At 54.2% G+C, this 56055-nt stretch carries 60 protein-coding genes, 1 other RNA gene, 1 riboswitch and 1 other annotated feature (2 of these 63 only partly in view); of the genes, 46 read left to right on the top strand and 15 right to left on the bottom strand.

Annotated features, from left to right (window positions below; genetic code table 11):
* Together EKM90_RS03990 and EKM90_RS03985 are read right to left on the bottom strand one after the other, a co-directional pair.
* Window positions 1-246, bottom strand: the start of a protein-coding gene (locus tag EKM90_RS03990) for an ABC transporter ATP-binding protein (RefSeq protein WP_125579909.1). The gene continues 471 nt to the left of window position 1, outside the view; 246 of the gene's 717 nt are visible here — the first part of the coding sequence; its start codon is at window positions 244-246; its stop codon lies off the left edge, out of view.
* Window positions 239-1060 carry an ABC transporter permease subunit gene (locus tag EKM90_RS03985; RefSeq protein ID WP_164507846.1) on the bottom strand — a complete coding sequence of 274 codons (822 nt, stop codon included), beginning with the start codon at window positions 1058-1060 and terminating at the stop codon, window positions 239-241. The genes EKM90_RS03990 and EKM90_RS03985 overlap by 8 nt, the downstream gene beginning before the upstream one ends.
* Window positions 1061-1284: 224 nt before the next feature.
* Between EKM90_RS03985 and EKM90_RS03980 the strand changes: the two genes are divergently transcribed.
* Entirely contained in the window at window positions 1285-1818 is a 534-nt protein-coding gene (locus EKM90_RS03980) for a sigma-70 family RNA polymerase sigma factor (protein ID WP_125579905.1), read from the top strand.
* A 300-nt stretch (window positions 1819-2118) separates the two neighbouring features.
* On the opposite strand, the gene EKM90_RS03975 is transcribed toward EKM90_RS03980, so the two are convergent.
* The 4 genes from EKM90_RS03975 to EKM90_RS03960 form a co-directional block, all read right to left on the bottom strand.
* Entirely contained in the window at window positions 2119-3096 is a 978-nt protein-coding gene (locus EKM90_RS03975) for a polyprenyl synthetase family protein (RefSeq protein ID WP_125579903.1), read from the bottom strand.
* The gene (locus tag EKM90_RS03970) at window positions 3093-3665 is read right to left on the bottom strand and encodes a Gx transporter family protein (RefSeq protein WP_125579901.1); all 573 of its coding nucleotides are present in this window, start codon (window positions 3663-3665) and stop codon (window positions 3093-3095) included. The genes EKM90_RS03975 and EKM90_RS03970 overlap by 4 nt, the downstream gene beginning before the upstream one ends.
* Window positions 3662-4090 carry a NusG domain II-containing protein gene (locus EKM90_RS03965; RefSeq protein WP_125579899.1) on the bottom strand — a complete coding sequence of 143 codons (429 nt, stop codon included), beginning with the start codon at window positions 4088-4090 and terminating at the stop codon, window positions 3662-3664. Before EKM90_RS03965 ends, EKM90_RS03970 begins: the two co-directional genes overlap by 4 nt.
* Window positions 4091-4179: 89 nt before the next feature.
* Window positions 4180-6090 carry an NAD(P)/FAD-dependent oxidoreductase gene (locus tag EKM90_RS03960; protein WP_125579897.1) on the bottom strand — a complete coding sequence of 637 codons (1911 nt, stop codon included), beginning with the start codon at window positions 6088-6090 and terminating at the stop codon, window positions 4180-4182.
* 295 nt (window positions 6091-6385) lie between these two features.
* On the opposite strand from EKM90_RS03960, the gene pplA reads away from it, so the two are divergent.
* The 10 genes from pplA to rplA all read left to right on the top strand — a co-directional run bounded on the left by pplA (window position 6386) and on the right by rplA (window position 13862).
* Window positions 6386-7309 (top strand): extracellular electron transfer flavoprotein PplA, encoded by a 924-nt coding sequence (gene pplA, locus EKM90_RS03955; protein WP_125579895.1) that lies wholly within the window; start codon window positions 6386-6388, stop codon window positions 7307-7309.
* A 95-nt stretch (window positions 7310-7404) separates the two neighbouring features.
* The gene (locus EKM90_RS03950) at window positions 7405-8472 is read left to right on the top strand and encodes an FAD:protein FMN transferase (RefSeq protein ID WP_125579893.1); all 1068 of its coding nucleotides are present in this window, start codon (window positions 7405-7407) and stop codon (window positions 8470-8472) included.
* A gap of 26 nt (window positions 8473-8498) precedes the next feature.
* Complete coding sequence (locus tag EKM90_RS03945; RefSeq protein ID WP_125579891.1) at window positions 8499-9443, top strand: 1,4-dihydroxy-2-naphthoate polyprenyltransferase; 945 nt, start codon at window positions 8499-8501, stop codon at window positions 9441-9443.
* Window positions 9440-10423, top strand: coding sequence for a UbiA family prenyltransferase (locus tag EKM90_RS03940; RefSeq protein WP_125579889.1), 984 nt, complete (start codon window positions 9440-9442; stop codon window positions 10421-10423). The genes EKM90_RS03945 and EKM90_RS03940 overlap by 4 nt, the downstream gene beginning before the upstream one ends.
* 30 nt (window positions 10424-10453) lie before the next feature.
* Window positions 10454-10603 (top strand): 50S ribosomal protein L33, encoded by a 150-nt coding sequence (rpmG, locus tag EKM90_RS03935; RefSeq protein WP_125579887.1) that lies wholly within the window; start codon window positions 10454-10456, stop codon window positions 10601-10603.
* A gap of 12 nt (window positions 10604-10615) precedes the next feature.
* Window positions 10616-10786 carry a preprotein translocase subunit SecE gene (gene secE, locus EKM90_RS03930; protein ID WP_125579885.1) on the top strand — a complete coding sequence of 57 codons (171 nt, stop codon included), beginning with the start codon at window positions 10616-10618 and terminating at the stop codon, window positions 10784-10786.
* A gap of 115 nt (window positions 10787-10901) precedes the next feature.
* Entirely contained in the window at window positions 10902-11447 is a 546-nt protein-coding gene (gene nusG, locus EKM90_RS03925; protein ID WP_125579883.1) for a transcription termination/antitermination protein NusG, read from the top strand.
* 13 nt (window positions 11448-11460) lie between these two features.
* Window positions 11461-12258, top strand: a complete 798-nt coding sequence (locus tag EKM90_RS03920) for an alpha/beta fold hydrolase (RefSeq protein ID WP_225422706.1) — start codon at window positions 11461-11463, stop codon at window positions 12256-12258.
* 399 nt (window positions 12259-12657) lie between these two features.
* A complete protein-coding gene (gene rplK / locus EKM90_RS03915; protein WP_125579879.1) occupies window positions 12658-13083 on the top strand; it encodes a 50S ribosomal protein L11 in 426 nt (141 codons plus the stop codon).
* A gap of 89 nt (window positions 13084-13172) precedes the next feature.
* The gene (gene rplA, locus EKM90_RS03910; RefSeq protein ID WP_125579877.1) at window positions 13173-13862 is read left to right on the top strand and encodes a 50S ribosomal protein L1; all 690 of its coding nucleotides are present in this window, start codon (window positions 13173-13175) and stop codon (window positions 13860-13862) included.
* 55 nt (window positions 13863-13917) lie between these two features.
* On the opposite strand, the gene EKM90_RS03905 is transcribed toward rplA, so the two are convergent.
* Window positions 13918-14763 (bottom strand): MurR/RpiR family transcriptional regulator, encoded by an 846-nt coding sequence (locus EKM90_RS03905; RefSeq protein WP_164507840.1) that lies wholly within the window; start codon window positions 14761-14763, stop codon window positions 13918-13920.
* 140 nt (window positions 14764-14903) lie between these two features.
* Here EKM90_RS03905 and EKM90_RS03900 point away from each other — a divergent pair, with 140 nt between their 5' ends.
* The gene (locus EKM90_RS03900) at window positions 14904-16211 is read left to right on the top strand and encodes a PTS sugar transporter subunit IIC (protein WP_125579873.1); all 1308 of its coding nucleotides are present in this window, start codon (window positions 14904-14906) and stop codon (window positions 16209-16211) included.
* 19 nt (window positions 16212-16230) lie between these two features.
* The gene (locus tag EKM90_RS03895; RefSeq protein ID WP_125579871.1) at window positions 16231-17676 is read left to right on the top strand and encodes a 6-phospho-beta-glucosidase; all 1446 of its coding nucleotides are present in this window, start codon (window positions 16231-16233) and stop codon (window positions 17674-17676) included.
* A gap of 73 nt (window positions 17677-17749) precedes the next feature.
* Here the strand turns inward: EKM90_RS03895 and EKM90_RS03890 are convergent, their stop codons facing one another.
* On the bottom strand, window positions 17750-18319 hold the full coding sequence (locus tag EKM90_RS03890; RefSeq protein ID WP_125579869.1) for a hypothetical protein: 570 nt from the start codon (window positions 18317-18319) through the stop codon (window positions 17750-17752).
* A 171-nt stretch (window positions 18320-18490) separates the two neighbouring features.
* Here EKM90_RS03890 and EKM90_RS03885 point away from each other — a divergent pair, with 171 nt between their 5' ends.
* The 6 genes from EKM90_RS03885 to rplL all read left to right on the top strand — a co-directional run bounded on the left by EKM90_RS03885 (window position 18491) and on the right by rplL (window position 23776).
* Entirely contained in the window at window positions 18491-19702 is a 1212-nt protein-coding gene (locus EKM90_RS03885) for a betaine/proline/choline family ABC transporter ATP-binding protein (protein ID WP_125579867.1), read from the top strand.
* Window positions 19695-20336: an ABC transporter permease gene (locus EKM90_RS03880; protein ID WP_125579865.1), complete on the top strand. Its 642-nt coding sequence runs from the start codon at window positions 19695-19697 to the stop codon at window positions 20334-20336. Before EKM90_RS03885 ends, EKM90_RS03880 begins: the two co-directional genes overlap by 8 nt.
* The gene (locus tag EKM90_RS03875; RefSeq protein WP_125579863.1) at window positions 20333-21256 is read left to right on the top strand and encodes an osmoprotectant ABC transporter substrate-binding protein; all 924 of its coding nucleotides are present in this window, start codon (window positions 20333-20335) and stop codon (window positions 21254-21256) included. The genes EKM90_RS03880 and EKM90_RS03875 overlap by 4 nt, the downstream gene beginning before the upstream one ends.
* The gene (locus tag EKM90_RS03870) at window positions 21256-21915 is read left to right on the top strand and encodes an ABC transporter permease (protein ID WP_125579861.1); all 660 of its coding nucleotides are present in this window, start codon (window positions 21256-21258) and stop codon (window positions 21913-21915) included. The genes EKM90_RS03875 and EKM90_RS03870 overlap by 1 nt, the downstream gene beginning before the upstream one ends.
* A gap of 774 nt (window positions 21916-22689) precedes the next feature.
* Window positions 22690-22808, top strand: a sequence feature (ribosomal protein L10 leader region).
* Between the two features lie 32 nt (window positions 22809-22840).
* A complete protein-coding gene (gene rplJ / locus EKM90_RS03865) occupies window positions 22841-23347 on the top strand; it encodes a 50S ribosomal protein L10 (protein ID WP_125579859.1) in 507 nt (168 codons plus the stop codon).
* Between the two features lie 60 nt (window positions 23348-23407).
* Window positions 23408-23776, top strand: a complete 369-nt coding sequence (gene rplL / locus EKM90_RS03860) for a 50S ribosomal protein L7/L12 (RefSeq protein ID WP_125579857.1) — start codon at window positions 23408-23410, stop codon at window positions 23774-23776.
* A gap of 105 nt (window positions 23777-23881) precedes the next feature.
* Here rplL and EKM90_RS03855 read toward each other — a convergent pair whose 3' ends face one another.
* On the bottom strand, window positions 23882-24667 hold the full coding sequence (locus EKM90_RS03855) for a hypothetical protein (RefSeq protein ID WP_125579855.1): 786 nt from the start codon (window positions 24665-24667) through the stop codon (window positions 23882-23884).
* 131 nt (window positions 24668-24798) lie between these two features.
* On the opposite strand from EKM90_RS03855, the gene mprF reads away from it, so the two are divergent.
* From mprF to EKM90_RS03785, 15 genes are all read left to right on the top strand, one after another.
* Window positions 24799-27420 (top strand): bifunctional lysylphosphatidylglycerol flippase/synthetase MprF, encoded by a 2622-nt coding sequence (gene mprF, locus EKM90_RS03850; RefSeq protein WP_125579853.1) that lies wholly within the window; start codon window positions 24799-24801, stop codon window positions 27418-27420.
* A 3-nt stretch (window positions 27421-27423) separates the two neighbouring features.
* Window positions 27424-28029, top strand: a complete 606-nt coding sequence (locus EKM90_RS03845) for a class I SAM-dependent methyltransferase (protein WP_125579851.1) — start codon at window positions 27424-27426, stop codon at window positions 28027-28029.
* Between the two features lie 24 nt (window positions 28030-28053).
* Window positions 28054-28554, top strand: a complete 501-nt coding sequence (gene tadA / locus EKM90_RS03840; protein ID WP_125579849.1) for a tRNA adenosine(34) deaminase TadA — start codon at window positions 28054-28056, stop codon at window positions 28552-28554.
* Complete coding sequence (locus tag EKM90_RS13115) at window positions 28551-28673, top strand: response regulator (protein ID WP_263852865.1); 123 nt, start codon at window positions 28551-28553, stop codon at window positions 28671-28673. The genes tadA and EKM90_RS13115 overlap by 4 nt, the downstream gene beginning before the upstream one ends.
* A gap of 101 nt (window positions 28674-28774) precedes the next feature.
* Window positions 28775-28861: signal recognition particle sRNA small type (ffs, locus tag EKM90_RS03835), an RNA gene on the top strand.
* A gap of 342 nt (window positions 28862-29203) precedes the next feature.
* On the top strand, window positions 29204-30886 hold the full coding sequence (gene dnaX, locus EKM90_RS03830; RefSeq protein ID WP_125579847.1) for a DNA polymerase III subunit gamma/tau: 1683 nt from the start codon (window positions 29204-29206) through the stop codon (window positions 30884-30886).
* 18 nt (window positions 30887-30904) lie between these two features.
* Entirely contained in the window at window positions 30905-31210 is a 306-nt protein-coding gene (locus EKM90_RS03825) for a YbaB/EbfC family nucleoid-associated protein (protein ID WP_125579957.1), read from the top strand.
* 8 nt (window positions 31211-31218) lie between these two features.
* Complete coding sequence (recR, locus tag EKM90_RS03820; RefSeq protein ID WP_125579845.1) at window positions 31219-31818, top strand: recombination mediator RecR; 600 nt, start codon at window positions 31219-31221, stop codon at window positions 31816-31818.
* 271 nt (window positions 31819-32089) lie between these two features.
* The gene (locus EKM90_RS03815; RefSeq protein ID WP_125579843.1) at window positions 32090-32350 is read left to right on the top strand and encodes a DUF2508 family protein; all 261 of its coding nucleotides are present in this window, start codon (window positions 32090-32092) and stop codon (window positions 32348-32350) included.
* Window positions 32351-32457: 107 nt separating this feature from the next.
* The gene (tmk, locus tag EKM90_RS03810) at window positions 32458-33123 is read left to right on the top strand and encodes a dTMP kinase (protein ID WP_125579841.1); all 666 of its coding nucleotides are present in this window, start codon (window positions 32458-32460) and stop codon (window positions 33121-33123) included.
* Window positions 33120-33449 carry a cyclic-di-AMP receptor gene (locus EKM90_RS03805; RefSeq protein ID WP_125579839.1) on the top strand — a complete coding sequence of 110 codons (330 nt, stop codon included), beginning with the start codon at window positions 33120-33122 and terminating at the stop codon, window positions 33447-33449. The genes tmk and EKM90_RS03805 overlap by 4 nt, the downstream gene beginning before the upstream one ends.
* Window positions 33449-34423: a DNA polymerase III subunit delta' gene (gene holB / locus EKM90_RS03800; protein WP_125579837.1), complete on the top strand. Its 975-nt coding sequence runs from the start codon at window positions 33449-33451 to the stop codon at window positions 34421-34423. The genes EKM90_RS03805 and holB overlap by 1 nt, the downstream gene beginning before the upstream one ends.
* A 4-nt stretch (window positions 34424-34427) precedes the next feature.
* Complete coding sequence (locus tag EKM90_RS03795) at window positions 34428-34766, top strand: DNA replication initiation control protein YabA (protein ID WP_125579835.1); 339 nt, start codon at window positions 34428-34430, stop codon at window positions 34764-34766.
* Window positions 34766-35623 carry a 16S rRNA (cytidine(1402)-2'-O)-methyltransferase gene (gene rsmI / locus EKM90_RS03790; protein WP_125579834.1) on the top strand — a complete coding sequence of 286 codons (858 nt, stop codon included), beginning with the start codon at window positions 34766-34768 and terminating at the stop codon, window positions 35621-35623. The genes EKM90_RS03795 and rsmI overlap by 1 nt, the downstream gene beginning before the upstream one ends.
* A 15-nt stretch (window positions 35624-35638) precedes the next feature.
* Window positions 35639-36361, top strand: a complete 723-nt coding sequence (locus EKM90_RS03785) for an acyl-[acyl-carrier-protein] thioesterase (protein WP_125579832.1) — start codon at window positions 35639-35641, stop codon at window positions 36359-36361.
* A gap of 13 nt (window positions 36362-36374) precedes the next feature.
* On the opposite strand, the gene EKM90_RS03780 is transcribed toward EKM90_RS03785, so the two are convergent.
* Both EKM90_RS03780 and EKM90_RS03775 read right to left on the bottom strand, forming a co-directional pair.
* Window positions 36375-37043 carry an endonuclease III domain-containing protein gene (locus tag EKM90_RS03780; protein WP_125579830.1) on the bottom strand — a complete coding sequence of 223 codons (669 nt, stop codon included), beginning with the start codon at window positions 37041-37043 and terminating at the stop codon, window positions 36375-36377.
* Window positions 37030-38001, bottom strand: coding sequence for an asparaginase (locus EKM90_RS03775; RefSeq protein ID WP_164507845.1), 972 nt, complete (start codon window positions 37999-38001; stop codon window positions 37030-37032). The genes EKM90_RS03780 and EKM90_RS03775 overlap by 14 nt, the downstream gene beginning before the upstream one ends.
* Before the next feature lie 297 nt (window positions 38002-38298).
* Window positions 38299-38396, top strand: a riboswitch (THF riboswitch).
* Window positions 38397-38430: 34 nt separating this feature from the next.
* Between EKM90_RS03775 and EKM90_RS03770 the strand changes: the two genes are divergently transcribed.
* From EKM90_RS03770 to tsaD, 4 genes are all read left to right on the top strand, one after another.
* Window positions 38431-38955, top strand: a complete 525-nt coding sequence (locus EKM90_RS03770) for a folate family ECF transporter S component (RefSeq protein WP_125579826.1) — start codon at window positions 38431-38433, stop codon at window positions 38953-38955.
* 379 nt (window positions 38956-39334) lie between these two features.
* Window positions 39335-40057 (top strand): tRNA (adenosine(37)-N6)-threonylcarbamoyltransferase complex dimerization subunit type 1 TsaB, encoded by a 723-nt coding sequence (tsaB, locus tag EKM90_RS03765; RefSeq protein ID WP_125579824.1) that lies wholly within the window; start codon window positions 39335-39337, stop codon window positions 40055-40057.
* On the top strand, window positions 40041-40574 hold the full coding sequence (gene rimI, locus EKM90_RS03760) for a ribosomal protein S18-alanine N-acetyltransferase (protein WP_125579822.1): 534 nt from the start codon (window positions 40041-40043) through the stop codon (window positions 40572-40574). Before tsaB ends, rimI begins: the two co-directional genes overlap by 17 nt.
* A 12-nt stretch (window positions 40575-40586) precedes the next feature.
* The gene (gene tsaD / locus EKM90_RS03755; protein WP_125579820.1) at window positions 40587-41609 is read left to right on the top strand and encodes a tRNA (adenosine(37)-N6)-threonylcarbamoyltransferase complex transferase subunit TsaD; all 1023 of its coding nucleotides are present in this window, start codon (window positions 40587-40589) and stop codon (window positions 41607-41609) included.
* A gap of 55 nt (window positions 41610-41664) precedes the next feature.
* Here the strand turns inward: tsaD and EKM90_RS03750 are convergent, their stop codons facing one another.
* Window positions 41665-43605 carry an ABC-F family ATP-binding cassette domain-containing protein gene (locus EKM90_RS03750; RefSeq protein ID WP_125579818.1) on the bottom strand — a complete coding sequence of 647 codons (1941 nt, stop codon included), beginning with the start codon at window positions 43603-43605 and terminating at the stop codon, window positions 41665-41667.
* A 214-nt stretch (window positions 43606-43819) separates the two neighbouring features.
* Here EKM90_RS03750 and EKM90_RS03745 point away from each other — a divergent pair, with 214 nt between their 5' ends.
* Window positions 43820-44485 (top strand): redox-sensing transcriptional repressor Rex, encoded by a 666-nt coding sequence (locus tag EKM90_RS03745; RefSeq protein ID WP_125579816.1) that lies wholly within the window; start codon window positions 43820-43822, stop codon window positions 44483-44485.
* A gap of 107 nt (window positions 44486-44592) precedes the next feature.
* Here EKM90_RS03745 and EKM90_RS03740 read toward each other — a convergent pair whose 3' ends face one another.
* The 3 genes from EKM90_RS03740 to EKM90_RS03730 all read right to left on the bottom strand — a co-directional run bounded on the left by EKM90_RS03740 (window position 44593) and on the right by EKM90_RS03730 (window position 46996).
* Complete coding sequence (locus EKM90_RS03740) at window positions 44593-45123, bottom strand: hypothetical protein (protein WP_125579814.1); 531 nt, start codon at window positions 45121-45123, stop codon at window positions 44593-44595.
* Between the two features lie 69 nt (window positions 45124-45192).
* Window positions 45193-46269, bottom strand: coding sequence for an LCP family protein (locus tag EKM90_RS03735; protein WP_125579812.1), 1077 nt, complete (start codon window positions 46267-46269; stop codon window positions 45193-45195).
* Window positions 46270-46366: 97 nt separating this feature from the next.
* Complete coding sequence (locus EKM90_RS03730; protein WP_164507839.1) at window positions 46367-46996, bottom strand: CPBP family intramembrane glutamic endopeptidase; 630 nt, start codon at window positions 46994-46996, stop codon at window positions 46367-46369.
* A 170-nt stretch (window positions 46997-47166) separates the two neighbouring features.
* On the opposite strand from EKM90_RS03730, the gene groES reads away from it, so the two are divergent.
* The 7 genes from groES to EKM90_RS03695 form a co-directional block, all read left to right on the top strand.
* Window positions 47167-47451, top strand: a complete 285-nt coding sequence (gene groES, locus EKM90_RS03725; protein ID WP_125579808.1) for a co-chaperone GroES — start codon at window positions 47167-47169, stop codon at window positions 47449-47451.
* A gap of 59 nt (window positions 47452-47510) precedes the next feature.
* Window positions 47511-49136, top strand: a complete 1626-nt coding sequence (gene groL, locus EKM90_RS03720) for a chaperonin GroEL (RefSeq protein WP_125579806.1) — start codon at window positions 47511-47513, stop codon at window positions 49134-49136.
* A gap of 163 nt (window positions 49137-49299) precedes the next feature.
* Window positions 49300-49665 (top strand): DUF1827 family protein, encoded by a 366-nt coding sequence (locus tag EKM90_RS03715; protein ID WP_125579804.1) that lies wholly within the window; start codon window positions 49300-49302, stop codon window positions 49663-49665.
* 309 nt (window positions 49666-49974) lie between these two features.
* On the top strand, window positions 49975-52542 hold the full coding sequence (gene mutS / locus EKM90_RS03710; RefSeq protein ID WP_125579802.1) for a DNA mismatch repair protein MutS: 2568 nt from the start codon (window positions 49975-49977) through the stop codon (window positions 52540-52542).
* Window positions 52543-52546: 4 nt separating this feature from the next.
* Entirely contained in the window at window positions 52547-54466 is a 1920-nt protein-coding gene (gene mutL, locus EKM90_RS03705) for a DNA mismatch repair endonuclease MutL (RefSeq protein WP_125579800.1), read from the top strand.
* Entirely contained in the window at window positions 54463-55017 is a 555-nt protein-coding gene (locus EKM90_RS03700) for a Maf family protein (RefSeq protein ID WP_125579798.1), read from the top strand. The genes mutL and EKM90_RS03700 overlap by 4 nt, the downstream gene beginning before the upstream one ends.
* Before the next feature lie 411 nt (window positions 55018-55428).
* A protein-coding gene (locus tag EKM90_RS03695; protein WP_125579796.1) for a WxL domain-containing protein crosses the window boundary here: on the top strand, window positions 55429-56055 show its 5' portion. It continues 51 nt past the right edge of the window; 627 of the gene's 678 nt are visible here — the first part of the coding sequence; it begins with the start codon at window positions 55429-55431; its stop codon lies beyond the right edge, outside the window.

Below are 56055 nucleotides of genomic sequence, written 5' to 3'. Positions count from 1 at the left end.
TGGCAGCAGCCGGCCGTCCTGAAACATCACCCGGGTCACCAAGTTAGGCTGACTGTAAGTGATGGTCCCAGCACTAGGCTGTTCCAGTTGGGCAATCAGGCGCAGCAGCGTGCTTTTGCCGCCACCACTCATGCCGACTAACGCCACGAATTCCCCTTGCTGAATGTCGAAACTGACATCCTTCAGCGCGTGGTTGTCGCCATATTGCTTATCAATGTGGTTGAGCGTCACCAGAGCATTACTCACGGCTTGCACCTCCTTGGTTTTGCCAGCTGAGGCAGAGACTTTCTAGCGCTTTAGCAATCAGGTCGGACAACTTCCCCAGTAAGGCGTAAATCACGATACATAGTAGCACCGTGGCCATGTCCATGAATTCCTGCGCGTTGGTGGCCATGTAGCCAATCCCGGAATTCGACGAAATCGTTTCGGCCACAATCAAGGTCGTCCACATCACGCCTAGGGCATAGCGCACCCCGACCAAAATTGTCGGCAGCGCCCCAGGAAAAATGATTTTGGTGAACTGTTCCCATTTGGATAAGCCATAAGCGTGGCCCATTTCCATCAAATTCGGATCCACACTGGTGATGCCGTGGAAGGTATTGATATAGATGGGGAACATGACGCCGATGGTGACCAGTGAGATTTTGGCGGTTTCGCCAATCCCCAGCAGAATAATAACCAGTGGAATCAAGGATAAATGGGGGATGTTTCGCAGCATTTGAATTGAAGAATCGAGCAGCCGCCGACTAAACATGGATAAGCCATTGGCTAGCCCTAAGATAAAGCCGATGCTCCCACCAAGCACAAAGCCAGTGGTAGCGCGGTAAAGGGAAATGCTGATATTCTTCGGCAGTTCTCCGGTTTGCCACAGCGCAATTCCGTCTTGAATGACGGCAAGCGGCGAGGGTAACAGTTGACTGTCCACCCAACCTGCCGACACCGACACCTGCCAAATCACGATCAATAAAATTGGTAATAGGAAGGGCAAGAGCCCTGCCCAGCTAAAACTGAAAGACCGAGCTTTGTGCGTCGTTTGCGGCGAGGTCGTCGTTTGGTCCATCATGGTCATCTCCGTTTCTGAAATTTAAGACTATCAACATTCTAAGAGACAAATTTGATGAAAATGTGAATATGCTAAGAAAAACACGGAATTGTGCGATTTGTCTAGTTTTCCGCTCGATGTGTACGACGCCACAAGCCTTTGCCAACACCTGTTCGCTAGGCAGAAAAATGGTTTCCTGCTACACTACCGCCATAGACTTAGCCCACCGTAAAGGAGGGTCAATGACTGATGAAGAACTGAGCTTGATCCAGCGGGCACGCACTGATTCACAAGCGTTTGCGACCTTATTCAATCAATATCTGCCGCTGGTACTGAAAACTGTCAAAGCCTATTACATTCGCGATTTCACCTATGATGACTGGTTGCAAGAAGCCCGGATTGCGATGCTGAATGCGGTGCGCCGGTATGACGGTAGCAGCGGCTCGCGCTTTGGCTCGTTTTACCGCATGGTGCTGGTGTCACACATCAATTCCTTGCTTCGGAATCGGCTGGCGCAAAAGCGTATGGCCGATGCCACCGCTATTATTATTCCCGACCCTATTCCTACGACCTTTGGTGAAGGCACGGTCAGTTATCGCATCGAGGAAAATCTCTTCATCCGCGCCGAACTCGCCCATTTCATCGCCAGCCTCTCCGACCTTGAACGTGCCGGCCTTATCGCCCAATTCGATCAAGTCACCCCCAAACCCGACCGCCGCGCCGTCGAACGCAGCAGAGTCAAGTTTGGCAACTATTTGAAAGAACAATTGTATTAAGGAAAGGCTGTGGAGGTAAGCCGCTCTTAGCCGGATGATTAGCCTAGCCAGATGGGTTGCCACCGATTTTTGGTGGCGGGCCAGCTGGCGTAGCTAATCACTCCGGCGTTGGCTTACCGCAGCGCAACTAAGAAAGGCTGTGGAGCATGGCCGCCTTTAGCCGGATGATTAGCCTAGCCAGATGGGTTGCCACCGATTTTTGGCGGCGAGGCCTGAAGCGTCATTCCAGTTTTAGCCAAAGCAAATAGCCCACCCTTGACTGTGACGTCAAAGGTGGGCTATTTCAGTATGGTGTTCATTTTACTGTTTCCGGGTCAGCAGCGACGCAGTGAGCTGAATCAGCAAGGCGCGCGCCGGCAGATCCGGTAAGGTCGCTAGTTGCGCCTGCGCTTTCGCGGTGTAATCTGCTGCTAAAGCCCGCGCTTGGCCGACGCCGTCGTATTGCTGCATCAAGGCCAGCACAGCGGCGACGTCATCATTGCTCATGGCATCGCGCTTGGCCAAAAGTGGGGCAAACGCTTGGCGATTTTGGCTCATGGCGAGCACCAGCGGCGCGGAGTAGACACCTTGGCGTATGTCTTCGTGCACGGGCTTGCCCATGGCCGATGCGGTAGCGGTGTAGTCGAGAATATCGTCTAACAGCTGAAAGGCGATGCCGATGTTCAGGCCAATCGCCTCGGTCTTCTTGGCGAACCGCAGCGACTGCCCGCTTTCATAGGCACCAATGAAGGCCGCCAAAGCGAACAGCTGACCAGTTTTGCCAGTGACCTGGTGCAGGTAGTCGTCAATGGTCATCTCAACATTGTAGCGGCGGGCCATCTGGGCCATTTCGCCGTTCAAAATCCGTTCCATGCTGAGCGAATCCTGCTGCACAGAGCGAAGGTCGCTGGCGTAATGGGCAATCAGCTTAAAGCAGACCACAAACAGATAGTCGCCGGCGTAAACTGCCACATCATTGCCGAATTGGGCGGCAATGGTGGGCTCATTGCGCCGCGTGGCCGCCTTGTCCACAATGTCGTCATGCACCAAGGTGGCGGTATGCAGCGTTTCAATTGCAGCCGCTAGCGCAATCATTTTCTGGCGATCAACGGTTTTGAACTGGGAAAAAAGCAGGCAGTAGGCTGGCCGCAGCAGCTTGCCGCCGCTGTTGATCATGCGCACCAAGGCATCGGCCACCGGCTTATTGTCGGGATGCACTTCGTCTTCAATCAGCTGCAAAGTCGCGCTCAATTCCGGTGCTAGCGTGGGGTAAGCCGCCCACATTGGGTGTATCTTCATGATTTTGATAACTCCTTCTTCGGGCGTTTCTGATGATCAAAGCGCAAGCGCTTGAGGGTATCGATGTGTTCGAATAGAAAATTGGCCGCCACGCCAACCGCAATTCCTGACAAAATCCCCATGAACGCCAGCACCGGCAAGTACAACATCACGGTCCAGCTTTGTGCAATCAGGCTGGCCACCAGCAGCTGCCCGACGTTATGCAAAATCCCGCCGGCCGCAGAGAGCCCAATCATGCTGATGCGTTTTTCACCGAGCTGTTTGAGTAGCAACATGCCGCACCAACTCAGCAAGGCGCCTGCGCCGCTGTACATGAAGGTAGACAAGGTGCCGCCAAGCAGGGTGGTAAGCAGAAGCCGTAGCAACATCAATAGGAAACTGTCAGACACGGACATCGTGTACAGCGACACAATCGTAATCAGGTTGGCCAAGCCGAGCTTGGCGCCAGGGGCAAACGCGAAAGGAAAGGGAATCATCCGCTCCAGCAAGCCGATGATCACCCCTTGGGCACAAAGCAGGGCAATGTAAATCACCTGCCGCGTTCGCTCTGGGCGATAAGCGCGCCTCATTCAGTCACCATCCCGCCGGCGCCGGTGTTAGCCGCCTTGCTGGATTTAATTTCGACCAGGAGCTTATGGGGCAAGCAGACAATGGTTTGGCCGGCCCGCTCAATCTTGCCTTTTTTGACGCAAAGCTGATCAGGGCAGTCGGCATCGCTGATTTCAATTTGCTCATTGGTGGCAACGACTTCATTGTACTCATTGCCATTTTTGAAGCGAAACTTGCTGACGCCATGATGGCCGGTGAGTTGGATATGATAAACCTCTTTGCCATCATGGGTAACGACTGCAGTCAGAACTTGGTCAGCCGCTTGCGCCTTCGCCTGCTGGCGGGCAAAGACCACGTAAGGGATGAAGGAAGCCAGCATGAGCGCTAGAACGATGATGACGTCCCAGGGCCGGATCATTTTTAAATACTTCTTTGATTTTGCCATGCTGTGCCTCCTTTCCGACTTGAGGGCTTGGCATAAAAAAGAGTTCCGGGGTCAAGTCTACCCCAGAACCCCTTAAGCAAGCAATGTTGCTATTTGGCTACATCACTGCCATATAACGCTTTTGGTTTTCCGTACCACCACTTGCCGAAGGTCTTTTGCAGGTAAGGGACAACCCACTTATCAAGCCCAAAGGCCCGGCCGGAACCATTCATCACGGCAATGGCCATTGGGATCATCCAGATGTTGACCCAGTAGAACATGCCAGACAGGCAGAAGATGGCGGTGAACATCACCGAAGTCGCACCGCTGAGCCAGGTGAAGAGCCCGGCGACCAGCGCCAAGCCAATCAGAATTTCAATGACGGTCATGGTCTTTTGCATGAAGAAGGCCACGTCTTGGTTCGGGATCATGGCTTTGGTGATGCTGTACATCCAGTTCGGCATCTTTTCAAACACCATCATCGGTTCCTTGCCGTATTGATAGGAAAGGGAGAAGACGGACTTCACAGCTTTAGCCGTGGTGGCAACGGCATCAGCGCCGGCGCCAGAAGCAGCGCTGGTCGCATCAGCCCCAGCAGCAGAAGCACCACTGGTCGTGGCTGGCTGCAACCAGTCAAATGGCAGGCGCAGCTTGTCGATGAACCAGGATTCCTTCCCGGAAATCTTGCCGGCACAGTCCACCAACCACATCAGACCTAAGAAAATCCGCGCTGGCACGGCCCACAGGACATTGCCTTGGCGAGAAATGTGACCGCGCATCAGGTTGCGGTCGTCATGGGTGCGGAAGAACTCGTGCATCAAGTACTGGAAGAAGTAATAGCCAGAGTAGGTCTGCAAGAAGTAAAGCATGTTGACTAGGTGCTTCATCAACATCGCGAAGAAGCCGGACAGATGCAGCCAGCCCATGATGTTTGCAACGCCGTAGCGGGAGCCCAACGAAACCATGAAGCCAGAATAGGATGCTTTGTAGTCAACATCTGCTGCTTTGCCAGCAACTTGGTTTTCGATGTTGAGCAGGGCGGTTTTGGCACTGGCTTCAGCGCCTTGAACGATTTGTGGTTCGCCGCGATCGGAGTTACCAGCGAAGAAGGACACGTCCCCAACGACATAAATCGCAGGGTCGTCTTGCGACTGCATGTGGCTGTTGACCACGATGCGGCCAGCGCGCGCTTGGGTCAAACCGAAGTTCGCTGCTTGGTCCGTGGCCTTAACGCCGGCGGTCCAGATTAAGGTGGCGGTTGGATAGGTGCTACCATCTTTCAGGTCCACATGGTCTTCGTGAACGCCGACAACGCCGGTGTTCTTCATGACCCTGATGCCACGCTTGAGCATGTAACGCTCCGCCTTATCAGCATCGGAGCGATCCAACATGTTCATGATGGTTGGTGCCATTTCCATCAAAGCAAACGTAATCTCTTCAGGATCCAGCTTGTATTCCTTGGCCAAGCTATCACGCCAGTCGCGCAATTCACCGATGGTTTCGGTCCCGGTAAAGCCAGAACCCACCACCACGATGGACAGCAGCGCCTTGCGCTTAGCTGGGTCGTGTTCTTCAGCGCCGCGGCGCACCACGTCCTCAACATGCTTCTTCAGGGCAATGGCATGTTCCCATGAGCCCAAGGTGAAGCCGTGTTCTTTGACGCCAGGGGTGCCAAAATCATTCGGTTCAGAACCAATGCCGAGCATCACGTAATCGTAAGGATACGCGCCATGCTTGGTTTTGACTTCTTTCTTCTCGCGGTCAATCGTGGTGACCGTGTCAGTGACCAGCTTCACGTTCTTGCGCCGGCAGAACAGCCGCTGCAAGTCGTATTGAATCGCATCTTGAGGGACGCGATTCGCCGCCACTTCATGTAACTCTGTCATATAGGTAAAGTAGGAATGACGGTCAATCAAGGTGATCGTCACGTCTTTATCGTGTTTAAAATGTTTGGCTAGCCGCTTGGTGGCGTAGACCCCCGCAAAGCCGGCGCCAACAATAACGATATTCTTCTGCGCCATGGTAACACTCCTTAATTTTGAATAATGCCAAAAGCTTGTTCAATGCAACACCAATTATACCTTTTTAGTACAGTAATTGTCCACGATTTCACGAACCCCAAAAATGTGTTCCCCACAGTTTGCCGGAAAAGGAACAAATTCCCTTTTTGTAGCAATGAAAGCGGCATCAATAAAATGAGAAAGCGCTCAGAATTGTTCGGTTTTAGTTGCAATTTTCCGATTGGCTGTTTAGACTTAGTTTGTGTGAAATGTAACACAAAGTTCGCCAATATGAGGTAAAAAGGGGTAATTCGATATGAAGTTAACCAAAACACTAACCAGCGTGTCCATCATTGCATTGTCCGCCTTGACCCTTGCTGCTTGTGGCAGCAACAGCTCAGACAAGGACAGCTCTAGCAGCAAGACCAAGAGTTCCAAGGTGGCTAAGAAGTCATCCAGCAGCGCTAAGGAACAAAAGCAAACTGCTGGTGCCGCCCTTCAAGACGGCGACTACAGCTTGGAAGAAGCTGACTACTCACATGGTTACAAAGTGGAAATGAGCATGACCGTTGCCGGGGGCAAGATCACCAAGACCACTTATGACTATGTCGACAAAGACGGCAAGTCCAAGACCCAAGACGCCGACTACGAAAAGACCATGAAGAAGCAAAGCGGCGTTGGCCCTAAGGAATACATTCCAGAACTGAACAAGTCCTTCACCAAGAATGGCTCCAACGTTGGCGCCATTGACGTTGTTTCTGGTGCGACTGATTCTAGTTTGAGCTTCAAGAACTATGCAGCACAACTGGTTCAAGCAGCGCAGGCTGGCAAGACCGATAAGATCACCATCCAAAACGGCCAGAAGATGAAAGACGGCACCTACACCCTGGAAGAAGAAAACTACTCCCACGGCTACCGCACTGTCTTCTCCATCACCGTTGCCGGTGGCAAGATCACCGAAAGCAAGTATGACAACGTGGACAAGAACGGCAAGTCCAAGAGCGACGATGCTGAATACGAAAAGAGCATGAAGAAGGTCAACGGCGTGGGTCCTAAGGAATACACCGAAAAGCTGAACGCTTCTTTGGTTAAGAACCAAGAACCTGCCAAGGTTGACGTTGTGTCCGGTGCGACGCACAGTTCCGACTCTTTCATCCTGTATGCTGAACAGCTGATCAACGCTGCTCAGGCTGGCAACACCACACCAATCAAGGTGTCCAACATCGTTTACGCTGAATAATTTCGGCGCGATGCCTGAAAGCAGTATCCCTGCGGATGCTGCTTTTTTTATTGGCGCCAGTCAGTATAATAAGAAGCGAAAGCGAGTTGAAGAAGATGAAGAAATGGCTGATCGCGCTCACGGCGCTGATCGCACTGGCGCTCCCACTGGCGGCCTGCAAGCAGCAGGCAAAACCGCAAGCGGCGCCGGTGATCCAGACCCCGTACAAAGATACGCAGTTTTTGATGGGGACTGTGGTCAATTTGAGTGTGTATAACAAGGGTAAGGAAAGCGCCTTGGATGATGGGTTTGCCCGCATCAAGCAGCTGGCAAAAGAAATCACCGTCAACCAGAAAGGCTCGGAAGTGGATGCGGTCAACAAGCAGGCAGGCATCAAGCCGGTGAAAGTGACCAAATCCGTGTATGCTTTGATCAAGTACGCCAAGGCCTACAGTGAACGGTCGAATGGCAGCTTTGACCTCGCCATCGGACCGGTCACGCAGTTGTGGCACATTGGCTTCTCTGATGCCCGCAAACCGGCGCAAAGCGAAATCGATGCCGTGCTGCCGCTGGTGCATTACCAAGATGTCGTTTTGAATGACAAGCAGCAAACCGTTTACCTGAAGAAAAAAGGCATGCAGCTGGACCTCGGCGGCATCGCCAAGGGTTTCATCGCCGATGAAGTGGTGAAAGTCTTCAAAAAAGACGGCGTCAACACGGCCATTATCGACCTGGGCGGGAACATCTTCGTGATGGGTCACAGTCCGAAAGCCAAGAACCGGCCGTGGACCGTGGGTATTCAAGATCCCAAGGCGAGCCGCGGCACGTCCATCGGCACCGTGCCGGCTTCGAACATCACTGTCGTCACCAGTGGCATTTACGAGCGGCATTTGGTGGTTGATGGCCACAACTACTCGCATTTGATGAATCCTAAAACTGGCTATCCGTTTGAAAACAACTTGGCTGGGGTTTCCATCATCACCAAGAAGTCTGTCGACGGGGATGCGCTGTCCACGGCTACCTTTGATAAAGGACTCAAGGCCGGCATGGCCTTCATTGAAAAGCAAAAAGATGCCGAAGCGATTTTCATCACCAAAGATAAGAAGGTTTATGTTTCCAGCGGTTTGAAGAAGACCTTCGAGCTCATTCCTGATACTGGGTACAAACTGGCCACGTTGAAGTAATCACCAAAAGGGGGAGTCCGGGACCAATGTCATTGGCCGTTTTCTTGGATTTAGTTGAAGCACGCACCAAACTTGCTAGCATTTTGCCGTTTGCGATCGGCATCGCGTTCACCCTGGCCTACTTTCACCAGTTGAATGGGCTGAACACGGTGCTGTTTTTCGTGGCCATGTTGCTGTTTGACATGATGACCACTGCGCTGAATAACCTGATGGATTACCAAAAAGCCAAGGACCAGCACTACAAGGCGACGGTCAATATCATTGGCACCGCCAAGCTCAAGGTACCAACCGTGCAGGCGCTGATTATCACCTTGCTGGCGGTTGCCACTGGGCTAGGCCTAGTGCTGGCCTGGCGCACCGGCTGGCTCCTGCTCGTGATTGGGGCGGCGTGCTTTGTGATTGGCATTTTCTACACCTTCGGCCCGCTACCCCTGTCGCGCCTGCCGCTAGGGGAAGTGTTCTCTGGCGTCACGATGGGCCTTGGCATTCCTTTGATTGCGGTGTATGTGAATGTGGACGCGGCAAAATTGTTGGACCTGCAGTTGGCGTGGCCCCAGCTGGCGTTGACCGGCGACTGGCGGGCGCTCGTGGCGCTGGGCTTGGTGTGTGTGGCACCCATGGGCACGATTGCCAATATCATGTTGGCCAACAACCTGTCAGATTATGACCAAGATGTCGCTAATCACCGGCTAACGTTGCCGATGTATCTGAGCCGGGCCGCCAGCGGCCGCCTGTATTGGAGCTTGGCGCTGGTGGGGTTTGCCGCGGAAGTGCTGCTGGTCGCGTTTGGACTGTTGCCTTGGCCGGTGTTGATCGGTCTGTTGGCGCTACCGTTAGTGTGGCGCCAAAGCGCGCAGTTCGTCGCCAAGCCCGATAAACGGCTGACTTTCCCCAATGCGATTAAGACGCTGGTCGCGGAAAATGGGGCCCTGATCGTGGGCCTGTTGGTGAGCTGGGGGGTGAGCCGATGACGGACGCACCTTATCCCAAGTTAACCTGGCCGCTGTTCATTGAACTCATTCGGCTGCCAGCCAAACTCGGCAGTTTTTTGCCGTTTGCGTTTGGGGTGGCGTATGCCTGGTATGGCTTCCATCAGTTCAACTGGCTCAATACCTTGATCTATTTCATTGGGCAAATGAGCATTGCCTTGTTTGTGACCGGCTTTAACAACGTGCAAGACTTTTATAAAGCCAAAGATGAGCACTATCGCCAGACCCAAAACATTCTCGGCCGTGAGCACCTGGCGCCGCACCGCATTTTGGCGCTGATGCGGGTCTTCTTGGCCGTTGCGGTTGGCGCCGGCCTAATCTTGGTATGGCGCACGAATTTGAGTCTGCTACTGATCGGTGGGGCGGCGATTTTCGTGGCGATTTTCTACACCTATGGACCGGTGCCGCTGTCCCGCATTCCTTCCGGCGAAGTGCTGGCAGGGATGGTGGAAGGGTTTGGCACGGTGTTCATCGCCGTGTTCGTCAATATCGTGCCGCAGCCCATCATGCTCGGCTTCACGGGCAATCACTTTAGCCTTAGTGGCAACCTGCCCGTCATCCTCACGGTGCTTTTGGTGGCGCTGCCGATTGTGATTTTGGATGGCACGTTAATGTTTGCGGATAATATCTGTGACCTTGCCCAGGATCAGCGCAATCAGCGCTACACCTTGCCTTATTACCTGGGTAAAAAGCGGGCGCTGCGCATTTACCCCTGGCTACCGGCCAGTGCGTATATGCTGATTGTACTGGCAGTGGGCCTGCGGTTTTTACCGTGGCTGGTGCTGCTGGTGCTGCTGATGTGGCCGCGGGTGCGCAAAAATATTCAACGCTTTGAAGCCGTGCAGGACAAAGAAAAAACCTTCAACACCGCAGTGGCGAATATGCTACTGACATCAGGCACCGAGACCATTTTGCTCATCGTGGCCATTGGGCTAAACCTTGCATGGCCCGGGGTTTTCTGATAAGCTGTTGAGAGCGAATGGAGGGCGAACATGTCAGTTAAAAAAGTTGCGCTGGCGTGCAGCGTGTGTGGCCGCCGGAATTATTTTGTGCCGGAGAACCCACGCCGCACTGAACGCCTAACATTAAACAAGTATTGTAAATACTGCGGGCGCGTTACTGAGCACCGCGAAACTAAGTAGGAGGCGAGCTAGATGAAGTTTATCAAGAGTGTTATTCATGAAATGACCTTAGTGACATGGCCGACCGCCAAGGAAACCCGGCGCGACACCACGACGGTTATCATCACTTCCTTGATCTTCGCCGCGTATTTTGCGCTGGCCGATTGGGTCATCCTGCTGTTGCTCAAAGCATTTGTGTTCTAAAGTTGAAATTCACCGCTGGCATGGCGTATACTGATGTCAGCGAAAAAACCGCAGCCCTCGGGCAACGGTTTTTTATTTGCGCTTTAGCCAAGACATTCATTAAAGGAGAACAAACATGGTTGAATCAGCTGAAAAGCTTTGGTACGTGCTGCACACCTATTCTGGTTACGAAAACAAGGTCAAGACGAACCTCGAATCTCGAGTTTCTTCAATGAACATGGACGATTACATTTTCCGTGTCATCGTGCCTGAAGAAGAGGAACACGACGTTAAAGATGGCAAAGATAAGGTCAAAATGGAAAAGACCTTCCCTGGCTACGTCTTGGTCGAAATGGTCATGACAGACGAATCTTGGTTCGTGGTTCGGAACACGCCAGGCGTCACCGGTTTCGTGGGCTCGCATGGGGCCGGCTCCAAGCCAAGCCCGCTGATGCCAGATGAAGTGGCCACGATTTTGCACTCCTTAGGGATGTCCACCACGCATGCGAACTTGTCCTTTGAAGTGGGCGAAACCATCACCATCATCGCCGGCGCCTTTGCTGGCATGAAAGGCAAGATTACCGCTAATGATCCGGACAAGATGAAGCTGAAGGCCACCATCAACATGTTCGAACGTGAAGTGTCTGCCGACCTTGATTACGATCAGGTCGACAAGTTGTAAGATGCTGGCGCTGATGTTAATCGGTTGCGGTGCCATATTGGCGGCCGCAGCCGATTTTTATTATCTAGGTCACCCGCAAAAACACCGGCAAGTGGCGGTTGGGGATGAGGTGCCGACGGTGTTTTTGCCTGGCTATTGGGGCAGCCGCTTTTCCTTCGGTCACATGTTGCGCCGTCTAGTGATGGACAAACAAGTCGTCGCCATCGTCAAACCCAGCGGCCGAGTGCAATTACGGGGCCACTTGCAACTCGGCCCGCATGTGGCGGTGCAGGTGCTGTTTACGCAAAAACGCCTGCGCCCAGATCGCCAGCTGGCTGGCCTACAAGCGGTGGTTGTGGCCCTGCAAAAGCAGGCAGACTTCGCCGCCATCAACCTAGTCGCGCACTCCATGGGCGGTATCACCGCGCTGATGTACGTCATCAGCCAACCGCCGGTGCCGGTGCGCGCCTTGGTGTCCATCGCGGCCCCGTACAACGACTTAGAAGTCGCCAAAAATGATGCCATTCGCAACTGGCCACTACTGCCCAGCGGTCCCAGCCAAACCGCGCCGGTTTACGACTTCTTTCAAGCGCACCGCCAGGCCTTGCCGGCAAACCTGCGCTGGCTCAACATTGCCGGCGACCTCTTCACCGGCGCTGCCCATGACGGCGTCGTCGGCGTAAATTCCAGCTTTGCCATTCGTTACCTCGCCCAAGACCACGTCGCCGACTACCATGAAGTCCTCATCCGCGGCCCGCGCGCTGCCCACAGTCTGCTTCATGAGAACCGCTTGGTCGATCATGACATCGAGCAATTTATCTGGGGCAAGTGATGTAGATTTTGGTATCCACATTCCCGCATCAGTGGTTCAGAGGACGGTAGGGCGATTGCAGCTTGAGGGATAGTCAACCTGACAGTGAACGCAGTACTTTAGGGCCGGACAACCGGAGCGGGGAAGGGCTCAGTGGTGAAATTGTTCTTAGCCAACTTGTTGGCTTAGAACAAGCCGCGACTTTGAGACTCGTACTTTGAGGCTCAAAGCGCTGGCCACCACGTTCCAGCCCTTCTCCGTGGAGGTTGTCCGGCCCGGCCAGTTCAAATCCCGTGTGAGAACTATTGCGTTTTGCGCCGAATCATGATAGCCTATTCAGGTATGTTTTGAGCATACGCGTGGGAGGCCAAATCGACTGGCCATCATCACCACATCACGGACTTAAGGAGGTTATGTTTCGTGGCTAAAAAAGTAGCAAACATCGTTAAACTCCAGATTCCTGGCGGGAAGGCAACTCCAGCTCCCCCTGTTGGCCCTGCACTGGGCCAAGCTGGGATCAACATCATGGGCTTCACCAAGGATTTCAACGCTCGGACCGCAGACCAAAATGGCATGCTGATCCCTGTTGTCATCACCGTGTATGAAGATCGTTCATTCGACTTCATCACCAAGACCCCACCAGCTGCTGTTCTTCTGAAGAAGGCAGCCGGCGTGGAACACGGCTCCGGCGAACCTAACACCAAAAAGGTGGCTAAGGTAACCAAGGACCAAGTGAAGCAGATTGCTGAAACAAAGATGCAAGACCTTAACGCCGCAGACGTAGAAGCTGCGATGCGCATGGTTGAAGGGACAGCACGTTCCATGGGCTTCGAAGTCGAAGGCTAATGCATGTCCGGATCGTCAGCGAAAGCTGAATGAATCAAGTGGAAGGGCAAGTGCCCGCTGACCACATTTGCAAGGAGGAAAATTCCAGAATGGCTAAGAAAGCAAAGAAGTACCAAGACGCTGCCAAGCAGGTTGAAGCTGGCAAAGCTTACACCCCAGATGACGCAGTGGCATTGGTCAAAAAAATCGATTTTGCCAAGTTCGACGCAACCGTTGAAGTTGCTTACAACCTGAACATCGACGTTAAGCAAGCAGACCAGCAGATCCGTGGCGCCATTGTGCTGCCAAACGGGACTGGTAAGACCCAGCGTGTGATTGTCTTCGCTGAAGGCGAACAGGCTAAGGCCGCTGAAGAAGCTGGCGCTGACTTGGTTGGCTCCGACGACTTGGTCCAAAAGGTTCAAGACGGCTGGCTCGACTTTGACGTTGCCGTGGCTACCCCACCAATGATGGCTAAGGTTGGTCGTTTGGGCCGGGTCCTCGGGCCTAAGGGCTTGATGCCTAACCCAAAGACCGGCACCGTGACGATGGACACCGCTAAGGCGGTTAACGACGTCAAGGCCGGCCAAGTGGCTTACCGCGCTGACAAAGCTGGGATCGTTCACGCCCCAATCGGCAAGGTTTCCTTTGATGATGCTAAGCTCGTTGAGAACTTCAAAGCCCTCAACGACACCATCCTCAAGGCTCGCCCTGCGTCTGCTAAAGGGACTTACATCCAAAGCTTGACCGTTACTTCCACCTTTGGCCCTGGGGTCAAGGTTGACGTTAACGCCTTCTAAGGATCATTTGCAAACGGCCTTTCCTCTTCGCTGAGGGAAGGCCGTTTTTGCGTGCTTAGAAATGGGCGATGGGGGTGCTGGTGCGCTCGTGGTAGTTGCGCTCGAAGTGGCGGTTATACAAGCAGGCGTAAAGCGTATTGAGCACATAGCTGATGGCGATTTGGGAGGAGAAATCCGACACTTTCATTTTGGCGGTTTCGCTCATCGGCACAGTAAGTACCACCTGCGCGTACAGCGCCAGTGGGCTTTCTGGGTCGGCGGTGATGGCAATGATGGGGGTGTGATTTTGGCGGAAGAGTTTGGCATCGTTGACCACCTCGGCAGTGCGGCCGCTGTAGGAAATGATCAGGGCAACGTCTTTCTCATCGGCATGGTAGGCCAGATAATATTGCTCAGCCTGCAGGTCGAGCAGATTGACCGTGTAATTGATTTTCAGCAGCTTGAGCTGAAAATCGCGCAGGCGAATGTAGTTGCCGCTTACCGCAATGCCGAAAATCGTGCGCGCCGTCAGTAACAAATTCACCGCCTGTTTCAGCTGTGCCGGCATGACCGCTTGAGCAGTTTCCTCAATGGTTTCGGTGGATAGCTTGGCGATTTTCCGGGCCACTTCAGCGTCGCTGTCCGTCGGCAAAAACGGCACGTTGGCATTGACGTGCGGGCCGGCACTGGCAAGCTGCGAGCAGCACTGCGCCAATTCAATTTTGAAATCCCGGAAATTGCTGGTGGCGCACTTCTTACATAAGCGGGTAATGGTGGCCGGCGATGTATGGCACTGAGTCGCCAGGTCATAGATTGAGGCGTCCAGCACCGCCGCTGGGTCTTTTAAGATGCAAGCGGCGACGACCTGTTCACTCTGGGTGAGTTGGGATTGATTTTTAAGCATGGTGATTAAGTTGGTCATAGGGGCCTCCGTGAAAGAAAGTATCGTTAAAAACGTTATTTTGAGCATTTCCTTTGTGAGTTTGTAACAAAGCCAGCGTTATCGTTTACATCGGCAACTGCACCTTGGTAGCCTGAAGAGGAAGAAAGGGGAGAATTAGCATGGATAAAATTACCACTTGGGTTGAGCACAGCGTGGTGCCCACCGTGTCCAAGGTCACTGATAAACGATACTTCCAAGCCCTGCGAGCCGGCTTCTTTGCCATTATGCCATTAACGATTATTGGCTCGATCTTTATGCTGATTACTGATTTTCCAATTGCCGGGTACGCCGATTTCATGGCGGGCATCTTTGGAAAAAACTGGGCAAACTACATTTCACCCGCCTATCGCGCAACGTTTAACATGATGGGGATGATGTTCGCCGGCACCATGTCGTACAAGCTGGCTGAGCAATATGACCTCGACAAATTGACGGCGATGGTGCTGGGACTGGTGTCCTATGTCATTGTCATTCCTAAGACCGTCATTGGCCCGAAAGGCGAAGTCGTCGAAAAGGTCATGTCTTTCGACTGGACCGGGACGCAAGGCGTCATCACGGCGATTTTTACTTCCATCATCACCGTTGAAGTGATTCGCTTCTGTGTGAATCACAATATCACGATCAAGATGCCAGATAGTGTGCCAGAAATGGTCAGCAAAGCCTTTAGCGCCTTAATTCCCGGCTTTTTCATCGCTGTGATTCTGCTGGTGCTTAACGGCATCGGCACCGTGATTTCTGGCTCCTTCCCGCAAATGATTTATTCCGCTTTGCAAGTGCCGATTCAAGGGATTATCGGCACACCGATCGCGATTATCATTGTGTCCGGGTTAAACGGGCTACTCTGGTGGTTCGGGATCCATCCGACGGTCATCAACTCCATGATTTACCCGATTTTGTATGCCAATGCCGACAAGAACCAAGCCTTGTTTGAGGCCGGCAAGCTGACCGCCCACACCGGGAACTTCGGCACAGTGCAAATGCTCGATCAGTTTGCCACCATTGGCGGGGCTGGGTGCACGATTGGCCTGGCGATTGCGATGTTGATTGTGGCGCGGTCCTCGCGGATGAAGGCGATGTCTAAACTTGCCAGTGTGCCAGCCATTTTCAACATCAACGAACCGCTGATTTTCGGGCTGCCGGTGGTCTTCAATCCGCTGATGCTGATTCCAATCACCTTGGCGCCAATCGTGACGGTGCTGGTGGTGTACCTGGCCATGTCGATCGGCTTTATGCCAATGTTTCGAGGGATTCAAGCGCCATGGGCGACGCCGTTCTTCTTCTCTGGCTTTATTGTAGCCGGTTGGCAAGGCGCCGTCACGCAAACGGTTGCGGTAGCGCTATGTGTGGTCATCTATTATCCGTTCGTGAAGGCTTTGGATCACCAGTATCAGCTGGAAGAACAAGGCGACAAGAGTATCAAATTGTAAGCAAAGTGAGGTTATGTTCATGGGATTGCGGAAAGATTTTCTCTGGGGCGGCGCAGTGGCGGCCCATCAACTTGAAGGCGCCTGGCAAGCCGGCGGTAAAGGGGTGTCGATTGCCGATGTGATGACCGTGGGCGCGCATGGCGTGCCGCGGCAGATTACCGCTGGGGTCCTGCCAGGCCAGAATTACCCCAATCATACGGCGATTGATTTTTATCATCATTATCCTGAAGACGTGAAGTTGCTGGGTGAATTGGGCCTGAAATGTTTTCGCACCTCGATTGCCTGGACCCGCATCTTTCCCAATGGCGACGAAGACCAGCCGAATGAGGCCGGTTTGCAGTTTTATGATGACCTGTTTGACGCGCTGCTAGCGCAAGGCATTCAGCCGGTGATCACGCTATCGCATTTTGAAATGCCGTATCATCTGGTTGAAGCCTATGGCGGCTGGCGGTCGCGCAAGCTGATTGGGTTCTTCACCCATTTTGCCGAGGTGGTGTTTAACCGCTACCGCGACAAGGTGAAATACTGGATGACCTTCAACGAAATCAACAACCAAAATAGCCTCGATGTGTATGACCTGTGGACGAATTCCGGCATCAAGCCACAAGCGGATGAAAACGCGGAGCGCTTGCTCTACCAGGCTGGCCACTATGAACTGGTCGCCAGTTCCTTGGCCGTGCAAATCGGCCACCGCATCAATCCGGATTTTCAAATCGGCTGCATGGTCAATATGCGCCCAGTGTATCCGGCTAGCCCGGCGCCACAGGACGTGTTTAAAGCGTCCTGCATGATGCAGGCGAACTACTGGTTTGTCGATGTCCAGGTCAACGGCCGCTACCCAAACTGGCTCGAATGTTATCAAAGCAATCAAGACTTTGGGCTGGATATCACCCAGGAAGATCTGGACGTGCTGGCGCAAGGCACCGTGGACTACATTGGCTTTTCCTATTATCGGTCAGAGACGGTGACAGCGCGGGCTGACGAGCCGGCCTCGTATGTGACCCTCGGTGCTAACCACATTGTTGAAAACCCCAAGATTGAAACGTCGGAATGGGACTGGGGCATTGACCCCATCGGTTTACGCTACGGCATGAACTGGTTCACCGACCGCTATCACGTACCGCTATTCATTGTCGAAAACGGCTTTGGAGCGCGGGACACAGTCGAGCACGGACAGGTGCATGATCCGTATCGGACCCAGTATCTGGCGGCGCATATCAAGCAGATGAAACTCGCGGTGGAGCAAGATGGAGTGGACCTCATCGGTTACACGCCTTGGGGCATCATCGATTTGGTTTCCGCTGGCACTGGGCAAATGGACAAGCGCTATGGCGTCATCTATGTGAACAAAAACGATGCCGGCGAAGGCGACCTCAGCCGGCTGAAGAAGGATTCGTTTGCCTGGTATCGCCAGGTGATTGCTTCCAACGGCGACAAGCTCGACCCAGTATCATCCAGAGATTAAAGCTAAGCTCGGGGGAAAGAAAACAGCCACCTCATTACGAAGTGGCTGTTTTGCGTCTCTGCTCTGCAGGTCCTTAAAGCTGGGGTGATTGGAGCGAGCTTGGTCGGTCGTTGGCCAAAAAGGCTAACGGCGTGCCAGCGACCATTTGATCATAAGTCTCGGCTTTCAGTTGGCTGGAAAAGGCATATTCATCGGCGGCTTCAGGCAGCTGCGCGAGGTGCAACTCATCGACGATAGGCAGCTGGCCGGGATGGCGCACCAGAAATTGAGCAGCCAGTCCGCCAGGCACCGCGAGATAAAAATCGTCATCTGGGGCCAGCACATGCAGGCCAGTGGCATAGGCGACGTGGGTCCACAACCAGGGTGCTCTTTTATCCATATTGATTTTGGTCAGAAACACGTCAAGCTGCGTTAACGCTAGCGTCAAAGGCGCCGCGCCGCGCGCCGTGATGGTCAGCGTCTGGTCGGCCAAAGTAGCGGTCACGCGGGAGCGCATCAGCTTGGCGAAGGTCCCTTGATCCGGGAAGGTCTGATCAGCCACATGAAGCGTGTTCACACTTAAACCGCGCCCATTCAGCAAGGCTGGTGGGTCAGGCGGGGTTAAAAAATACGGTTGCCGATAAGCTGCTTCCAAATTGTCCATTGCGTCTCCCTCCTTGAGCGCAAAAGCAATCACGCATCATTCACGTTGTCATTATACCGCGATTAGAAAGTGCTTACAAAAAGCCATAAGGCGGTGCCCTAGTGGCTCAGATACAAAACGGGAAAACGCGGTGTGTTATCATGGAGGCGTGAAGGTAAAGGAGGACGGAAAATGGCAACTGCTCAACCAATCGTCCAATATCTGGACGTCAACAAGGTGTACCGCGGTGGCAACGTGGCCGTGGAGCACATTAATTTAACCATCGAGCGCGGCGATTTTGTGTGCTTGATTGGGACCAGTGGTTCGGGGAAGACCACCACCATGCGCATGATCAATCGCATGCTGGAGCCTACCGGGGGCCAGATTTTATTCAATGGTGAGGATATCCACAAGAAAGACCCGGTCAAATTGCGCCGGCAAATTGGTTACGTGATTCAAAACATTGGCTTGATGCCGCATATGACGCTGTACGAAAACATCACGCTGGTGCCGAAACTCTTGAAGTGGCCAGAAGCTAAGCGCCGCGCCAAGGCGGAGTCGCTGATCAAAATGGTGGAGCTGCCAGTGGACTATCTCGACCGTTATCCAGCTGAACTGTCTGGCGGTCAGCAGCAGCGCATCGGCGTGATACGGGCGCTGGCTGCGGATCAGGATCTGATTTTGATGGATGAACCCTTCGGCGCGCTGGACCCAATCACGCGTGAAAGCCTGCAGGAGTTGGTGAAGTCGCTGCAGGAGAAGCTCGGCAAAACCGTGGTCTTTGTTACGCATGACATGGACGAGGCGCTGAAGCTCGCCACCAAAATCGTGGTGATGGATGGTGGTCACATCATTCAAAATGCTACGCCTGCCGAACTACTGCAGCACCCCGCCAACCAATTTGTTCGGGATTTGATTGGTGAAGAACGCCTGATTCAAGCGCGGGCCGATGTCACCACGGTGGGCGCAATTATGCTGAAGAACCCAGCCGTGATCACCCCAGGCAAGTCGTTGCCGGAAGCCATCGCACTGATGCGCAAGCGCCGCGTTGATACCTTGCTGGTGGTGGACGATAACGGTTATCTGAAGGGCTTCATTGATGTGGAATCGCTGACCCATCAGTATCAAAAATCCACCGCCGTGGCTGACATCATGCAAACCAAATTGTTCTATGTGCAAGAAACGGCTTTACTGCGCGACAGTGTCGACCGGATCTTGAAGCGTGGCCTCAAGTACGTGCCAGTGGTGGATGCCGACAATAAGCTGCGCGGCATTGTCACCCGGGCGTCCTTGGTGGACATGGTTTATGACACCATTTGGGGCGGCGATAACGACAACGGCGACGCAAGCAACCCAGAACCGGTCGATCAAGAACCAGCGGAGGGAGGCGGCGTCAATGAGTAGCTTTTTGGCGGCGCATGGGACCGAACTGGTCGTCAAAACCTGGGAGCAGCTGTATATTTCCGCTATCGCGCTGGGGTTAGGCATTCTGGTGGCGGTACCGCTGGGCATTGCCTTGACCCGTTTTCCGCGGACAGCCAAGGTGGTGATCGCCATTGCCAGCATGTTGCAAACGGTGCCGAGCTTGGCGCTGCTTGCGTTGATGATTCCCTTGTTTGGGATTGGGCAAGTGCCAGCGATTGTGGCGCTGTTCATTTATTCGTTGCTCCCAATTTTGCGCAACACTTACATTGGCATGGAAGACGTTTCACCAACGCTAAAGGATTCGGCGAAGGGCATGGGGATGACCCCGTTGCAGTCGATTTTCCAGGTCGAAATTCCCATGGCGATGCCAGTCATCATGGCGGGTATTCGCTTGTCGGCAGTGTATGTGATTGCCTGGGCGACCCTGGCCTCCTACATTGGGGCCGGCGGCTTAGGGGACTTGATCTTCAACGGCCTGAATCTGTTCCAGCCGGATCTGATTATCGGCGGGACAATTCCGGTGACGCTGCTGGCGCTTTTGGTGGACTATGCTTTAGGCCGCTTGGAGAAGCGGCTGACCCCGCACACCGGGCGTGAGGAGGTGGGCCAATGAAACGATGGTGGCAAGCATCACTCGCGTTAATTGGGTCCCTGCTGCTACTGACCGGCTGCGGCTTTCCTGGGATTGCGGGCACGCAAAAAGGCACCGTGCGGATTGCGGCATTGAGCTCAACGGAAAGCAGCATCATGGCTAACATGTTGGCCGAACTCATCACGCATGAAACTGGCATGCCAACCACGCTGGTTTCCAATCTGGGTTCAACGACGGTGACCCATCAGGCGATGATTCGTGGGGACGCTGATATTGCGGCCACGCGTTACACCGGCACTGACCTGACCGGCACGCTGAATATGCCAGTGGAAAAGGATCCCAAAAAGGCCGGCACAATCGTGAAACGCGTGTTCAAGCAGAAGTATCACCAGACCTGGTACCCAACCTATGGCTTTGCGGATACTTACGCCTTCATGGTGACCAAGGCCTTTGCCAAGGCCCACAATGTGCAAACCATCAGTCAGCTCAAACCGCTGGCGCCGGCCATGAATGCTGGGGTGGACAGCTCCTGGATGAATCGCAAAGGGGATGGCTATCCCGACTTCGGTCAGGCCTATGGCTTTGATTTCAAACGCGTTTATCCGATGCAAATCGGGTTGGTGTATGACGCTGTGGAAGCCGGCAAAATGCAGACCGTGTTGGGTTATTCCACCGATGGCCGCATTCGCAGCTACAATTTGACCGTGTTGAAGGATGACAAAAACTTCTTCCCGCCATATGATGCGTCGCTCGTGGTTAATGACAGCCTGCTGAAACGCTACCCGAAGCTGAAGCCACTGCTGCACCGCTTGGATGGCAAAATTAGCCTGAAAACGATGCAGGATCTGAATTATCAAGTGGATGATCAGCTGAAAGAGCCATCAGTGGTGGCCCGCGAGTTCTTGGTGAAGCATAACTATTTCCGGGGAGGTGATCATTAATGGCTGATATGAATACGTGGCAGCAGTTCTGGTACTACATGAGCGAAAACGGCGCTTATGTGCTGAGCCAATTCAGTCGCCATTTTCTGATTTCAATCTACGGCGTGTTGATTGCGGCGGTGGTCGGCATTCCGATTGGATTGTTCATCGCGCGCAATCGCAAATTATCCAGTACCATTATCGGCATCGCCAATGTCATTCAGACCATTCCGAGTTTGGCGATGTTGTCGATTATCATGCTGGGGCTGGGCCTCGGGGTGAACACTGTGATTGTGACGGTATTCCTCTACTCGCTTTTGCCGATTATCAAAAACACCTACACCGGGATGGCCAGCGTTGATCCCAATGTGATTGACTCGGCCAAGGGGATGGGAATGACGAGTTTTCAGCGCCTCTACATGGTGGAAATTCCGCTATCCTTGTCGGTGATCATGGCAGGGATTCGCAATGCGTTAGTGGTCGCCATCGGCATCACTGCCATTGGGGCCTTTGTCGGCGCTGGCGGCTTAGGTGACATCATTGTCCGCGGCACCAACGCGACCAACGGCGGCGCCATTATCCTTGCCGGCGCGCTCCCGACCGCCTTGATGGCCATTATCGCCGACCTCGTGCTGGGGACCGTACAACGGCGCTTGGAACCGAAGAAAGCCCGGCGTTAAATTTCAGAAGGCATGACCCTCAAAATCGGGTCGTGCTTTTTTTGTCGATACGGCCGCGGGTGGCGGCGGTGGGCTCCGCTTGGCCGGGGGCGCTGGCTGTGCGGCCGGTCCGAGCCAAAAACCGGTCTCGGACCTAAAGTTGGAGCCAGCCTCGCTGCGCTCGTTGCTGTCTCCAACTTTGCCGCGATTAGCTCTGGGGAGCCCAGCGCAAAAAGCGCGCCGGTCTCCCTGTCGCTAATCGGCTCACTGCCAGCCCCCCGCCAAGCTCCGCCCACCGCCGTCAGCCGCTTGATAACAGTAACGGTTCAGTTAGATTAAGTATCGGTTTAACGTGGATTGGAGTTCTTGCGTTACAAGCCGAGGCAGGTTGAGATCTTCAAAATTTACGTTTGAGGGTATGAATGGGTATTGTTGTCTCTGAGGTCGGTAATCGGCTGTCTGTAACTGGCTGGTAATCCGGGTTACTGTTATCTAGCGGGTGAGGGTGGGGCGGCAGAGGGGTGAGGTGGTCCAGCAGCGAAACAGTCATGCCACGAGGAGACTGCGTTTTTTGCAGGCTGCTCGTGGCATGACTGGGGGCAAATCCGAAACGCCGTTGAGCGAAGCGATGGCGATTCGGATTTGAGGCTGGAGACCGCACTATGGCTCCAGCCGACCCCGCAGCAGGACCACCGCACCCCGGCGCCGCACCACCCTCACCTGCGACAGCACACAAAATCTTCTTCAGAGTGCAATACCGCTTGACGCTGATGGCCCAACATGGTACGCTACCTTTTGTGATTATTCACTCTGCCTAAGACTCAGGTGGCGCAAGCCTTAATATCCTGCCGAGGTGGTATCAGTTCGTTAGATACCTCTATGTCTTGGTAGACATGGAGTTTTTTTATGCGAAAAACCCCAACCAAACTACAGGAGGTGAAAATCAATGAGTGAAACAATTATCGCTGCCAAAGCCAAGGTTGTTGCTGGCATCTCTGATCAGTTCAAAGCTGCTAAGAGCGCTGTTGTCGTTAACTACCGTGGCCTGACCGTGGCCCAAGTAACCGAATTGCGTAAGGAATTGCGCGACGCTGGTGTCAAGATGGAAGTCATCAAGAACACCTACCTGCGTCGGGCAGCCGATGCTAACGGCTACGAAGACCTCGATGCCGTTTTCACTGGCCCAACTGCTATCGCCTTTTCCAATGACGATGTTGTTGCTCCAGCTCGCATCATGGCTAAGTATGCCAAGCAGTTCGATGCCCTCGAAGTAAAAGGCGGGATCATCGAAGGCAAGGTTGCTAGTCTTGATGAAATCAACCAGTTGGCTTCGTTGCCAGACCGCGATGGGATGTTGTCCATGCTGTTGTCTGTTCTGCAGGCCCCAGTACGCAACGTCGCATACGCTGTCAAGGCCGTTGCCGACAGCAAAGAAGAGGAACCAGCTGCTTAATGCCGCTTGACCTCGTTGCTTAATGCCACCAAACATCATATAAAAATGGAGGAAACAAACATGGCTTTAGACACACAAGCAATTGTCGACCAGCTTAAAGATGCATCTATCCTTGAACTGAACGACCTCGTAAAAGCAATTGAAGAAGAATTCGGCGTTAGCGCTGCTGCTCCTGTAGCAGCCGCTGCTGCCGGTGCCGACGCTGGCGCTGCCGCTAAGGACAGCTACACCGTTGAACTGACCGAAGTAGGTCAGGAAAAGGTTAAGGTTATCAAAGAAGTCCGTGCCATCACTGGTTTGGGCCTTAAGGATGCCAAGGGTCTGGTTGATGCTGCTCCTTCCGCAATCAAGGAAGACATCGCCGAAGACGAAGCTAACAAGCTCAAGGAACAACTTGAAGCCGTTGGCGCAACGGTTACCCTCAAGTAATCAGGCGTCTACCCAAAAATCGTCAGCGATCAGCTGGCGATTTTTTTGATTCTCCGGATACAAAAAAGTACAAAAAAGCCGAGCATTTTCGCTCGGCTAAGGGGCCTATTTCGTCGTGGCTTGATACAGCAATGGTTCACTCATACCAGGGCCTTGGTAGGCCAGCTGCAGGTGCATGCCGGCACCAACAACGACACCGGCATTGCCGAACACGGCCCAGAAGGTGGTGCTAGCATAGCCGCCTGGCTCGATTTTGGTGGTGCCCACTTGATTGGCCGGCACCGTCGCGGGGGCGAGGAACGGGCCGGTGATGGTGAACTGATCAGGCGTCGGTAAAAAGGCGGCAGTTTGGCTGTAGTTGGCATATTCCACGGTAATCTGCACGCTCAGGTTCTTGCGCAGCGTGCCTTTGGTGACCAGCGCTTGGCCGGTGGTATCGAGCTGATGCGTGACGCTGGTGATGCGTAAGCCGTAAGCGTCATTGGGGCCGAGGCCCATTTCATTCACTGGCAGAATGCGCGTGCTGCTACCGGCGCTGTCGACCACGGTCAGGGTTTTGGTGGTAGTTTTGCCATGCGCTTTGGCTTCCAGGGTCAAGACGCCTTGTTTCAACCCGCCGTTAATGGTTTGCTGCTTGCCGGTGCCAGTGCCGCTAACCAGGACCTTATCAGCCGCGTCGCGATCCCGCAGCGTGAACTTGGCATTATCGCTGATGGTGAACTGCAACTTGGTTTTGCCGTTTTGCGATTTGAATAGCGTCGTTTTCAGGTTAATGGTTGGGGCGGGGTAGGTCTTACTGGACTGATTCTGCTGGCCGCTTTTGGCAGGGCTGCTGCAGGCGGCTAACAGCGCCAGGGCCAGCACGGCGAGCCCGGTTTTGAAGAATTTCATTGTACTGCCTCCATCTCTGCTTTGATTGTACGAATTCCCCAGGCGAATTACAAACTGAAGCCGCCGTATAACACTATTGTTAGCTGGCACAAGGTCAACCTCCGTTATAATAAACAGGAACGGAGGGCGTTATGAAGAAGTTTGGACAATCAATTGTCGATGGGATTCGCAAGCACCTGACCTTGCTGAAGGTGCTATTTGTGTTGTCAGTGTTGGTGTTTGTGATCATCGAACTGGGCCGAATCGGCCGCGAGCTGAGTGGGGCGCAAATGCGGGCGAGCTTAGCGTCACAAAGTCCGCAGTCGCTGCTAGCCATGGCGGCGCTGGGGTTGGTGGCGGTGGTACCGATGCTGAATTACGACTTTACCATCACCAAAATGCTGCCTGGTGACTTTAAGCCACTGTATGTGGTGCGGTCGGGCTGGGTGGTGAATTCCTTCACCAATATCGCCGGCTTTGGCGGCTTTTTAGGGGCCAGTTTGCGGGCGAATTATTATCACGATAAAGCGACCAACAAGCAAATTCTGGTGGCTATTTCCAAAATCGCCTTGTTTCTGCTGGCAGGGCTGTCGCTGTGGTCCATTTTGGCGCTGCTGCTGATTTTTGGGCTAGGCATCGGGCAAATGTTCTCGGATTACTGGATTTGGTTGATTGGCGGGGCCATGTATTTTCCGGTGCTGATGGTGGTGACGCATCTGTCCAACCAACGCTTCTTTGCTGACATGCCCATCCGCCGCCAGCTCAGCTTGACCCTCAGCTCTTTTCTGGAGTGGGGCGGCTGCGCGTTATTCTTTCTGGCCATCGGCGGCTTTATGCATGTGCCAATCAACTTGGCCCATGTGCTGCCGCTGTTCATGGTGGCCAATGTGCTCGGCGTGATTTCGATGGTGCCAGGGGGCTTGGGCTCTTTTGATGTGTTCATGTTGCTGGGGCTGACCCAGCTTGGCGTGAACAATAACCTAGCGGCGGTGTGGTTGCTGTTTTACCGGTTGTTCTACTATGTGATTCCTTTCCTGATTGGGATCGGCTTGTTTCTGCAGGATGCTGGCCGCCGATTGAATGCCGAACTCGAAGGCCTGCCGCTACAAGTGGTGCGGAAAGTGGCACATATCGTGCTGGTGGTCTTCCTGTATTTCTCCGCCATTATGCTGCTGCTGCGTGGCATTATTCCGGTGTCGGCAATGAAGAACCACGTGTTTGTGCGGCTGTACCCATACACCTTCCTGTTTTTGAGCCGGGTCACCAATATCATGATGGCCTTTATCATTTTCGGTTTTGCTCGCGGCATTGCTAATCGGGTCAAAAAGGCTTACGCGCCGACGGTCATCGTGCTGTTGCTGGCCTTGGGTGGCTCGCTGATGCGTGAGTATAGCTTGCGCTTCATCCTTTTTCTGGCGGTCATTCTCGTGGCGGCGGTATTCGCGCGCAAGGAATTGACCCGCGACCGGATGGATTTTCCTTGGGGGAATCGACTCGTTGATGCCGGTATTTTCGGGATGACGGCGCTGTTTTATGCGCTGGCGTTGTTCTACAATGTGCCCAATATTCACCATCGCCGGCCAGTGCCACAGGTCTTCCTCTTTCCGTCAGAGCGGATGTGGTTTTCCACTTTTGTTGGGGTGTTGGTGGCGGCGCTGACGCTGGGCGTGATTTATCACTATCTGTCCAACCCGAAGCCCAATCTTGGCGTTGACCTTGATGTGGCGCGAGTCAAGGCGGTGCTGGCGCAATACGGCGGCAATGAAATTTCACATTTGGCCTTCACCGGCGATAAAAAGTTGCGTTTCTATCAGGTGGCCGGCGAGGACCGGGTGTTCTTCCTGTATCGTAAGAAAACCGATAAAATCGTGATACTTGGGGAGCCAATCGGTGATCCGGACCAAATTGGCCCCGCCATTGCCGATTTCATGGTCGCTGCTGACCGCAATGACTTGACGCTGGTCTTCTACGAAATCTCCGAGCAGCTGACGATGCTGCTGCATGAGTATGGGTTTGACTTCATGAAGTTCGGGGAAGAAGGTGATGTGGATGTGACCAACTTCACCTTAGCAGGCACCAAGCGCAAAGGGGAGCGCGCTTTGATGCACAAATTTGAGCGTGAAGGGTACACTTACGAGTGGCTCAAGCCCCCGTTTAGTGCCGAGACCCTTGCGGCACTTAAGCAGGTATCAGATAGTTGGCTGGAAGGCCGCCCGGAAAAAGGCTTTTCGCTCGGCTTTTTCGATGCCGATTATCTGAACACGGCGCCGGTGGCGGTCATCAAAGACCAAGCGGACCAAATCGTGGCCTTTGCTTCGGCCATGCCGATGCATGATGGCCAAACGACCAGCATCGACCTGATGCGCTCCAGCGAAGCCGCCCCAAGTGGCATCATGGATGGCATCTTTATCAACTTGTTCCAGCAGGCCCAAGCAGACGGCTATCAGTACTTCAACATGGGGATGGCGCCACTGGCCAATGTCGGCACTTCCTCGTATTCCTTTTTTGAAGAGAAACTGGCGCATTTGGTTTACCAATATGGGTATCGCTTTTATGGCTTCCAGGGGTTACGCTCATATAAGAACAAATATGTCACCAAGTGGGTGCCCAAGTATGTCGCGTATCGCAAGCGCAATTCGCTGTTGTTCACTTTGCTGCAAATTCTGCTGCTGGTGAACCAGCGCGTGGATCAGCGCAAGGAAGGCAGCTACCTGACGCGCCGCTTGGCTAAAATCAATCGGATCAGTGACTTGGTCCAACGAACTGAGAGGTAAAACATGTCCCATTATTATGAAAATGATCCTGACCTCGCGCATGATGAACACGAATTCAACTTTACCCTAGCTGGCCATCCGTTGCGGTTCACCGCCGATAACGGGGTGTTTTCCAAGCACACGGTGGATTTTGGCAGCCGGGTACTGATTGACACCGTGGTCGAACAAACCCTGCCAGCCGGGCCAATTTTAGATGTTGGCTGTGGCTACGGTCCAATTGGTTTGGCCTTGGCCAAGCAGTATCCAGAGCGGCAAGTGGTGATGAGCGATGTGAACGAACGCGCTTTGGGCCTAGCCAAACGCAATGCCGAAGCGAACCAAATCGCTAATGTCACTATTGTTGAATCGTCGGTATACGATGCGATTGACGGGCAATTTGGCGTCATTGTCACGAACCCACCGATTCGCGCCGGCAAAGCGATTGTTTCGGCCATTCTGGAAGGGGCCCTTGCGCATTTGCTGCCAGGCGGCCAGCTCTATGCCGTGCTCCAGAAAAAGCAAGGCGCCCCGTCGGCTTTGAAGCTGATGCAGGCCACTTTTGGCCAAGCCGAAAAGCTGAAGATGGCCCACGGGTATTATATTTTGCGGGCCACGAAACCAACGGCCTAGCGTTGATTGCGAAAGGAGCCGCTCATGAACCAATCAGAATCCGAGCATTACATGGACCTCGCGCTAGAAGAAGCCCGCGACGCCGGCCTGATTGGCGAAGTGCCGATTGGGGCGGTGATTGTGCATGAGGGTCAGGTGGTAGGGCGCGGGCATAACCTGCGCGAACACAGCCAGGACAGCACGCTGCATGCCGAAATCTTAGCCATTCAAGAAGCCTGCATGACCTTGGGCAGCTGGCGGCTGGAAGATTGCGATTTGTATGTCACACTGGAGCCATGCCCGATGTGCGCCGGCGCGATGATCAACAGTCGCCTACGTCGTTGTTACTACGGGGCCCCAGACCCCAAAGCGGGCGCCGCTGGCACGCTGGTGGATTTGCTCGCAGATCAGCGGTTCAACCACCAAGTTGAGGTGGTGGCCGGCGTCAAACAAGCGGAAGCGGCGGCATTGCTGCAGGACTTTTTCCGGGGCATTCGCGCGCAACGCAAGGCAGCGAAAAAGGCCCGGCAGGAGGGACAGCCATGAAAATCCTGATTGTGGAAGACGAGCCAGGCCTGCGCGCCAGCATGGCAGCCTTTTTTGCCAGTCAGTATCAGGTGCTGGAAGCGGGGAATTTGGCTGCCGCAACCAAGGCGGCGGCCTAATTACAAAATATTGATGAACTGGTCCGGAGCAGCGATTAATGGTTCTGCGATGCAGACTAGTCAAGGCTTAGGGTTTCGTGTATACTAGATTTTGCCGAAAGGCCTTGAGGCAATGGCAGCCTTTCGAATTGTGTCAGGTCCGGAAGGAAGCAGCACTAAGAATCGTTTGTCATGTGCCTTAAGTTTTTGAGTCAATCAACAGGACGTCTCCTTGTCGAGGCGTCCTTTTCTGTGCCTTTAAACCAAGACCTTGCACCACCAGGCACCAATGATCAACGGTCTCGCCACCGTAAACGCCTGCCAGACCCGGCCCACAGCCCAACCGACCGGCCACCAGCAAGGGCCAGGGATGACGGCATCAGTAACGTTACATGAGCAAATCTCCTCGGTGTGGGCAAAGATTTGCATGGTTTAGCCGGCTGAACGATCACGAATTTACCCCGCGTGACTTTTCCTGGCAGTGAGCATAAATGCGGCGCCGGAGCCTGGTCGCGTATGGTAAACTAGAACAGATAGAAAGGATGAGGACAGTGGCTTATCAAGCGTTGTATCGGGTGTGGCGACCTCAAACCTTCGCCGATGTGATTGGGCAAACGGCCATCACCACGACTTTAAAAAATGCGCTGATTACCGGCCAAACCAGCCACGCTTATCTCTTCTGCGGGCCCCGCGGCACCGGGAAAACCAGTGTGGCGAAAATCTTGGCCAAGGCGCTGAACTGCCGCCATCTGGAAGACGGCGAGCCGGATAATACCTGCGACTTATGTGTCGCCATCAATAATGGCAGCTTAACTGACGTGATTGAAATCGATGCGGCGTCAAACAACGGGGTCGACGAAATCCGGGACATTCGCGACAAGGCCAAGTACGCGCCGACCGCCGCGAAAGTCAAAGTTTACATCATCGACGAAGTCCACATGCTGTCGACCGGCGCGTTCAATGCCTTGCTGAAGACTTTGGAGGAACCGCCGGCGCATGTGGTGTTCATTTTGGCCACCACCGAGCCGCAAAAAATCCCAGCCACCATTATTTCGCGGACGCAGCGGTTCGATTTTCGCCGGATCACGCCGCAAGATATTGTCGACCGGATGAAGCATATCCTAGACGAAAAAGGCATCACCTATGATGACCAAGCCTTGCTGGTGATTGCCAAGGCGGCAGAAGGCGGCATGCGCGATGCGCTATCCATCCTGGATCAGGTGCTCGCTTTTGGGCAGGATCACGTCACCGTGGAAAATGCTTTGGATGTCACCGGCGGGGCAGCGGTAACCCAGCTAGGGGAATACCTCCAGCATTTGGCGAATCATGATACTGCGGCGGCGCTGACCACCATCGAACAGCTGCTGGCAAGCGGCAAGGACGCCGGGCGCCTGATTGATGATTTGATTGGCTACCTGCGCGACCTGCTGGTGTACCAGCAGGCCCCGACCTTAGTCAACGACACCGCCAGTGCATTGCAAGACACGCACTTTAAGGCGCTAGCCGCCAGCTTTGCCCCAAGCCAGCTGTACCAGATGATTGCGGTGCTCAACCAAACCCAAGGGCAGCTGCGGCTGACCAATAGTCCCACCTTGTACCTGGAAGTGGCAACGGTGCAGCTGGGGCAGCCGGTGCCGACTCAGACCGCCGCGCCAGTAGCAGCGGCTCAGGCCGCCCCTGCGGATGCTTCCGCTGTGACCAAGTTGGAAGGCGAGGTTTCGCGGTTGACTCAGCTGGTGCAGAACCTGCAAGCCGGCGGGCAAGCCCCGGCGGCCAAGCCGAAGCCAAAAGCCAAGCCGGTCAAAGTCAACAAGGCCCAGATTTATCCGGTACTGGGTGCCGCCACCAAGCACGACCTAGAAGCAGTGCGTGACATTTGGCCCGATCTTTTGTCCATGCTGTCGGTCCCAGATCAGGCCATGATGAAGGTGTCCAAGCCCGTGGCGGCCAGTCCTGAAGGCGTGATTGTCAGTTTTGCTTATGACATTTTTGTCGAACGCGCCAGCAACGACGCTAACCTGCTGGCAGCGCTGAAGGATGACCTGGCGAAGCTGATGGGCAGTCCGAAACAGATTGTCCTCGTGCAGCAAGACGAATGGCCGCGCGTGCGCAAAGCCTATCTGGCAGAAAACGGCGCGCCGCACGCGGCGCCGCAGCCGGCAGCAGTGCCGCCGGTGGTAAAAACGATGACCGACTTGTTCGGCCAAGACAACATTACGATTAAAAACGACTAGGAAAGAGTGATTGATATGATGCGTGGCGGCAATATGGCTGGCATGATGAAACAAATGCAAAAGCTGCAAAAAGAAATGACTCAGGCCCAAGACGAACTCAATGCCACTGAATTCACGGCGACTTCCGCCAGTGACATGGTGACGGTGGTGTTTGCAGGCGACAAAACGCTGAAAGACATCCAGATCAAACCTGAGGCCATTGACCCTGACGATCCTGACATGCTCCAAGACCTGGTGCTGGAAGCCGTTAATGCTGGCTTGAAGCAAGTCGATGATGCCACCAAGGCCAAAATGGGCAAGTACACCCGCGGCCTACCGGGCTAGGAGGCAACATGCAATATCCTGCACCGATCGAAAAACTAATTGCCAGCTACATGAAGTTGCCTGGCATTGGGAGTAAGACTGCCACCCGCCTGGCGTTTTACACCATTGATATGAACAAAGATGACGTTGAAGCCTTTGCCACCAGTCTGACGGATGCCAAGTCGAAGCTGCATTACTGCAGCATCTGCGGCAACATCACCGATGATGACCCGTGTGAAATCTGCCAGGATCAAGGCCGCGACCAAACCACCATTCTCGTGGTGGAGCAGCCTAAAGATGTCATGAGCATTGACCGCACCAACGAATACCATGGCTTGTACCATGTCCTCCATGGCGTGCTCAGTCCCATCGAAGGCCGCGGACCGGAAGACCTCAACATCGAAAGCCTGATCAACCGCCTGCAAAAGCATCCGGAAGTCAAAGAAGTGATTGTGGCCACCAACGCCACCCCAGAAGGCGAAGCCACCGCCCAGTACCTAGCCCGGTTGATCAAACCGGCCCAAATCAAAGTCACGCGCCTAGCCCATGGCTTGGCCGTGGGGTCAGATATTGAGTATGCCGACGAAATGACCCTGCTAAAGGCCGTTGAAGGGCGGACGGAAATATAGGCGAGGTCAAAGGCTGTGGAGGTCGGCGGGCTTAGCTCGACGAGTAGCCTAGCTCTGAGCATTGTCGGCGTACTTTGCCGATGAGGCTCGGAGCGTAGCTAGTCGCTCGAGCGTTGCCGACCGCAGCGCAACTAGATTGCGGTCGATTTCTGGTCTTTCATTGTAGTCGCGCTACGTGAGGCCAACGCCTGAGTGATTAGCTACGCCAGCTGGCTAGCCATCATCCTAAGTACGCCCCGCTCCGCAGCCTTTTGCCTGAAAGGAGTGCCCCATGTTTTTTCATAAATCAAAACCTTCAATCAAAGAAAATGCCGACCGCAATCTGATGCTTGAAGTCTACGTCGTCCGCGACAAAATGGCGGCGCAACGGAAGCTGATTGCGAGCTTCCGGGAAGTGGATGAGCTGACCAAGGCGCAACTGAGCGTTCAGGCCGGGTTGTTCGACTTTTTGCACCGCGAAGCACGTATTCGGCAGGTGTCAGGGGAGCTGGTGGCCCAAATTGCGGCGGCGCATCTGGAAGAAAATCAATGACTCGATCAAAAGCCGGCAACGGCTTTTTTGCGTTGCGGTACTGATGGTTTAATTTATGGCGGGTTTCAAGTAAACTAGAAGTAACACAGTAGAAGAGAGTGAATGTCGTGGCAGGAAGATTTATCACGTTCGAAGGGCCGGACGGGGCGGGTAAAACCAGCGTGTTGAATGCCCTAATGCCGGTGATTCAGGCGCATGTCGAGGCCCCAGTCAAGTTGACCCGCGAACCGGGAGGCGCCGAGATTTCAGAAAAAATCCGTACCTTGATTTTAGATCCTGCCAACACGGCGATGGATGCCAAAACCGAGGCGTTGCTCTATGCGGCCTCGCGCCGTCAACACCTGGTTGAAGTCATTCGCCCGGCGCTGGCCAAAGGGGCGCTGGTCATTTGCGATCGTTTCGTGGATAGCTCGGTGGCTTACCAAGGTGGCGGCCGGGAAATCGGGGCGGAAGCGGTGCTGGCGATGAATCAGTTTGCCACCGATGGCATGAGTCCCGAATTGACCATTTACCTGGACATTCCCAGCGCCGAAGGCTTAGCCCGGATCAAGGCCCATCGCGCCAGCCGCCAGTATGACCGGCTCGATCAAGAGCAGCTCGCGTTCCATGAACGGGTGCGCGCCACTTATTTGGCCTTGGCCCAAGCCCAACCGCAGCGCATCAAAACCGTGGATGCCGGCCAGCCCTTAGAAGACGTGATCAAAGCCTGTGAGGCGGTGCTCAAAGCGCATCTTGGCGCCGCTTGGCAGAGTCGCAAGGAGGAAACCTTATGAAGCTCATCATGGCCATTGTTCAAGATAAAGATAGCAACTTGTTGTCCAGCGAATTCATCGACGCCAATATTCGCGCCACGAAGTTGTCCTCCACTGGCGGCTTCCTGAAGTCAGGCAACACGACCTTCATCATCGGGGTTGAAGATGAACGCGTTGACGAAGTGCTGCAGATCATCAAAGAATCTGCCCAAACCCGGCGGCAATTCATGACCCCGCCGGTGAACTTAGACGCCACTGCAGACAGCAGCATGGCTTACCCGATTGAAGTGCAAGTCGGCGGGGCCACGGTGTTCGTGCTGCCCGTTGACGCGTTCCATCAGTTCTAATGGCTGACTTGAATGTCCTGCAGCCCAAGCTGCTGGCGCAGTTTGAGGCGATTATCGCGCGCGGCGAGCTAAGTCAGGCGTATATTTTCGCCGGTCCGGCCGGGGTGGGCAAGGCGGCGCTGGCGCAGTGGATCGCCCAGCGTCTATTTTGTCAAAATGTGCAGGATGGGCAACCTTGCGGGCAGTGCGCGGAATGCCAGCGGGTGCTGTCAGGCAACCATCCTGACGTGGTGTGGCTGCAAAGCGATGCCAAAAGCATCAAAGTCGACGATATTCGCAACTTGAAAGCCGAAATGAGCAAAACCGGGGTCGAAAGCAACCGGCGGATTTTCATCGTCACCGATGCGGAAAAGCTCACGGCAGGGGCGGAGAATAGCCTGCTGAAGTTCTATGAAGAGCCGGTGCCAGGGATGACCATCATCCTGACGACGAGTGCCAAAAATCAGTTGCTACCGACGATTGTGTCGCGGGCGCAGGTGATTAACTTTCAGCCGGCGCCGGCGCAAGCGGTGATTGATCAGCTGACTGCCGCTGGGATTGCGCCGCAGTTAGCCAGCGTGGCCGGGCATCTGACTGCAGACGTCGCGGCGGCGCAGGCGCTGGCTGAGGCGCCGCAATTTGAAAAGCAGGTCGGGGCCGTTTTGATGTTGCTGCGCAAAACTGCGGCGCAAGATCCCGAGGCCTTTGTGATGGTGCAAACGCAGCTGGTGCCCAATGCCAAAACGCCGGCTGATCAAAAGCAGCTGCTGGCGATGCTAGCGCTGGGCTACGGCGATGCCCTGAACTGCCATTACCAAGTCCAAGCGCCGCAAGCCTTTGGCCAAGCCGAGGTCATTGAGCAGCTTAGTGAGCTCAGTGGCCAGTTGCTAAGTCGCGCGTTGGCCGCGATTTTGGCCGCGCAAATCAGGTTAGACCAGAATGTCACATTTCAATCGGCAGTCGAGCAGCTGGTGTTAACGCTGCTAGAAGGGTGATCACGTGGAGAAAAAAGATCTCTATGATAGTTTTATTCAACTTGAGCATGATACGCAGGCGATTTTAACTAAAATCACCAGTCTGAAAGACGAGCTGGCGCATACCTTGGAGCATAATGCCGAACTCGAAATGGAAAACAAGCATCTGCGCGAGCACCTGGCCGAACTGCAAGATAGCAGTGAAAACGAGACGAATGGTGCCGTAGAACTGTCCAAATCGAAGGCCAACCTGGAGAGTCTGTATAACGAAGGTTTTCATGTGTGCCCGTATTTCTATGGCCAGCGCCGTGTGGCTGATGAATCCTGTGCTTTTTGCCTCGATGTCATCTATGGTGAACACTGATGACCGCTGAGCAAATGGCGAGCTTTGCGCCCCATGAGACTGGTACCCTATACCTAGTGCCGACGCCGATTGGCAATCTGGATGACATGACCTTCCGCGCGGTGAAGACGTTGCAGATGGTTGATCTGATTGCAGCCGAAGACACGCGCAACACGCAAAAGCTGCTGAATCGCTTTGAAATTACCACCAAGCAAATCAGCTTCCATGAGCACAACACCCAAGCCCGCATTCCGGAACTGCTGGCCAAACTGCAAGCTGGGCAAAACATCGCCCAGTGTTCTGATGCAGGGATGCCATCGATTTCCGATCCAGGCAAGGAACTGGTGAAAGCCGCGATTGAGGCTGGGATTCCGGTGGTGCCACTACCAGGGGCCAATGCCGGCTTAACCGCCCTGATTGCCAGTGGCATTGCGCCCCAGCCGTTTATGTTTTATGGTTTCTTGCCGCGCAAGGCTAGCGAGCAGCAGGCCGTCTTGGCGGCATTGAAGGATGAGCAGCAGGCGATTATTTTTTACGAGTCACCTTATCGCGTGGCGAAAACACTAGCAGCGTTGCAGGCCGGGCTGGGCGATCGCCAGGCGGTGCTGGCGCGTGAGCTGACCAAGAAGTTCGAGGAATTTATTCGTGGTTCCTTGACTGAGCTGATCGACTACGCTAAAGCCGGCGTGCGTGGTGAATTTGTGATTATCGTGGCGCCAGGCGCACCAGTGACACCTGAGCGTAGCGCGTTGCCGCTGGCTGAGCAAGTCCAGGCCCTAGTTGATGGCGGCGAGCGGCCCAATGATGCCATTAAAGCAGTGGCAAAAAGTAACGGCCTCAAGAAGCAGGATGTCTACAACGAATTTCATGGGTTATAAGCAGGAGGAGATTATTTGGAGTATACAGAACCACTGACCGTGCCTTTTTTCCTCGGCACGAAAACCGGTGAGCTGACGCTTAGCAACATGGTCAATATCATGCTCCTGATTTCGGAAAAACAGCTCGACCAAATTGGCGCCGGCATGAGTGCCTTGGCCGAGCACGGGGCGGGGTGGGTGATCACCCAGTATCACATTGACATCACGCGGATGCCGAATGTGGACGAACCGCTCATCATTGGCACGCAGGCCACCAGTTACAATAAGCTGATGACCTACCGTGACTACTGGATTGAAGATCAAAGCGGCCAGCGCATCGTGATGATGCACGGGGCCTGGGTGATGATGGATTTGACCAAGCGCAAAATCATCCCGATTATCACTAGCTTCCCTGAGAAAGTTGGCGCGGCATTTGACACTAAAGTTGAACGTTTTCCCCGCCTGACCAAGCGCACCGAGTTTGATCAGACCTTGACCTATCGCGTGCGGTATTTTGACATTGACCGCAATGGCCATGTCAATAATGCGCACTACATGGACTGGCTCGAAGATGCACTGGGGGCGGATTTTCTCACTAGTCACCAGCCGCAGTCCGTGGATATCAAGTACGCGCGCGAAGCCACTTATGGCACGACGGTGGACGCGGCAGTGACGGTAGAAGGCAAAACGTCCTACCATCAGATCAGTACCGATGGCGTGGTGAACGCCGAGGCCAAGTTAACTTGGCGGGCACGCTAAAAAAGCAGATTCCCTAGGGAGTCTGCTTTTTGGTTGGGCCAAGGTTCAAGGCGGTTCCGCTTAGAAAGCTAGCGGCAAAGGCGGCTTGGCTTTTGACGGTTTTGCCGAAATTATCAATCAAGCCGTGAAATTCCTGCGCATCCGCCAGTGGCCATTGGGCGACTGCAGTGGTCACTTGCGCCAGTTTGGGATAGGTGGGAAAAGGCTGGCCTAACCAGCCAAACAGCCGGCGCGCATACAGGTCGGCGATGAAGGTCGGCTGGTCGAAGGCGTAAAGTCGCATCGCATCAGCGGTTTCGTTGCCGATGCCAGGCAAGGCAAGCAACTGCTGCCGCAGCTGTGCCGGCGAACGGCGGCCGATTGCCGCTAGGTCAAAGGCGGAGGGCTGCAGGAACTGGAAGAGCGCCATCAAGGCTTTGCTTTTATTCTGGTAAAAGCCGCTCGGTCGAATCAGCTCGATCCAATCAGTCTGCTTCAGCGCCGCCAGTGCAGCGGGGTCAAAGCCCGGCCCTTGCCGCAGGTTGGTTAAGCTACGATCAACATTGCGCCAGTTGGTGTTTTGCACCAAAATCGCGCCCACCAGAATTTCGTATTTGGACTCCGCTGGCCACCAACCGGACGGTCCCAGCTCTTGGGCGAGGGTGTGATAAAGCGTGGGGAGGGTGAGTTTAGCTGACGGCATTGTTGACATACGCCGCCAAAGCGGCCCCGGTTTTGCCTGCTGACAACCCAACAATCAGCTTGATGCGCGCTTTTTGGCCATTCAGGCCGCGGCAGAAAATCACACCCATTTGTTTCAGCCCGACACCGCCGCCTTCGTAGTCGTAGATATCTTGCGCGATGCCATTGAAGCAGCGCGACACCAGCACCACTGGCACATTGCGGTCCAGCAGGCGCTGAAGGGCAGGCAAAGTGGCTGGCGGCAAATTGCCGGCGCCGAGCGCCTCAATCACGAGGCCTGCGGTATCAGCGGGCAAGGCATCGAATAGGGTGCCATCCATGCCGGCATAAGCCTTCAGCAAAAAGACGGGGGCCTTGATTTCATCAATGGGACTGGTAGCTGTCCGCAGCAGCTGCTGAAAGAACATCACGCCGTTTTTGCCGACCAAGCCGATGGGGCCAAAAGTCGGCGTGCGGAAAGTGGCCACGTTGGTGGTGTGCGTCTTGGTCACAAAGCGGGCGCTGTGGATTTCGTCATTCATCACCACCAGGCAGCCCATGCCACACGCCTGATCGCTAGCGGCAACGCGAATGGCCGACAGAAAATTATAATCACCATCGGCCCCAATTTCATTACTGGAACGCATCGCGCCGGTGACCACGACAGGAATTTTCGCATCAGTGGTCAGATCCAGAAAAAAGGCGGTTTCTTCCAGCGTGTCGGTGCCATGGGTCACGACAACGCCATCAATCCCATTGGCTTCGGCTTCGCGAATGCGCAGACTTAATTGCAACATGTGCGCTGGCGTGATGTGCGGCGAGGGCAAGTTGAAGGCTTCTTCTGACGTGATCGCGACGTCTGGAAAATGGGTCGCCACGCCTAAAAGCGGGTTGTTGACGCTTGGCACCACAGCGCCGTCAGCATTTTCGGTCATCGAAATGGTGCCGCCAGTATGCAGAACTAGGATATGTTTCAAGATGCACCTCCAAGGATTGTGAATAAGTTTAGCTTAAGCGGCGCCTCCGTAAGATGCAACCACTGGGCAACAAAAAAACCACCGTCAGGGCAGACGGTGGCTCAATGCCTCTGGGCGGAGGCTGTAACGCTTGGTTACAAAGACCAATATTAGCCGCCGCTGGTTAAAAGCGGTTTGGCAACCAGCAGGAAATAGGGAAAAGTTTCGTGTGAGTTTTCTCATAATCCCACCATGAAAATTATCTTTTGAGCAATGTTGCGTTTTCCAGAAAACCAAGTATGCTGGAGGAGTACCAAAAATCTAGGAGTAGGCATCAACGCGTCAAGTGCCGCCGGAACGGAATGTGAACGGTGGACGAAGATCAAGTGGATCGCGATGTTGGTGCCGCATTCGCCTGAGCAATTAGGCGTCTCCTCAAAGGAGATTGTCGTCATGGATGTTATTTCTTTTTCTGGCCCCAAAATGAAGGCCAGTCGCACGATTGTGTATATGGGGCTGTTGTTCGCGTTATCGCTGATTTTGAAGCGATTTATGTTTGGCCCTTCGTTTCTGCAGTTTGGCATCGCATTTCTCGCCACCACGCTGATGGGCTATTACCTCGGTCCGGTGTTAGCAGCGGTTGACGCCGCGCTGGCCGATCAAGTCGGCACGATTTTAGGCGGGGGCATGAATTTTCCTTTGTTCACCCTGAACGCCATCATCGCGGCGCTGATCTACGGCATGTTCCTGCACGGCCACAAAGTCACCTGGTGGCGGGTGTTGATTCCAGTTGTGCTAGTGGTACTGATTGTCAACATCTGGCTCAACACCTGGTGGATCGACCTGCTCGGCACCCCTTGGCAAGGAATCATCGTGCAACGCACCATCAAGAACCTCGTGATGATCCCCATCCAATGGTTCCTCACCTTCACCGTCTTAAAGACCTTGGAGCGGGTACAACCGAGTCTGCACGCATAAGGTATGAAAGTCGAAGAGGCCAGAACAACTGGCCTCTTTTTTGATGGGTGAGGTAAAGTCCTTCATGTTACAAATGATGATCGGCAAATCCTGTTGGGAATCCTTCAGCTACAAGCGATAGGGGTGCGATAACGTTAACGTAGCGCCGGCCAGCCGGAGCCGCTAGGGGCTCAGTGGTGAAATTGTTCTTAGCCAACTTGTTGGCTTAGAACAAGCCGCGACTTCAAGACTCGCAACGCGAGGCTCGAAGCGCTGGCCACCACGTTCCAGCCCCTAGCGGCGGAGGCTGGCCGACCCGGCAGTTAACTCTTAACCCCAACTTTTCCAATTTTCAACGACAATGGTAGAATAGGAACCATTAGAAACGGAGGCCGACAAGATGAAGATTCTGGCGCTGGACACGTCCAACCAGGCAATGAGCGTTGCAGTGATGGTGGACGGGCAAGTGCTCGCAGAAATGACCCTGAACCGCAAAAAGACGCACAGCGAACAGCTGCTGCCGACCATTGACCACCTGCTCCAGCTTAGCGCCTTGACGCCTGAAGCTTTGGACCGCGTGGTGGTCGCTGACGGCCCAGGCTCCTACACCGGTTTGCGCATCGCTGTGACCACCGCTAAAACGCTAGCTGACACCTTGCAGCTAGAGCTGGTCGGCATCTCCAGCCTGGCCACGCTGGCAGCGGGGGCACTGCGGACCAAAGACCTCATCGTGCCGCTGATGGACGCCCGGCGCCAGAACGTGTTTGCCGGCATGTACCAATGGCTGGACGGGGCGCTCATCAACGTGGCCGCCGATCGGCACGTCGCTCTGGATCAACTGCTGGCCGAGCTGGCCTTGCTGAAGCAGCCGGTCACCTTCATTGGCGGCGATGTGGCCAAGTTCCGCGACGCGATCAAAGCGCGGCTTGGCGCCCAAGCTCATTTTGTTGATGCCGTATCGGCCCTGCCGCAAGCAGGCCGCTTGGCGCTGCTGGGCCAACATGCGGCGCCGGTGCCACCGGCCACCTTTGTCCCGCGTTATTTGCGGCTGACTGAGGCGGAAACAAACTGGCTGAAGACCCATGACGATAAGGGGCACGCACCTTATGTTGAGAAAGTTTAAGCAATGGTTCGACCATGAACCACCCACTGAATTAAGATTTCCGGCGCAGCCTTTGGTCATCAAAGGCCGCCAGTTTGAATTGCGCCGTATGACCAACCTCGATATCGATGAGGCGTTGACGATTGAAAAAGCCATTTACCACGATACCCCGTGGGATCGGATCGCGTTTTTATCCGAATTGCGGAAGGTGCAGCGTAATTTGTATCTGGTGCTGACCGCCAATGGGGTCATGGTGGCCTTCGTCGGCTGCTGGTTCGGCAAAGATGAGGCGCATATCACCAATATCGCCGTGGCGCCGGCTAATCAAGGTCAAGGCATTGGCGAAGCACTGATGCAGGTGATGCTGGCCAAGGCTTATGAACTCGGCAGCGCCAAAATGACGCTGGAAGTGCGCACCGACAATCTGGTGGCGCAGAATTTGTATCATAAATTGGGCTTTACCGACGGCGCCATCAAAAAAGGTTATTACATTGCCACGCATGCGGATGCGATGGACATGACCAAGCCGTTAGATTAGAAAGGAACAACGATGAGCGAGCGCGAACTAATTTTAGCTTTTGAAAGCAGCTGCGACGAAACCTCGGTAGCAGTGGTGGAAAATGGCGTCACGATTTTGAGCAACATCATTGCGACCCAAATCAACTCCCACAAACGCTTCGGCGGCGTGGTGCCAGAAGTGGCCAGCCGCCATCATGTGGAGCAGATTACTGACTGCATCAATCTCGCCTTGGCAGAAGCCAAGGTCACTTATGCGGACCTGACTGCCGTGGCGGTGACCTATGGGCCAGGGCTAGTCGGCTCCTTGCTGATTGGGGTTACTGCCGCCAAAACGGTAGCTTATGCGCACCATTTGCCCCTGATTCCGGTGAACCACATGGCTGGCCATATTTATGCGGCGCGGTTTGTGAAGCCGCTGGTCTATCCGCTGCTGGCGCTGATGGTGTCGGGCGGTCACACCGAACTGGTGATGGTGACCGCGCCAGGGGAGTTTGCCATTATTGGCGAAACCCGCGACGATGCCGCCGGTGAGGCTTACGACAAAATCGGTCGGGTGCTGGGCATCACTTATCCGGCCGGTAAGGAAGTCGACCGCTTGGCCCATTTGGGGCACGATACGTTCCACTTTCCCCGCGCGATGGATGGGGAAGCCAACTTGGACTTTTCCTTTAGTGGTTTGAAGTCGGCGTTTATCAACACCGTGCACCACGCCGATCAACTCGGCGAAACCTTAGACCGCAATGACCTCGCTGCCAGTTTCCAAGCGGCGGTGGTGGATGTGCTGGTGGACAAAACCATGCAAGCTCTGCGTGAGCATCCAGTTTCACAGCTGGTGATTGCTGGGGGTGTGGCGGCCAACCAGGGCCTGCGCGAAGCAATGACGGCCGCGCTGGCGACTCAGTTTCCTGAGGTGGATGTGGTGATTCCACCGGTCCGGCTGACCGGCGATAACGCCGCGATGATTGGTGCTGCTGCGCATATCGAGCTAGCCAAGCAGCATTTCGCTGATGAAACGCTTAACGCCGTGCCTAACTTAAACTTTGCCCGCGCCTAACCAAAAGGCCGTTTTCCCGCTTGGGGAGAACGGCCTTTCGCTTGCCTGTGAATGCCTAACTTTCCAGATCTTCGAGCTTTTGGCTGGCTTCAGCCCAAGCTTCTTCGGTGTCGCTGGTGGCTTTTTGGTTGGCTTCCAGCTTGGCTTGCAGCTTTTGCATTTCGACGTAATCACTAAGCGCTGCTGGGGCGGTCATGGCAGTCTGAATGTCGGTGGCCGCTTGGGCGAGATCATCGAGCTGGGTTTCCAGCTTCTCGACTTCGCGTTGCAGTTTGCGGACTTCACGCTGATTTTGCTTGCTTTGTTGGTAGTCGACGGCGGCGCCACTGGCGGTTGGCGTTGCTTCAGGGCCAGCTTGTTCGGCCTTAGCGGCTTCAACTTCAGCCAGCTTTTCCTGGTAGTAATCCCAGTTACCCAAGTAGAGATCCGAGCCGTCAGGACTGATGGCCACAATGCTGGTGGCCAGCTCGTTGATGAAGTACCGGTCATGGGAAACGAACAGCACGGTACCGTCAAAATCAGCCAGTGCGTCCTCTAGCACTTCCTTGGAGTTGATATCCAAGTGGTTGGTCGGTTCATCCAAAATCAGGAAGTTGTCATGCTTGAGTGACAGCTTGGTTAATTCCAGTCGGGCTTTTTGCCCACCGGACAAATCACCGACGCGTTTTTCGATATCGTTGGCATCAAATAAGAAGGCGGCCAAGGCAGCGCGGACGCTTTGCTCGGTCATCAAGGGATGCTCATCCCAGATTTCGTTGATGACGGTTTTGTCCCAGTGGAGCTGATGCTGGTCCTGGTCATAGTAACCGGTGGTGACATTGGTGCCGAACTTGGCCGAGCCAGCCAGAAATGGAATTTGGCCGAGCACACTTTTCAGCAGTGTCGACTTGCCGACGCCATTGGGACCAATCACGGCGATGCGGTCACCTTTGTTGACCTGAAACGAAATCGGGCCAGCCATTGGGGCACTGGGTTCGTAGCCCACCGTGGCGGTTTGCACCTTGAGCACCTCGTTGCCACTGGTTTTTTCTGCGGAGAAGCGGAAGTGGACGGTTTTCTCGGCGCCACTAGGGCGCGGCAGTCGCACCATTTTCTCCAGCTGCTTGCGCCGGGCCTGTGCCTGCTTCGTCGTGCTAGCGCGGACAATGTTCTTGTCGACGAATTCTTGCAGCTTCTGAATTTCCTCTTGCTGCTTATTGTAGGCCTTCCACGCCAGCGCTTTGTTGTCGGCCTTTTGCTTGAGGTAGCCGGTGTAATTGGTGGTGTAGTGGATGGTCATGGTCGCCGTCAATTCATAAATCTCGGACACAACATGATCGAGGAAGTACTGGTCATGGCTGACCGTTAAAATCGCACCGCTGTAGCCTTTTAAATAACCTTCCAGCCAGGTCAGGGTATCGATATCCAAGTGGTTGGTGGGCTCGTCTAAAATCAGCAGGTCGTGCTTTTCCAGCAGCAACTTGGCCAGCGCGAGGCGGGCGCGTTCGCCGCCGGAAAGGGTTTTGATTTTATGGTCGAACACGGATTCCGGGAACTGGAAGCCATGCAGCACCCCGCGAATTTCAGCGCGGTAGCCATAGCCGTTAGCCGCCTGGAAGTCATGCTGAATTTGATCATATTGCGCCATGGTTTGGTCAAAGGCCGCCTGATCCTTGGCCAGGGCGGGATCAGCGATTTTGGCTTCTAACTCATGCATCCGCTGCTCCATCTTGATCAGCGGCGTGAACACCGTCAGCATTTCATCAAAAATCCCGCGGTCAGAATCTAGCCCTGAATCCTGGGCCTGATAGCCAATCGAAACGTCATGTGCCAACGTCACCTGGCCGTCATCTGGGGGATTAAGGCCGGCGAGAATCTCTAATAGCGTGGTTTTGCCGACGCCATTGGGGCCCACCAGGCCGATGCGGGCGCCGGTTTGGACCTCGAGATTGATGCCGGTGAATAGGTCGTTGCCGTTGAAGGTGCGGCCGACTCCTTGAGCTTGCATGATAATCATGCGTGGAACCTCCTGTCGTTGCGCTTGCTGCAGCAAGCATACATAGCTCCAGTGTACCATATTGCGCCACTGCGCCCGGCCTGGGTTCGTGAAATAAATTGAACAAGCAAAGCGACTTTGCTTGCTTCCAAAGGAAAAAGCAGTTACTATCAAATAGAAAGCATGCCGTATATTTCACAAAGTAATGCGGCAGAGATCGAGGAGGATTCATCATATGGCTGAAACCATTATTCCCAAGGCAACGGCAAAGCGCCTGCCGCTTTACTACCGGTACCTGAACTTTCTCGCCAATTCCGGGACGACCAAAGTGTCATCAACCGAACTTTCCGAAGCCGTCAAAGTGGATTCCGCGACCATTCGCCGCGACTTCTCCTACTTTGGGGCGTTGGGCAAACGGGGCTATGGCTACGATGTCATGGACCTACTGAAGTTTTTTAAAAAAATCCTGAATCAAGACCGCCTCACCAACGTCGCTTTGGTTGGGGTGGGGAATCTAGGCCACGCGCTGTTGAATTACAACTTCCGTCAGGCGAATAACATCCGTATTTCGGCTGGGTTTGACGTCAATCCAGCGCTGGCTGGCACCATCCAAAGTGGCGTGCCGATTTATCCGATGTCTGAACTGGTGAAACAGCTCAAGGAGCAACAAATCGAAATCGTCATTTTGACGGTGCCAACCGATGCGGCACAAGGCATCACCGATAACCTGGTGGCGGCTGGCATCAAAGGCATCATGAACTTCACGCCGCTGCGGATTTCGGTGCCAAGTTATGTGCGGGTGCAAAACGTCGATTTGGCGACCGAACTGCAGACCCTGATTTACTTCCTGGATCACTACGGCCCAACCCTGAAGGATACAGACGAAGACGATATTGAATAAGCCAACAAAACGACCCGTTTAGCGGGTCGTTTTTGAATCCCGATGCCAACCAAGAGCCATTCCAATCGAGCCCGCCGCTTTGCCATGAAGGCTAGGCTGGTGGCCGGTTATCTCACCATAATCGCTCGAGGCTGGAATGATGAGTGCTTAAAAACGGGAAAGATAATCCAGGTTTTGACCGTGACAGGGGTGCCAATCGACAAATTCGCCGGTCGGGTCTTGCCCGGCTGCTCCAAACTGAACACTTTGCCTGTCATATGTGCATCGGTTAGTTTGACCGTGATCGTTGAGAAATCGTTGCCCGTGACGACGCCATCAAAGCTTGTCAGTGTCGGGGTAAGCATCAGGGTCAGCGCGAGGGTTAATATGACCCCAGCGAAACCTGTCGCTTTCGCTAGTCGGGGCCGAAACAAGGTAAGGCTGAGAAAGAACAGCAGTAGCGAGCCGGCTAGTGCCACAAACGCTGCCGTGCCCAGCCTCGGCGCCCATTGAAAAGTCATAATCTGCTCTGTTGAGGTGATATCCGGGGTCGGAAAAGGCAAGGGAATGACCGTGAGTAAGGTCAACTCCAGTAAAACCAGAGAGGTCACTGCTGTGATAATCGATAGCATTTTCCGATGGGCCTGCAGTCGTGCCATGGTTTGCTCCTTTTAATCTAGGGGGTCGTGCGTGATGACAAAAAAGCCCGCACGCTGGCGGGCTTAGCCTTATAGATCCGGATTATATAGCACGTAGGTTTGGGCCGTGGCATTGTCAAAATTGAAATTGGTATTGGCATTGTTTTCGCGGACGTTCTGGTTGGTCAGGGTTTCAGTTTGCAGGCCCAGTGCCGTGCGCAGGAGATCAGAAACGCGCTGCAGTTCGGTGGTAGATGGAATCTGGTAAGACGAAGGCCCAGGATAAACCCAAGCGTCATGCCCTTGCAGGGTGGTGGAAGTAATCTTTTTGGCCGCACTGCGATAGTTCGTGGCCAGTGCCATCATGTCGTTAAAGGACAAGTTGGTGCGCATGTTGCTCGAAACGGTTTTCAGCAGCTTATCGAAGTTCTTCAAGGTGTCGGTGGACAGGGCCTTTTTAACAATGGCTTTGATCACTTGTTGCTGGCGTTCTTGACGGCCATAGTCACCTTTAGGATCTTGATGACGCATGCGAGCGTAAGCCAAAGCTTCGGCACCATTCAGATGCATTTTGCCTTTGGTGAACTTGTAATTGCCGACTTTAGGGTCCGACCAGGAGAACGCGACATTGACGTCAACGCCGCCCACCGCATCAACGATTTTTTCCAAGGCGCCCATGTTGACGGTTAAGTAATACTTGATCGGCACGTTGACCAAGCTACTGCTGGTGTTCACCGCCATTTTGGAGCCGCCGATTTCGTAAGCGGCATTGATTTTCTGCATGTTGAACGACTTGGTGCCAATCATCTTCGCTGCCGTGTCGCGGGGGATGGAAACCATGGTCGTGGTCTTCTTCTTGGGATTGACCACTGCCACGATCATTGTGTCAGAGCGGCCGGTTTCACTGCGGCCCAAGGCACCGGTATCCACGCCCAGCAGCAAAATCGCAAAGGGCTTCTTGGCCTTAATGGTTGCCGCCACTTGACTTTGGTCGCCATCTTCGGTGCCGATGCCATGGTAAGTGGAATCGACGGCATACTTAGCTTGGGAATAGAGCCGCAGCCCATAAGCGCCAGCGCCCACTAACAGCGTGGTGATGATAAGCAACAAGATTTTGAGTAAGGGCCGACGGGGGCGGTTGCTCCGGCGGTTAACGCGACTATCCATAAGGGTCCTCGGCTTTCGTTTTTTTCTATTGTAGAAATATTTTGATGAAACGCACTAATTTGCTCGCGAATTTAAAGCAGGCTTAATGATTGCAGGGTTAATGGACGAACGCGTACCCTAGGGTCAAGGCCAGCATGCCAATATGGGCAATCAGCGGGGTTTCGACGCTGCCGGTTTGGCGATACAGATAGGCATAGGCAATGCCGACCAATGTGGCGGTGAGCCAATGTGCCGGGTCGGTAGCTAAGGCAAACAGTAAGCCAGACAGCAGCGCGGCGCCGAATGTGCCGATGACGCCGGCCAAATTGCCAAAAATCACGCGGCGAAAGGCCAATTCTTCCAGTAGCGGCCAGATGACAATCAGCACTAGCGCGTAAAGCGGCAAGGTATGCAGCGTGGTGGTGGCCTGAGCTAACGTCGGCGCGGCGGTGTGAAACAGCAGGTTCTCCAGCCAAGTGCCGAGCAGCTGGATCACCAGGACAATGGCAATGCCGGTTACTCCCCAGATAACGCGACTTTGGGCGCCGGCCACGCCGGGGGTTTCAATGGCGTTAGCAACCACCAGCTGGCGGTCGCAGCGCCAGGCCCAGATTGCTGCCACGATGCCGAGGCCGATGATCAGCCACAGCCCGGCTTGGCCTGGCAAAAAGGCAAGGGCTAACTGCGATAGCACTAGCAGCCCCACGTAGAGGCCGAGGATTTGTGCAGCATGTTTTTTCAGTGACAAGAAAGGTGCCTCCTTCAATGAACCCGTGTGAGCCGTTCTTTTCACCAAGTATAACAGAGTGGGGTAAAAGGGTTGCATTCGCAACCGAAACTGGTTATAGTATCTATTGTAGTTAGCACTTAAGGCATAAGAGTGCTAAAACAAACTTAAACATGTATGGAGGGATCGCTTTGTTAAAACCATTAGGAGATCGCGTGATCGTCAAAGTCGTTGAAGACGAGGAAGAAACCGTTGGCGGTATCGTCCTGGCCAACAACGCTAAGCAAAAGCCACAACAAGGTAAGATTGTGGCCGTTGGCGAAGGCGGCGTTACACCAGAAGGCAAGCGGCTGCCACTGAGCGTCAAGGAAGGCGACACGATCCTGTACGATAAGTATGCCGGCTCCGAAGTGAAATATGACGGTGACGATTACTTGGTCCTGCACGAAAAGGACATCATGGCCATCGTTGAGTAAGCAAGAACCTTTGCTCCTGCTAGTCATTAACTAAACTATATATGAGGTGAAAGACACAAATGGCAAAAGAAATTAAGTTTGGTGAAGATGCCCGCCGCTCCATGCTGGAAGGCGTCGACAAGTTAGCAAATACCGTTAAAACCACTCTTGGGCCTAAAGGTCGCAACGTGGTTTTGGACAAGTCTTACGGTGCTCCAGAAATCACCAATGATGGTGTGACCATCGCCAAGAGCATCGAATTAGAAGACCACTACGAAAACATGGGGGCCAAGTTGGTTGCTGAAGTCGCAACCAAGACCAACGACATCGCCGGTGATGGGACCACCACCGCGACGGTTTTGGCCCAAGCCATCATTCGTGAAGGTCTGAAGAACGTGACCGCCGGTGCTAACCCTGTTGGCATCCGCAAGGGGATCGAAGAAGCAACGAAGACTGCGGTTGATGAATTGCACAAGATTTCCCATAAGGTCAACGGCAAGAAGGAAATCGCGCAGGTTGCGTCTGTTTCTTCTTCCAGTCCAGAAGTCGGCGATTTGATTGCTGACGCGATGGAAAAAGTCGGTCACGACGGCGTTATCACCCTTGAAGAAGGCAAAGGGATTCAAACCGAGCTTTCTGTCGTTGAAGGGATGCAGTTCGATCGCGGCTACCTGTCCCAGTACATGGTGACCGATAACGACAAGATGGAAGCTGACCTCGACAATCCTTACATCTTGATCACTGACAAGAAGATTTCCAACATCCAAGACATCCTGCCTTTGCTGCAAGAAATCGTGCAACAAGGTAAGGCCCTCTTGATTATTGCTGACGACGTTGACGGTGAAGCTTTGCCAACCTTGGTCCTCAACAAGATTCGTGGGACCTTCAATGTCGTTGCTGTTAAGGCCCCTGGCTTCGGCGATCGGCGTAAGGCTCAACTGGAAGACATCGCTGCTTTGACTGGCGCTACTGTCATCACTGGCGATTTGGGTCTGGATCTGAAGGATACCAAGATCGACCAGCTTGGCCAAGCCGGCAAGGTGACCGTGACCAAGGACAACACCACGATTGTTGAAGGCGCTGGCGACAAGGATGCCATTGCTGAACGCGTGGCCACCATCCGCAAGCAAATCGACGAAACCACCTCTGACTTTGACAAGGAGAAGCTGCAGGAACGCTTGGCTAAGTTGGCCGGCGGTGTTGCCGTAATCCGCGTTGGGGCCGCTACGGAAACCGAACTGAAGGAACGCAAGTATCGCATTGAAGATGCCTTGAACGCTACCCGTGCTGCGGTTGACGAAGGCTACGTTGCTGGTGGTGGTGTTGCTTTGGTCAACGCTGCTAAGGCAGTGGCAGACCTGAAGGAAGACGGCGACGTCCAAACCGGGATCAACATTGTCCTGCGTGCTTTGGAAGAACCTGTTCGTCAGATTGCCACGAACGCTGGGTTGGAAGGCTCCGTCATTGTTGAGCGCCTGAAGCACGAAAAGACAGGCTTTGGCTTCAACGCTGCTACCGGCGAATGGGAAGACTTGGCTGAAGCCGGCATCATCGACCCAACTAAGGTGACCCGTTCTGCTTTGCAAAACGCGGCATCAGTTGCTGCTTTGCTGCTGACCACGGAAGCGGTTGTAGCTGACAAGCCAGAACCAAAGACCGCTGCGCCAGCTCAACCAGACCCGACTGGCATGGGCGGCATGATGTAATCTAACAAGGCTGCGACAAAAGGCTCGGGCCTTTTGGAGCGCGACTATCAAGAACGGTGACTCGCAATGAGCGAGTCACTGTTTTTTTGCCTGTAGCCGGCGTCAGACATGCGCGGGCAGGGGTCAGCGTGGTAAAATAAAACGGGAAAAGGAGCTGATTCGTATGAAATTGATTGAAAATCCGATTCGTCTGAACTTTAGTTTGCACAAGTCTTTGCCTTACACCATGCGGTATCTGTACGGTAAGAGCAATGTGAAAACGTTCCGTCTCTATACGCTCGGCTCCGTGCATGTGTACTCGATTGAAGCGTTTGATAAGCTGGACATTGTGATGACCCATGAACATCGCAACATTAAGCAAACCGAAGTCGATTTTGTCTTGAGCAAACTGTTGCCCAATGACGATCCGCAAACGCTCAAAATCAGCCACTCGGCCAAAGCCGAAATCGAAGGCGATTTGCATAAGAAAATCCGCGTGAAAGACCTGGTCATCATCGAAAAGCCGCTATCTTCGGCTGATGCGAGCTAGCTTTCAACCAATCGCGGCGCCAAGCTCCCAAGCGGGAACTTGGCGTTTTTTGGTGGGCTGAGGCAAAAGGCGGTTTTGGAGCCGACAGGTCGTCACGCCATTGGCCTAGCCCGTTCCTTGGGCTTGGTCGATGGCGTTGCTACAGGCTCGGCTCCGGCCTTTTGGCAAGTAACTCTGCCTTCACCTTTGGCGTGACTTGAGTGGGCGCGGCGTTCCCTACACGCTTTTTTGGTGGGCTGAGGCACTGTCCGCAAGCGCTGAAGTTAGTGTTAAAATGATAGGTAACGATTTGGAGTGAGGGAGTAAACCATGGCCAAGCAAACCAGTATGACGCCGATGATGCAGCAGTATCAGGCCGTCAAAGATCAATATCCTGATGCGTTTTTGTTTTATCGCATTGGCGACTTTTATGAATTGTTCAACGATGACGCCATCAAGGGCTCGCAAATTCTGGAGCTGACTTTGACCGCTCGCAGCAAGAATGCGGAAAACCCCATTCCCATGTGTGGGGTGCCGCATCACGCTGCCCAAAGCTACATCGACATTCTCGTTGACCGCGGCTACAAGGTCGCCATTTGTGAGCAAATGGAAGACCCCAAAAAAGCGGTGGGGATGGTCAAGCGCGAAGTCATTCAGCTGGTCACGCCTGGCACCAAGATGGATGTCAAAATCGGCGAGGCCAAGTCCAACAATTACCTCGCCGCGGTGGTGCCGGCAGCTGGCCGTTACGGCATGGCCTATGCCGACTTATCGACAGGCGAATTCAAGGTGACGGTGCTGAGCAATCGCTTCACCTTGCAAAATGAGCTGGCAGCGTTAGGTACTCGTGAAATTGTCGTGCCAAATGAACTGAGCGCAGAAGATGAGAAACTGCTGGGCCAGGGCGAGCGCCTCCTGTCAAAAGCCGATGCCGTGGTCTCCGCGGAAGCCAGCTACGTCAGTCAAGACTTGACTGACCAACTGGCGGTGCAGGTGGTGTCGATGCTGATGCAGTATCTGCTCACCACGCAAAAACGCAGCCTAGCGCATATCCAAAAGGCGGTCTACTATGAACCGGCAGCTTATTTGGAAATGGACCAGGATGCCCGCACCAACTTGGACATCATCAAAAACAGTCGCACCGGCCGCAAAGGCGACACCTTGCTGGCCGTGCTGGATAAAACCAAAACTGCGATGGGCGGCCGCTTGCTGAAGCAGTGGCTGGACCGGCCGTTGCTGGATTTGAACGCCATTTTAGCCCGGCAAAATCAGGTTCAAGACTTACTGGATCATTATTTTGAACGCAGCGAGCTGCAAGAACGTCTGACCAAAGTCTATGATTTGGAGCGCCTCGCTGGCCGAGTGGCGTTTGGGACAGTCAATGGCCGTGATTTGATCCAGCTTCAAACTTCCCTCGACCAAGTGCCAACAGTGCAGGCTGTGCTCCAAAAACTGGATGATGGCAGTTTTACTGCGCTGCTGAAAGCCATCGACCCCGTAGCGGATGTGGCCGGCCTGATTCGGCGCGCCATTGAACCGGAACCCCCGATTTCCGTCACCGATGGCGGGGTGATCATGCGCGGCTATGATGCCAAGCTGGATGAATACCGGGATGCCATGGCCAATTCCAAGCAGTGGATTGCCGATTTGGAAGCGTCAGAACGCCAAGCTACTGGCATTCACAACCTGCGCATTCGCTACAACAAGGTGTTTGGCTACTACATCGAAGTCACCAATAGTCAGCTCGACAAGGTCCCAGAAGACCGCTACGAGCGCAAACAAACCCTGACCAACGCCGAGCGGTTTACCACGCCAGAGCTGAAGGCCAAGGAAAGCACGATTTTGGAAGCCGAAGAACGCGCCACCGGCCTGGAATACGATTTGTTTCAGACCATTCGCGGTCAGGTTAAAGACCAAATCGCGCGCCTGCAGAAGTTGGCGGCCCAGATCGCCGCGCTGGATGTCCTACAGAGTTTTGCCGTGGTCGCAGAAAACGACCATTACGTCCGGCCAGCGATGCACGCCGGTAGTCACGACCTGGCCATTCATGGCGGCCGCCATCCGGTGGTGGAGCAGGTGTTGGGGGAAGCCAAGTACATCCCTAACGATGTCGTGATGGACAAGGACACGGATATTCTGCTCATCACCGGGCCGAACATGTCTGGGAAAAGCACCTACATGCGCCAGCTGGCCTTAACCGTTATCATGGCCCAGGCTGGTTCCTTTGTACCGGCGGATGACGCCAGCATGCCGATTTTTGATCAAATCTATACCCGCATCGGCGCCGCAGACGACTTGGCTAATGGCCAAAGTACCTTCATGGTCGAAATGCTGGAAGCCAACGCGGCGTTGAGTCACGCCACTGCCAGCTCACTGATTTTGTTCGATGAAATCGGCCGCGGCACTGCCACCTATGACGGGATGGCGCTGGCCCAAGCCATCATCGAGTACCTGCATGATCATGTCCACGCCAAGACGCTGTTCTCGACCCATTATCACGAACTCACCGCCTTGGCGGACGACCTGCCAAAATTGGCTAATGTCCATGTCGGTGCCGTGGAAGAAAACGGTACGCTGGTCTTTTTGCACAAAATGATGCCAGGGCCGGCGGATAAGTCTTACGGGATTCACGTCGCCAAGCTGGCCGGTTTGCCAAGTAGCTTGCTGAACCGGGCGGATACCATTTTGACCAAACTCGAAGACAACAGCCAAGAGCCAGCCCCGGCCGCTGCGGCCCCGGCGGAAGACGCGCAGCTGAGCTTGTTTGCGCCTGAGCCGCCGAAGCCCAAAGACAGTCCGGTGCTGAAAAAATTAGCTAAGTTTGACCTCATGGCGGCAACGCCGATGGAGGCCATGAATTTGTTGTACGATCTGCAAAAGCAGCTAAAGAAGAAGTGAGATTATGCCTAAAATTCATCAGCTCTCAGAAACCCTGAGCAACCAAATCGCCGCTGGGGAAGTGATCGAACGTCCGGCTTCAGTGGTCAAAGAATTAGTGGAAAACAGTATCGACGCCAAGGCCACCCAGGTCGATGTCGTGGTGCAAGATGCTGGGCTGAAACTGATTCAAATCATCGACAACGGCATCGGCATCGAGGCTGAAGACGTGCCGACGGCGTTTCTGCGCCATGCGACGTCAAAAATCCTGACCACCCGCGACTTGTTCAATGTCCACACCTTGGGCTTTCGCGGTGAAGCGCTGGCGTCGATTGCCGCCGTCGCTGATGTCACCTTGGCCACTGCGACTGAGGCAGGGTTGGGGACGATTGCCCATATCCAAGGCGGCAAGCTGATTGACCAGCACTCGGAAGGCTTGCGCCAAGGCACCCAGATTAGCGTGAAAAATTTGTTTTACAACACACCGGCCCGCCTGAAGTATGTCCAGTCGCAAAGTACCGAGCTGAACCACATTCTGGACATCGTGAATCGGCTGGCGTTGGCGCACCCAGAAATCGCCTTTACCTTGAAGAACGGCAATAACCTCGTGATGAAAACCGCCGGTCATGGCAATTTGCAGCAAACCATCGCCGGTATTTATTCGGTGGGCGTGGCCAAAAGCATGCTTGATTTTAGTGGCAGTGACTTGGATTTCAAAGTCACCGGCTACACGAGCTTGCCTGACACTACCCGGGCCTCGCGTAATTACATCAGCCTGATGGTCAACGGTCGCTACATCAAAAACTTCCAGCTCATCAAGGCCTTTATCGCCGGCTATGGCTCCAAGCTGATGGTGGGGCGCTATCCACTGGCCGTGATCAACATTGAACTCGATCCGCTGCTGGTCGATGTCAACGTCCATCCCACCAAACAGGAAGTCCGTCTCAGCAAGGAAGACCAGCTGAGCAATCTGCTGACAACGACCATTCGTGAGCGGCTCGGCCGAGAGAACCTGATTCCTGATGCCTTGCACAACTTGCGGCAACACAAGCCAGTGGACATGGACCAGCTGACTATCGCCTTGAACCAAGTCACCAACCCCCAGCCGGCCGCACCAGATATGGTGCATGAAGACCCAGCACCGCTGCCTGAACAACAGCGTCCGAGCGCGGCGCCTGAGACTAGGGCCTCTACCGGCCTCGCCATTGATGAACTGGATGCCCGGCCGATTTTTGATGAACCTGACCGCCTGGCGGCTTGGGATGAGAAATACCAACAAGCGCCGCAACCGGTCGTACCCGATTTGACCCGGGATGACAAGCCGGTTGAACGGTTCCCCAGCGAGCTGCGCTATCTGGGTCAGGTCCACGGCACTTACCTGCTGGCTGAAGCACCAGATGGTTTGTACATGCTGGATCAGCACGCCGCCCAAGAGCGGGTTAATTACGAGCGCCTGCGCCGGGAAATCGGCGAAGTCAGCAGCGATGAACAAGCGCTACTGGTGCCAATCACCTTGGACTATCCGGCCAGCGATGCCGTGACCATTCGTGCCCGCCGTGAGGTGTTGGCCGGGGTCGGCATTGAACTGGAAGACTTTGGCCAAAATACTTTTGTTGTGCGCCAGCATCCAACCTGGTTCAAAAAAGGCGAGGAGGAACAAACCGTCCGCGCCATCATCGACTGGGTGCTGAATGAAGGCCATGTCACGGTGGCGGCGTTTCGGGAACAAACCGCCATCATGATGAGCTGTAAACAAGCCATCAAGGCCAACCATCACCTAGATGCCCCGCAAGCCGAGGCGCTGCTCAAGCACCTAGCCGAATGCGAAAATCCCTTCAACTGCCCGCATGGCCGGCCGACGCTGGTGCATTTTTCCAATACAGATTTGGAAAAAATGTTCAAGCGCATTCAGGACAGCCACACCAGCTTCGGAGGCGCGAAATGATTATCTTAGCCAGCAACTCGCCGCGCCGCCAAGCATTACTCAAGCGTGTGGTGCCTGACTTTACCGTGATGCCGGCCGCTATTGATGAGCGGGCCTTGCCCATCCTGCCGCCGCGCGCTTATGTGCAGCGGCTAGCCGCAGCCAAATGCGGTGCCGTGGCGCGCGAGCATCCCGGTGCCACGGTGATTGCTGCGGATACCATGGTGGCTTTCAACGGTGAGCTGCTCGGCAAGCCCCAGACGGCCGAGGCGGCGACGGCGATGCTCAGCGCGCTGTCAGGGCAGACGCATCAAGTCCACACCGGCCTGTGTGTTTACTGGCCTGATAAAACTATGCGGCAAACGGTGGTGACCACCGAAGTGACTTTTTGGCCGTTAACGGCCAAGGAGATTGCGGAGTACGTGGCGACCGGCGAGCCGTTGGATAAGGCCGGCGGTTACGGGATTCAGGGTCAAGGCGGTTTGTTGGTCAAAGCCATTGCCGGTGATTTCTACAATGTGGTGGGCCTACCGATTAGCACATTATCGCGGGTTCTAGCCGCCAAGCAATAAGTCGAGTAATCGGCTTTTTTTTTGGCTTTAAAGTGCCTTGGCGCCGTAATTGCGTAATTAATAGTCAGCGGCGAAATTGGCGCGAAATGATTGTTAATGGCATGAGCAAATAACTGGCGCGTTTTGGCATTTGGTGGCAAGATGACCGTTACTCAAAGCAATGGCGCGCTGTGCCAGTGCGTTGAGCGGTGTCTGGCCAAGGCGTTGTGCCGACTGCCAACTAAGGAGGTGGTGCTAACGGCTGGGGTCGTGGCCCGCAAATGACACCGAATGAGGCTGGACCCGCCGCGGCCAGCGACTGTTGATCTTGGGTAAGTTAGTGTGTTGGTTGCCTGCAATGCGGGTAGTGTAAGGCCCGGAAGGCGACCGTTTGTAAGAGACACAGTCAGTAATTTCAAGGGGGACTTTGGGATGAAAAAAGCAACATGGTTATTTAGTAGTGTAATTGCGGCATTATTGGCGACAGGGGCGCCGGCTGTGGTGTCGGCAGCAGGTACCGAAGCAAACAACCTTAGTTCAACTACCGGCGATGGGTTTGCTTTGGGAGAGACGGATCAGAGTGTTGACGCAGAGAGTATCGCTCAGTTGAATATTGAAGGTGAAGCTTTAGTACTGAAGGCCGTGCCAAATCTCAACTTTGGCCAGAAAACGGTGAAGGAATTTATTGATGGCAATAATAGTTTTGATTTGGTTGCCGATTCTGTTAATAATGGAGAGAAGGGTTACGACGGAAACTCGGCAAAGCTTATCCAAGTTGAAGACTATCGCGGTACTAACGCTGGATGGGTGCTCAAAGCTCAATTAGGTGAATTTGATACTGGTGGTAATATCAAGGTCAATTCTTTAACGTTGAGTGGAGATCCTAAAGGCGACAATTTTTCCGGCAAGTTGAGCACTGATAGCATTGCTGGATCTGGTGCCAATCTACTGAATGCGCCAGCTGGTGATGGTACAGGATCGACAACTGTTACACTGAAGACTGCGAAATTGACCCTTGATTCGAATGAAGCCCCATTAGCGGGCACTTATCAGGCTACA

It is taken from the genome of Lacticaseibacillus suibinensis (assembly GCF_003946175.1).
Lineage (GTDB): Bacteria > Bacillota > Bacilli > Lactobacillales > Lactobacillaceae > Lacticaseibacillus > Lacticaseibacillus suibinensis.
Note: the sequence above shows the minus strand (reverse complement) of the source record. Positions and strands in the feature narration are given on the sequence as shown.

Coding starts and splice junctions, on each gene's coding strand:
- EKM90_RS03985 (WP_164507846.1), bottom strand. CDS start 1,060: ATGGACCAAACGACGACCTCGCCGCAAACGACGCACAAAGCTCGGTCT.
- EKM90_RS03980 (WP_125579905.1), top strand. CDS start 1,285: ATGACTGATGAAGAACTGAGCTTGATCCAGCGGGCACGCACTGATTCA.
- EKM90_RS03975 (WP_125579903.1), bottom strand. CDS start 3,096: ATGAAGATACACCCAATGTGGGCGGCTTACCCCACGCTAGCACCGGAA.
- EKM90_RS03970 (WP_125579901.1), bottom strand. CDS start 3,665: ATGAGGCGCGCTTATCGCCCAGAGCGAACGCGGCAGGTGATTTACATT.
- EKM90_RS03965 (WP_125579899.1), bottom strand. CDS start 4,090: ATGGCAAAATCAAAGAAGTATTTAAAAATGATCCGGCCCTGGGACGTC.
- EKM90_RS03960 (WP_125579897.1), bottom strand. CDS start 6,090: ATGGCGCAGAAGAATATCGTTATTGTTGGCGCCGGCTTTGCGGGGGTC.
- pplA (WP_125579895.1), top strand. CDS start 6,386: ATGAAGTTAACCAAAACACTAACCAGCGTGTCCATCATTGCATTGTCC.
- EKM90_RS03950 (WP_125579893.1), top strand. CDS start 7,405: ATGAAGAAATGGCTGATCGCGCTCACGGCGCTGATCGCACTGGCGCTC.
- EKM90_RS03945 (WP_125579891.1), top strand. CDS start 8,499: ATGTCATTGGCCGTTTTCTTGGATTTAGTTGAAGCACGCACCAAACTT.
- EKM90_RS03940 (WP_125579889.1), top strand. CDS start 9,440: ATGACGGACGCACCTTATCCCAAGTTAACCTGGCCGCTGTTCATTGAA.
- rpmG (WP_125579887.1), top strand. CDS start 10,454: ATGTCAGTTAAAAAAGTTGCGCTGGCGTGCAGCGTGTGTGGCCGCCGG.
- secE (WP_125579885.1), top strand. CDS start 10,616: ATGAAGTTTATCAAGAGTGTTATTCATGAAATGACCTTAGTGACATGG.
- nusG (WP_125579883.1), top strand. CDS start 10,902: ATGGTTGAATCAGCTGAAAAGCTTTGGTACGTGCTGCACACCTATTCT.
- EKM90_RS03920 (WP_225422706.1), top strand. CDS start 11,461: ATGTTAATCGGTTGCGGTGCCATATTGGCGGCCGCAGCCGATTTTTAT.
- rplA (WP_125579877.1), top strand. CDS start 13,173: ATGGCTAAGAAAGCAAAGAAGTACCAAGACGCTGCCAAGCAGGTTGAA.
- EKM90_RS03905 (WP_164507840.1), bottom strand. CDS start 14,763: ATGACCAACTTAATCACCATGCTTAAAAATCAATCCCAACTCACCCAG.
- EKM90_RS03900 (WP_125579873.1), top strand. CDS start 14,904: ATGGATAAAATTACCACTTGGGTTGAGCACAGCGTGGTGCCCACCGTG.
- EKM90_RS03895 (WP_125579871.1), top strand. CDS start 16,231: ATGGGATTGCGGAAAGATTTTCTCTGGGGCGGCGCAGTGGCGGCCCAT.
- EKM90_RS03890 (WP_125579869.1), bottom strand. CDS start 18,319: ATGGACAATTTGGAAGCAGCTTATCGGCAACCGTATTTTTTAACCCCG.
- EKM90_RS03885 (WP_125579867.1), top strand. CDS start 18,491: ATGGCAACTGCTCAACCAATCGTCCAATATCTGGACGTCAACAAGGTG.
- EKM90_RS03880 (WP_125579865.1), top strand. CDS start 19,695: ATGAGTAGCTTTTTGGCGGCGCATGGGACCGAACTGGTCGTCAAAACC.
- EKM90_RS03875 (WP_125579863.1), top strand. CDS start 20,333: ATGAAACGATGGTGGCAAGCATCACTCGCGTTAATTGGGTCCCTGCTG.
- EKM90_RS03870 (WP_125579861.1), top strand. CDS start 21,256: ATGGCTGATATGAATACGTGGCAGCAGTTCTGGTACTACATGAGCGAA.
- rplJ (WP_125579859.1), top strand. CDS start 22,841: ATGAGTGAAACAATTATCGCTGCCAAAGCCAAGGTTGTTGCTGGCATC.
- rplL (WP_125579857.1), top strand. CDS start 23,408: ATGGCTTTAGACACACAAGCAATTGTCGACCAGCTTAAAGATGCATCT.
- EKM90_RS03855 (WP_125579855.1), bottom strand. CDS start 24,667: ATGAAATTCTTCAAAACCGGGCTCGCCGTGCTGGCCCTGGCGCTGTTA.
- mprF (WP_125579853.1), top strand. CDS start 24,799: ATGAAGAAGTTTGGACAATCAATTGTCGATGGGATTCGCAAGCACCTG.
- EKM90_RS03845 (WP_125579851.1), top strand. CDS start 27,424: ATGTCCCATTATTATGAAAATGATCCTGACCTCGCGCATGATGAACAC.
- tadA (WP_125579849.1), top strand. CDS start 28,054: ATGAACCAATCAGAATCCGAGCATTACATGGACCTCGCGCTAGAAGAA.
- EKM90_RS13115 (WP_263852865.1), top strand. CDS start 28,551: ATGAAAATCCTGATTGTGGAAGACGAGCCAGGCCTGCGCGCCAGCATG.
- EKM90_RS03825 (WP_125579957.1), top strand. CDS start 30,905: ATGCGTGGCGGCAATATGGCTGGCATGATGAAACAAATGCAAAAGCTG.
- recR (WP_125579845.1), top strand. CDS start 31,219: ATGCAATATCCTGCACCGATCGAAAAACTAATTGCCAGCTACATGAAG.
- EKM90_RS03815 (WP_125579843.1), top strand. CDS start 32,090: ATGTTTTTTCATAAATCAAAACCTTCAATCAAAGAAAATGCCGACCGC.
- EKM90_RS03805 (WP_125579839.1), top strand. CDS start 33,120: ATGAAGCTCATCATGGCCATTGTTCAAGATAAAGATAGCAACTTGTTG.
- holB (WP_125579837.1), top strand. CDS start 33,449: ATGGCTGACTTGAATGTCCTGCAGCCCAAGCTGCTGGCGCAGTTTGAG.
- rsmI (WP_125579834.1), top strand. CDS start 34,766: ATGACCGCTGAGCAAATGGCGAGCTTTGCGCCCCATGAGACTGGTACC.
- EKM90_RS03780 (WP_125579830.1), bottom strand. CDS start 37,043: ATGCCGTCAGCTAAACTCACCCTCCCCACGCTTTATCACACCCTCGCC.
- EKM90_RS03770 (WP_125579826.1), top strand. CDS start 38,431: ATGGATGTTATTTCTTTTTCTGGCCCCAAAATGAAGGCCAGTCGCACG.
- tsaB (WP_125579824.1), top strand. CDS start 39,335: ATGAAGATTCTGGCGCTGGACACGTCCAACCAGGCAATGAGCGTTGCA.
- rimI (WP_125579822.1), top strand. CDS start 40,041: ATGTTGAGAAAGTTTAAGCAATGGTTCGACCATGAACCACCCACTGAA.
- tsaD (WP_125579820.1), top strand. CDS start 40,587: ATGAGCGAGCGCGAACTAATTTTAGCTTTTGAAAGCAGCTGCGACGAA.
- EKM90_RS03750 (WP_125579818.1), bottom strand. CDS start 43,605: ATGATTATCATGCAAGCTCAAGGAGTCGGCCGCACCTTCAACGGCAAC.
- EKM90_RS03745 (WP_125579816.1), top strand. CDS start 43,820: ATGGCTGAAACCATTATTCCCAAGGCAACGGCAAAGCGCCTGCCGCTT.
- EKM90_RS03740 (WP_125579814.1), bottom strand. CDS start 45,123: ATGGCACGACTGCAGGCCCATCGGAAAATGCTATCGATTATCACAGCA.
- EKM90_RS03735 (WP_125579812.1), bottom strand. CDS start 46,269: ATGGATAGTCGCGTTAACCGCCGGAGCAACCGCCCCCGTCGGCCCTTA.
- groL (WP_125579806.1), top strand. CDS start 47,511: ATGGCAAAAGAAATTAAGTTTGGTGAAGATGCCCGCCGCTCCATGCTG.
- EKM90_RS03715 (WP_125579804.1), top strand. CDS start 49,300: ATGAAATTGATTGAAAATCCGATTCGTCTGAACTTTAGTTTGCACAAG.
- mutS (WP_125579802.1), top strand. CDS start 49,975: ATGGCCAAGCAAACCAGTATGACGCCGATGATGCAGCAGTATCAGGCC.
- mutL (WP_125579800.1), top strand. CDS start 52,547: ATGCCTAAAATTCATCAGCTCTCAGAAACCCTGAGCAACCAAATCGCC.
- EKM90_RS03700 (WP_125579798.1), top strand. CDS start 54,463: ATGATTATCTTAGCCAGCAACTCGCCGCGCCGCCAAGCATTACTCAAG.